This window comes from Streptomyces sp. NPDC046122, assembly GCF_056429965.1.
Genome location: NZ_JBWKLQ010000001.1, coordinates 566,097 through 623,767, shown reverse-complemented (window position 1 = coordinate 623,767; position 57,671 = coordinate 566,097). Strand labels below are relative to the sequence as shown.

Sequence of the window (57,671 nt, the reverse complement as noted above, 5' to 3'; positions counted from 1 at the left end):
CGCCCCAGGTGCAGCGCGTGCGGACCGCTCCGCTGTGGGCGCCCGAGGACGACGGCGGCACGTACGGCCGGCGCGAACGGCGCCGCTTCGCGGGGCACTTCCGGGATCTGGCCGACGCGATCTGCGCGCCGGACGAAGAAGCCGCGGGCGAGGGTTTCGCCGCCGGCCTCTACGGCCTCGCGGAACTGGCCGGGGAGCACGGCGGACTGCACGCCGCCCTGCGCTCCGAGATCGCCGTACGCGCGCTGGAGGCCGCCTGTCGCGCGCCGGGCGCGAACCGCGCCGTGCACGCCGCGAAGGTGCCGGACTACCTCGAGTTCGTCGACCTGCTGGAGCGCGCCCTGCGGCCCCTGTCCCTCGACTGGTACGACGAGCGCAGCCTGGGCGCGGTCGATCTGTGCCACGCGGCGTCGGGCGGGTCCGCCGCCCTGCCGGGCCTGCTGGGCAAACGCTTCTTCGGCGTTCCGCTGCTGGTCACCGAGTACGGCGTACAACTGCGCGCGCACTACCTCGCCGCCGGTGACGCGGCCCGCAGCGCGCCGGTACGGGCCCTGCTCGCCTCCTTCCACGGCAAGCTCGCCGCCGAGGTGTACGACAGGGCCACCCTGATCACGCCCGGCAACACGCACGCCAGGCGGTGGCAGGAGCGGTGCGGCGCCGACCGCGCGAAGCTGCGTACGGTCTACCCCGGCATGGAGTCCGACCGTTTCGCGGCGGTCGGCGAGGGCGGCGACGGCGGCGATCCCCGCACGCTGGTGTGGGTCGGCCGCGTCGAGCCGGCCAAGGACCTCGTCTCGCTGCTGCACGCCTTCGCCGAGGTGCGCCGGGCGGAGCCGCGGGCCCGCCTGCGCGTGGTCCACAGCCGGCACGGGCAGGGCGCCGAAGCCGCCGCGTACCTGGCGCACTGCCAGGGGCTCGCGGCGCAGCTCTTCCCCGACGAGGCCGCCGGCGCGCACGCCGTCGGCGACAACCCCGTCTCCTTCGAGGAGATCGGCGGCCCCGAGGCGCCCGACCTGGCCGACGCCTACGCGGCGGGCAGCGTGGTGGTCCTCTCCAGCGTCGTCGAAGGCTTTCCGGTCAGCCTGGTCGAGGCGATGTTCTGCGGGCGCGCCACCGTCTCGACGGACGTCGGCGCGGTCGTCGAAGTCATCGGCGGCACCGGCCTGGTGGTCCCGCCGCGCAATCCCCGTGCCCTGGCGGAAGCCTGCGTGGCGCTGATGCGCGATCCCGAGCGGCGCGAACGGCTGGGAGCCGCCGCGCGCGCACGGGCACTCGAACTGTTCACCGTCGAGCAGAATCTCGCGGCATTTCGAGGCATTTACCTGGAGCTGATCTCGCACTGCCCGGTACGCCGCGACGTGCTGGGAGCGGACGGCGAGCCTCTGCTCTTCGCCCACCCGGCGGAAGCGCACGTGCCGGTCCGCTGGGCGGGCGGCGGGACGACCGACCCGAGCTGGGCGGACGCCGCCGGTCCGTCGCCCCGCGTGGGCGCCGGGGCCGGGCCCGGGACGGGTGAGCGCGATGTCTGAGCCGCGTCGCGGCGGGCAGGACCCGGCGAGGCCGCTGAGGACCGCCGCCCCCTTCGTCATCGCCCCGGCTGCCGGTGGGGACGCGCCGAGTACGGCTGTCCGCCGCGTCGCTGCCCCGGCCGCCGGTGCGGACGCACCCGTGCCCGAGGAGGCCCGCCGATGAGCGCTTCACACCTGCCGGCCGTCCCCGCCGGGGGCGCGTGGGACGCACCGCGTACGCCCGTGAGCCCCGGCGCCTGGGACGACGCCGCGGCCGAGGCGGCCTGCCCCGCGCCCGGCGCCCCCCGTGGCGGCAGGGCCGCCGCACCGCCGCGCCGCGGGCCCGCCGACCCCGTACGGGCCCTCATGCACCGGCACCGGGAGCTGTGCGAGCGGGCCGTCGATCCGCTGGAGATCGCCGCCGGGCTCGAAGCTCACGGGGTGACCGACAGGACCGCCGCGCGCTTCCGCCACCGCGACGTCTTCTCCCTCGCCGAGGAGCTGTACGCCCGCGTGCCGCGCGCCGGTGGCGCCGGGGCGACGGCTCCGGCGCGCGAGACCCCGGTGCGCGCCGGTTGGATCGCGTACGCGCTGCTCCCCGGTCTCGGATGCGCCCTCGCGGCCATGGGTCTCGAACTGACCGGCGGGCGTGTGCGGTGGGCCGTCGGCCTGACCGGCGTGCTGGTCGTCACGGCCGCCCTCGCGCTGTGCCTGCGCCACGGCCCCCTGCGCGCCGAGGGGCGTACCGCGCCCGCCGCGCGCCTGTGGGTGTGCTGGCTGCTCGGGTACGCGGTCCTCGGCGATGGGCTGCTCGGTGAACTCGTCGCGGGGGGCCCGGACGGGCCCTGGCCGGGGGAGCCGGCCAGGGCCGTGGTCCTCGCCGCGGCCCTGGCGCCCGCCGCCTGGTGCGCGCACGTCCTCGCCGTACAGGCCCGCCGCAGGCTGGCCGCCAGCCGGGGCACCGAGGACTTCGGGGCATCGGTCCGTCCGCTCGTCCTCGGACTCACCGGGCTCTTCACGGGCGCGCTCGTCTGCCTGCACGTCGCGGTGGACGCGGTCGGCGGCCCGGGCACGGCCGGCGGCGAAGGCGGCCCGGCCGTCATGGCGGCCGGTGTGGCGCTCGGCGCGCTGCTCTTCCTCGCCCGGCTGCTCACCGTCCACGGCTTCGCCCGAGCCGCGTCCGCGGGGCTCGCCGCCGCGACCGCCGTACAGGTCACCGCGGTGTCCACCGTCCTGGCGGCCCGGCTGCCCGGCCTGGGCTTCGTCGGCCGGCCCGTCGAGCGCCTCGTGGACGCCGGGGGAGCGGCGGCCGTCCCGGCCGCGGCCTGCGCCGTCGCCGCGCTCGCCCTGCTCGTCCACGCCACCGCCGCCCTCTCCCGCACATCGGCCCACGCCGGCCGGACCCGGCCCGGGGACACGCTCCCCGGCCGCCGACCGGACTCCGGCCACGGGCTGGACGGTCGCGACGGGCTGGACGGTCGCGACGGTCCGGACGACCGGCCGGGACCGGACGGCGGGTCCGGCCGACGGCACGGGCCGCACTGACCGCACCGGACTGCCACAGGAGCCTCCCGCGGAGCCGACGCCGCGGGCGTACACCGCAGCACTCACCGCACATCCCCGAAGGAGAACGTGACCATGACGCCCCAACCCCCAACTTCAGCCGGTCGGCACCGAGGGGACGCACGATGAGGGTGCTGCTGCTGGGTGCCAACGGATATCTCGGCCGCTTCGTCGCCGACCGGCTGCTCGCCGACCCGGCCGTGCAGCTCACCGCCCTCGGGCGGGGCGACGACGCCGACGTACGCTTCGACCTCGCCACCGGCAGCCCCGGCGCGCTGACCCGCTTCCTGGACGCCGTGCACCCCGGCGTGGTCATCAACTGCGCCGGCGCCACGCGCGGCGGCGCCCGCGACCTGACCCGGCACAACACCGTCGCCGTCGCGACCGTCTGCGAGGCCCTGCGCCGCAGCGGCTGCGGCGCACGGCTCGTACAGCTGGGGTGCGCCGCCGAGTACGGGCCCTCCCAGCCGGGCTCGTCCACCGCCGAGGACGCCGTGCCCCGGCCGGGCGGCCCGTACGGCGTCAGCAAGCTCGCCGCCACCGAGCTGGTGCTCGGCTCCGGACTCGACGCCGTCGTGCTGCGGGTCTTCTCACCGGTCGGCCCCGGCACGCCCGCCGGCTCCCCGCTGGGGCGGCTCGCCGAGGCGATGCGCCGCGCGATGCAGTCCGGGGACGGCGAGCTCAAGCTCAGCGGCCTCGGCGTGCAGCGCGACTTCGTCGACGTGCGCGACGTGGCGCGCGCCGTGCACGCGGCCTCGCTGTCCGCCGCGCAGGGCGCCATCAACATCGGCACCGGGCGGGCCGTCCGGCTTCGGGACGCCGCCGCGGTCCTGGCCAGGGTCGCGGGCTACGGCGGCACCCTGCACGAACTCGACGCCCCTTCCGGTTACGTGCCGGGGAGCGCCGCGGCGGCGGCGCGCAACGGGGGCGTGGCCGGCGTGCTCTCCTCGGTGGGCCCGCAGCGCGGCGAGATGCCGCCGGAGCACGTGGGCGCCCCGTACCCGTACCCGGACGGCTGCGGCAGCTGGCAGCAGGCCGACGTGCGCACCGCGCGCGACCGTCTCGGCTGGCGGCCCCGGATCAACCTGGAGGAGTCGCTCGCCGACATCTGGATGGAGGCGGCATGCCGCATCTGACCAGGCCCCGGCACCGGCAGGCCGCGACGGCCGCGGACCGGATGGGCGTCGGTGTCCCCGGGTACGCGCACCCGCTCGTCGCCCCGGTCGAGTGGGGCGAGCTCAGCCGACCGGGGACGCCGTTGCACTGGGTGACGCTCAACGTGGCCAACGGCCCCGGGCAGCGCCCCGACCCGCACTGCCTGGAGGCCGCGGGGCGCCTGCGCAACGCCGGTGTCCCCGTGCTCGGCCGGCTCGACATGGCGTACGGGACGCGCTCCTTCGGCGAGCTGTTCTCCGATGCGCACCGCTTCCGCGACTGGTATCGGGTCGACGGCTTCTATCTGGACCGCTGTCCCACCGACCGGACGGACCTGCCGGGCGTGCGCCGCGTGACCGGCACGCTGTCCGGGCTGGCCGAGGGGGGCGGCCGCGTGGTCCTGGGACATGGCACACACCCGTATCCCGGCTATGCGGAGGCGGCCGACCAGCTGGTGACGTTCTCGGGGCCGTGGACGGACTACCGCTGGTCACAGGTGGCGGAGTGGACGGCGGACTACCCGCCGGAGCGCTTCTGCCATCTGGTGCACGGGCTGCCGCGCACGCACCTGGAGGAGGCCGTCCGCATCGCACGCTGGCAGGGGGCCGGAACGGTCTTCCTGACGGACCGGATCGCCGGCAGCGACCCCGTGGAACAAAACGACGCATTCGAGACACTGCCCGGCTACTGGGACGAAATCGTCTCGCGTATCGGACCGGGTGTCTCGGAATGAGAAGGGGCGTGGCAGTGTTACGCGGAGAACAACCGTACTGATTGACCGACCTACGGAGTCCCCGTGTCGCTGCCACCCCTGGTCGAGCCCGCTGCCGAGCTCACTGTTGATGAGGTTCGCAGGTACTCCCGCCACCTGATCATCCCGGATGTCGGGATGGACGGGCAGAAGCGGCTGAAGAACGCCAAGGTCCTCGCCGTGGGCGCCGGCGGCCTGGGTTCGCCCGCGCTGATGTACCTCGCCGCGGCCGGCGTCGGCACGCTCGGCATCGTGGAGTTCGACGAGGTCGACGAGTCGAACCTGCAGCGCCAGATCATTCACAGCCAGGCCGACATCGGCCGCTCGAAGGCCGAGTCCGCCCGCGACTCGGTCCTCGGCATCAACCCCTACGTGAACGTCGTCCTTCACGAAGAGCGGCTCGAAGCCGAGAACGTGATGGAGATCTTCTCCCAGTACGACCTGATCGTCGACGGCACGGACAACTTCGCGACCCGGTACCTGGTCAACGACGCGTGCGTGCTGCTCAACAAGCCGTACGTCTGGGGCTCGATCTACCGCTTCGACGGCCAGGCGTCGGTGTTCTGGTCCGAGCACGGCCCGTGTTACCGCTGCCTCTACCCGGAGCCGCCGCCGCCGGGCATGGTTCCGTCCTGCGCCGAGGGCGGCGTGCTGGGCGTGCTCTGCGCCTCCATCGGGTCGATCCAGGTCAACGAGGCGATCAAGCTGCTCGCCGGCATCGGTGAGCCGCTGGTCGGCCGACTGATGATCTACGACGCCCTGGAGATGCAGTACCGCCAGGTCAAGGTCCGCAAGGACCCCGACTGCGCGGTCTGCGGCGAGAACCCGACCGTCACCGAGCTCATCGACTACGAGGCCTTCTGCGGCGTCGTGTCCGAGGAGGCGCAGGAGGCGGCGCTGGGCTCGACGATCACTCCCAAGCAGCTCAAGGAGTGGATCGACGCCGACGAGAAGATCGACATCATCGACGTCCGTGAGGTCAACGAGTACGAGATCGTCTCGATCCCCGGCGCGCGGCTGATCCCGAAGAACGAGTTCCTGATGGGCGACGCCCTGCAGGACCTGCCGCAGGACCGGAAGATCGTCCTGCACTGCAAGACGGGTGTCCGCAGTGCGGAGGTCCTCGCGGTGCTGAAGTCGGCGGGCTTCGCGGACGCGGTGCACGTCGGCGGCGGCGTCATCGGCTGGGTCAACCAGATCGAGCCGGAGAAGCCGATCTACTAGGCCCGGCTGCTGGTCATACGGCGAAGGGGCCGCCCCGCACGTTCTGTGCGGGGCGGCCCCTTCGCGCGTCCGGTGCCGGATTCCAGGGTCCGCTGGAGGACCTCGTGTCCGGTCGCGGATTCCCGGGGTGCGTTGGAGGACGAGACCGGGGGTCAGCGGCCCGAGGCCAGCAGCTCGGCGACCCTTTCGAGTGCGGCGGGTGCCAGGTTCCGGCGCAGTACGCCGACCAGCTCTTCCGGCGTGCTCCTGCTGTCGAGGGTGATTACGCCGTAATCGCTCCGCCGCCGCGCCTTCGGAACCGGCGACGGCGCCTCCTCCTGCACCGCGGCGGGCAGCCGCTGCTCGTCGCGCGGCAGCCGTGCGATCCGCCGGGCGTCCTCGACCGAGACGCGGCCGTCGGCCAGCGCCTCCTGGAGGTCCTCCCGCAGCCTCATCAGCGACAGCCGCTGTGAGACGAACCCCTGGGTCTTGCCGATCCGCGCTGCCACCTGCCGCTGCGAGTAGCCGTAGGAGGTGATCAGGCCCTGGAGGGCCTGAGCCTGCTCCAGTTCGGTGAGATCGTCGCGCTGGACGTTCTCGATCAGCGCGTCCTCGTCGGTGCGCGTCGCGTCCTCCCGTACGAGCACCGGCACCTCGCGGAGCCCGGCGAGTCTGGCCGCGGCCAGCCTGCGGTGCCCGTGCAGGACGACGTACGGGGAGTCGCCGACGGCGGCCTCGTGCTGCGGGTGCGCGGCGAGGAAGGCGCCGCGGGAGACGACTCCGAGAGCCTGGAGCACTCCGCGTTCGCGCAGCGTCTCGGCCAGGCCGTCCAGGTCGCGCAGCTCGTGGCGCGGGTTGTCGGGGTTCTCGGCGAGGTCCGTGACGGGCACGGTCAGCGGGTAGGCGTCCCGCCCGGCCGGCGGCACGGCAGTGTCGCCCGGCGTGAGCAGGGTCGCGAGGTCGGTGCGGCGGCCCATCAGCGGACCACCGCCTTCTTGGCGGCGCGCCGCGCCCGCCGGGGCCTGGCCGGGGCCGGGATCACCGCGAGGCCGACCTCCAGGGCGAGCCGGAAGAAGTCCTCGCGGGCCTGGAGCGCCACGCGGTTGGCGCCGTACTGGGTGACCACGAGACCGTCGGCGGAGGCGCGGGTGTGCAGCTTGTAGTGGCGTACGACGGTGCGCGCCAGGGGCCAGTCCTGCGCCTCGACGAACGCGCGGGTCTGCTCCAGGTCCGCCTTGCCGTCGCGCGGGTCCCAGTTGTTGATGACCACGCGGAACGGCAGTCCGCGCGGTTTCACCACCCGCTCGATGGTCCGCTGCGTGGGCTGGAAGCCCAGCGGTTCCGGCTCGATCGGCACGATCACGTCGTGCGCGTTGTCGAGGACGGCGCGCAGCGCGTCGGCGGCGGCCCCCCTTCCGAGCGGGTCGTCGCAGTCGGTTTCGGCGAGGTCGAGCCAGCCGGGCGTGTCGACGAAGACGTGCTGGGCGGACGGGATGCGGGCGAGGGCGGCGAGCCCGGGGAGGTCGTCGTGCGCCTGGACGAAGTCGAACGGCAGGCCGTCGCCGACCCGTTCCGACCACCACACGGCGGAGCCCTGCGGGTCGATCGACACGGCGACGACCGGTGGCCGTTCGCCCTCGGACCCGGCGCCGAGCACGTCGGCGGTGACGGCGGCGAGGTTGACGGCGAGCGTGGATTTACCGACGCCGCCCTTCTGATTGAGAATCACGTGTACGTGGGCCACGACCACTCTCCCTGTTTCGCGCAAATCCGACATTCGGGATTTACGGTCACTCTGGCAGTGGCGCGCGGACGGGGACCCCGTACACGCCGGGAAGCAGCCCCGTTCGCCGCTACGAGCAGGTGGTGCGATGCGCCGGGACCCTGCCGTTCAGGAAGTACGGGTCCACGGCGCCGGCTATGCAGTCGTCGCCCGTCAGGTACGCCCCGTGGCCCTCGCCCTCGTACGTGAGCTGCACGCCCACGCCCTCGCCCAGCTCCTCGACCATCCGCAGCGAGCCCTCGTACGGTGTCGCCGAGTCGCCCTTGCCGCCGATCACCAGCACGGGGGGCGCGCCCTTCGCGCCGACCTCCGGGGTCACGTGCTCGCCCTCGACCGGCCAGGAGGCGCACCACCCGGCCAGGTCCCACGCCAGGTAGGGACCGAACACGGGGGAGACCTTCCGGAAGTCCGCCAGGTGCTCGGCCCGGACCTGATCAGCGCTCACGCGGCCCTTGGCGTCGGCGCAGTGGATGGCCCGCTGGGCGTGCTGGTCCGTGCCGTACCGTCCGGTCGCGTCACGGTTGTTGTACCCGTCGGCGAGCCGCAGCAGCGTCCGGCCGTCGCCGCCGCGCGCCTCGCGCAGGGCCTTGGTGAGCGTCGGCCGGCTGTCCTCGCTGTAGAGCTGGGAGAGGATGCCGGTGATCGCGAGGCTCTGCGTGAGCGGACGGCCCGTTCCGGTCGGCAGCGGCTTCCTGTCGAGCCGGTCCAGGAGCCGCACGACGCGCGCGGTGCCGGACCGGGCGGAGGCGCCGGTGCTCACGAAGTAGTGGTCCAGGGCGCGCTGGAAGCCCAGGGCCTGGTTGCGCGAGTGGCGCACGAAGTCGGCGGACGGGTCGACGACGGCATCGAGCACCATGCGCCCGACGGTGCGGGGGAAGAGGTGGGCGTACGTGCCGCCCAGCTCCGTGCCGTAGGAGAAGCCGAAGTAGTTCAGTTTCCTGTCGCCGAGGACCCGGCGGATCAGATCCATGTCGCGGGCGGCGTTGCTCGTTCCGACGTACGGCAGGACCTTGCCGGAGCGCTTGGCGCAGCCCGCGCCGAAGGCGGCCGCGTCGTCGAGGTAGGCCCTCTCCTCTGCGGGTGTGTCGGGGGTGGCGTCGAGGCGGAAGGACGCCTCGGTCTGCCGGTCGTCCCGGCAGACGACGGCGGAACTCCCGGCGACGCCGCGCGGGTCGAAGCTCACCAGGTCGTACCGCGTGTGCAGGGAGGCGAAGGCCGGCGCGTGCCCGGGCATCGCCGCGACCCCCGAGCCGCCCGGCCCGCCGAAGTTGAACAGCAGCGAGCCGAGGCGGCGGTCGCTGTCGGTGGCCTTCGAGCGGATCAGCGCGATGCCGAGCGTCGCCCCTCCCGGATCCCGGTAGTCCAGGGGCGCGGTGAGGGTGGCGCACCGCCAGTCACCGCCGGGCGCCGGGGAGCCTCCCGCCCCGTCCGGCGCGGCGCACGGCTTCCAGCGGAGCCGCTGGCCGGTGAGTCCGGCGGGGAGGGCCGGCAGGCGGTCGTCGGCGCCCTCGGCGGGGCCCCGGCCGGTGGGAGCGGCCGACGTGGGCGAGGCGGCCGACGCGGAGGGCGCGGCACGGTCCGTGGTTCCACCGCTGCCGCTGCCGCTGCCGCTGCCGCTGCCGCAGCCGGCGGCCGCTCCCGCCGTGAGGAACGCGGCGGCTGCCAGGGCGACCGCCCGTACGAGATGCGCCATCGTGGCCCCCACATGAACCCAGGACTCGAAAACTGATTCGCAATCCTAGGCGGCCCCACTGACAGTCGCGTCGCCCGTCCGCCCGGCAGGCCCCGCCGGCCGCCCTACGGGCACACCGTCCCGTCGGCCGGCACCTTGCCCCTCAGCAGGTACGCGTCCACCGCCCGCTGCACGCAGGCGTCTCCGCCGTTGTACGCCCCGTGGCCCTCGCCCTTGTACGTCAGCTCGATGCCGACACCCCTGCCGAGCTCCTCGGCCATCTTCTTCGCACCCGCGTAGGGCGTCGCCGGGTCGCCGGTGGTCCCGATGACGAGGATGGGGGCCGAGCCGGGCGCGCTCACATCGGGCGTGTCCCACTGACCCTCCACCGGCCACGCGGAGCAGCCCAGCAGCCCCCAGCCGAGGAACTCGCCGAAGACCGGCGAGGCCGCGCGGAATTCGGGGAGCTTCGCCTTCGTCTGCGCCAGGTCGAAGCGCGACTTGTCGTCCACGCAGTTGATGGCGGCGTTCGCGGCGCCGATGTTGCTGTACGAACCGTCGGGATTCCGGCCGTTGAGGGAGTCGGAGAGGCTCAGCAGCAACTCGCCGTTGCCGCCGTCCGCCTCGTCGAGGCCCTGCTCCAGGTACTTCCAGTACTCCTTGGAGTAGAGCGTCTGGATGATCCCGTTGGCGGCGTGGGACTGCGTCAGCTCGCGGTCGCCGATGCCTTTGACGGGCTTCTCGTCGAGCCGCTTCAGAAGGCCGACGACGAACTCCTCGATCTCCCGCACGCTGTTGCCGGGCAGCGCGCACTCGTCGCCGCGCGCCACGCAGTCCTTCGCGAAGTTGTCCAGGGCGAGCTGGAAGCCCCTGGCCTGGCCGAGCGATCCCCGCTCGGAGGGCTGCGCGGGGTCGACGACCGCGTCGAAGACCGCCCTGCCGACCTTCTTCGGGAACAAGTGGGCGTAGACGCCGCCCAGTTCGGTGCCGTACGAGATGCCGAAGTAGTGCAGCTTGTCGTCACCGAGGACCTGCCTCAGGAGGTCCATGTCGCGGGCCGCGTTGGTGGTGCCGACGTACGGGAGCTCGTCGCCCGAGTTCTCCTCGCAGGCGGCGGAGTACTCCGCGAGACCGTCGGTGAGGGTCTTCTCCTCGGCGGCGTCGTCCGGGGTGCTGTCCTCGGCGTAGTACGCGTCGAGTTCCTCGTCGTCCTGGCACTGGACGCCCACGCTGCGGCCGACGCCGCGCGGGTCGAAGCTGACCAGGTCGTAGCGGGAGCGCAGGCGCTCGTAGTCGGCGGCCAGGGAGGGCAGGCCGGTCACGCCCGAGCCGCCGGGACCGCCGAAGTTGAAGACGAGGGAGCCGATGCGGTTCTCCGGGTCGCGGGCCTTCGCCCGCACGAGCGCCAGCTCGATCGTGTCTCCGTCGGGCTTCGCGTAGTCGCGCGGGACGTCCATGAAGGCGCACTGCCAGGTGCCGCCGCCCGGCAGGGGCGAGGGGGACGGGCCGCCGCCCTCCGCCGCCGACGGCGCGGGGCACTGCGTCCAGTCGAGCTTCTGAGCCGCCAGGCCGTCGCTGCTGCTCGCTTCCTTCCCCTTGTCGCCGTCGTCGGAACAGCCGGCGAGGGACACGAGAACGGCGGCGGCGAGGACGGCCGTGGCACGCAGGGCGGCGGAGGTCGGCATGCGTCCATCGTGCGACGGGGCGTGGGAGCGTGCGCCCCGGGAGCGCCATTCGGACGGCGTACGCGACGGCGCCCCGTCCCAGGAGCCGTCCGGGCTCGTCCCCGGAGGGACAGGTGGCCGTACGCGCGCGCGGCGCGTTCCTAGAGCTGGCCCTTGCGGGTCAGGTGGTTGAAGAACAGCCACCCCGGCAGCACCGGCAGCCAGAACGTCAGCAACCGGTACAGCAGCACCGCCGAGGTCGCGACGCCGCCCCCGAGCCCGGCGAACGTCAGAGCCGCGATGAGCGCCCCCTCGACCGCGCCGACACCGCCGGGCGTCGGCACGGCGGAGCCCAGGGCGTTGGCGGTCAGGAACACCACCGCGATGGTGGCGTAGCTCAGCTGGACGTCGCTGTCGAAGGCGCGGACCGAAGCGTCCAGGCACATCACGAAGGCCGCGGTCAGCAGCAGCATCCCGCCGATGCCGGTGATCAGCTTCTGGGGCCGCTGGAGTACGTCGAGCATGCGCGGAACCACACCCGCGAACAACGACCGCACCCGCGTCACCACGAACCGTCGCAGGAACGGCACGGCCGTCACCACCAGTGCCAGCACGGCCGCCGTCAGGAGCCCGGCGATCACCGTCCTGGACGGCGAGAGCGTGGGCGTGTGCTGCGTGCCCGTGACGTAGCCGAAGACCATCAGCAGCGTGATGTGGCTGGCGAGACCGAACAGCTGAGACGCGCCGACACTCGCCACCGCCAGCCCGGGACGGACCCCGGCGCGCTGGAGGAAGCGCGTGTTCAGTGCCACACCGCCGATCGCCGCAGGCGCGACCAGCTTCACGAAGGAGCCGGCCACCTGCGCCCCCACGGTGCGCCAGAAAGGCACCTTCTCGGGCACGAAGCCGAGCAGGCTCATGGCCGCCGCCGGATAGCTCAGCGCGGAGAACAGCACGGCCACCGCGGCCCACCGCCAGTCCGCCGTCGCGATCGCGTCGCTGACGTCGTTGGCCATCAGCGTCGAGATCAGGAAGTACGCGACGAACGCCCCGGCGATGACGCTGACGAGCGTGCGCGGCCGGATGCGTTCCAGACGGGCCGGCTCGACCAGTGCCTGCGGGCGGATCAGCAGCACCTGGTGGCGGATCTGCGAGAGCAGGTCCTCTTCCCGTGCCTGTTCCAGCGCCACCTCTATGGCGTCCTTCTCGGCCTTCTTCTCGGCCCGCACGTCCTTGCGTCCGCCGGACGGCGCCGCCTCGTCGGGGCCGCCTTCCGCCGCCTTCGCGGCGTGGGACGCCTCGATCACCGCCTCGCGCTCCCGCTGCGACCGTTCACGCGCCAGTCTGCGCAGCGTCGCCCGTGTGGAGCGGCTCAGCGCGATCGGCTGCAGCAGCGGAAGGCTGTCGGCGACCGCGTCCGGGCCCAGCACCTCCACGGCGGCGGCCACCGCCCGCTCGGCGCCCGCGCGCAGTCCGAGCGTCGTCAGGAGCTGCGCGACGTCCATCCGCAGGACGACGTCGCCCGCGGCGATCTCACCGCCGCGCAGATCCGTCAGGATCACCCTGCCGGAACGATCCACCAGGAGCGCGTCGCCGACCAGCCGGCGATGGGCGATACGGCGCGACTGGAGGGCCTTGACCTGGCGCCAGGCCCCGCGCAGCAGCTCGTCGGTGATCTCCTCGTCGGGCAGCGAGTCCAGCGACCGGCCGCCCAGGTGCTGGTACACGAGCATCACGGCGTCCGGGCCGAGCTCGGACGTGGCGATCAGCTTCGGCGCGTTGGCCCCGGCGGCGATCGCGGCGTACGCGAGCAGCGCCTCCTGCTCCAGGGCCTGGCGCAGCGACTGGATCGAGCGGCGCTGGGTGATGCCGCGCAGGGTCACCTGGCGCCAGACGCGGTAGAAGAAGCCCTGCGCCTGCTGTTCGCGGTCGACGACGGTGACGTCGAGCGGCGGCCCGTCCTCCAGGGTGACGAGGTAGCGGCGGCCCCGGTCGCCCTGCTCCGGCGAATCGGGCACGTCCTCGGCGCGCATGGCCGTCACCGGGCGGAAGCCGACGTGCCGCAGCCCCGCGAGGAGGGTCTGCCCGGTGGGCCGCACGTTCGGCGACCCGACGGCGTAGAGCGTCCCGTAGGCGACCGTCCAGCCGATCAGCACGGTCACGATGATCGAGAACGGGGTGGTCTGCCGGCCGACCAGCACGGCGAACGAGTTGAGCAGCAGCACCGCCCACAGCGCCACGCGCCAGCGCGGCCTGCGGGCCATGCCGACCGCCGTCATGTACGCGATGACAGGGGCGAGGTACCCGTGCACGGGATCGGTGAGTTCCCCGCTCGCCGTCGCCTGGGTGAGCGACTGCCTGATCGTCTCGGGCGCCGACTCGGACACCCACAGGTCCGTGGCGAGCGCCACACCGTGCGCGAGTACGGCCGCGAGCACGCCGTCCGCGATCCGCAGCCCGTCGCGCTTGATGAGCCGCTCGATCGCGAAGGCGACCGGGAGGATCAGTACGGCGATGCTGGAGATCAGGCCGGCCAGCTTGATGAAGACGTCGGGGGTCTGGCCCGTGCCCTTGCTGATGTCCTGCTCGAGCCCGGACGCGGTGCCGTGCGCGAAGGCCGCGACGGCGAGCACACAGATGATGCCGAGCACGCCGACGAGCAGTCGCACCAGGTCGGAGGGGCGGTGCACGCGCGCGGCGAGCAGCGGCTCGTCGCCGGAGACGCGGTCGATGTGGCTTCCCTCGGGCCCGCTGTCCATGGTCTCGGTGGGCCTTTCGGGTGCGTCAGGGTGCGACTCGGCGCCAGGGGTGCTCGCCACCGGGGGAGGCTGCACTCCCTGCTCCTTCGTCGTTTCTTCTTGATCTCGTATCACCTGTCACCGCCCGGATGATGGTGGCATGACCGGATGACGGAGGGGGGCATCAGGGTGCATCGCCGGGGCGTGCGGTGTGGTGCACGGGTGGGATACGCCCCATGGAGCAGCGTGCTCTGTCGGTGCCGTGGTGCAGGATGGACCGGATGAGCGACGAGCCGGAACTCCCCGAACTCCCCGAGTACGCCGAACGCGTACTGGAGGTGGCGGAGACGATTCCACCCGGCCGGGTGATGACGTACGGGGACGTCGCCGAGTGGCTGGAGGAGGGCGGCCCGCGCCAGGTGGGGCGGGTCATGGCGCTCTACGGCGGTGGCGCGCCCTGGTGGCGGGTGGTGCGTTCCGACGGCGTATTGCTGCCCGGCCACGAGCTGCGGGCGCTCGGGCACTACCGCGCGGAGGGAACCCCGCTGCGGACGGCCTCCCGGCAGTCCGGGACCCACGTGCCGCGGCTGGACATGAAGCGGGCGCGGTGGGACGGCGGAGCGGCCGGCTCCGGCGGAAGTGCACAAGCTCACACGACTCACACCTGACAGCTTCCTGCATCCGTGGCCGCGGCGGGCGAAGCCCCGACCGGACGGGGTGCCGGGCGGCCCGCCGACGGGGCCGCGGGGCGGGACAGAAGGCGGAGCCGCTGCGTCCCGGGCGTCCACTGGCGTAGCGTCGTGCGGACGCGGCACGCGCCCACCGTCCGTCCCGCGGGCACCGCGCCCCGCGCCAGGCGGCAAGTCACCCCGTACACCCACCAGGACCGGCGATCCACGTGAGCTCCTCCCTTCCCCCGGGTACCCCGGATACCGCAGGTGTCTCCGGCACCGCGGGTTCCGCCTGGAATCCGCCGCACCTCCAGGCACGGCAGCGGACTCCGGGCGCGTACCGACTGGTGCGTACCCGGCCGGGCCCGGTGGACCCTCCTCTTCTGGACGCACGACAGCGCGCCGTGGTTGACCACGCCGGCGGGCCGCTGCTCGTCCTCGCCGGACCGGGCACCGGCAAGACGACGACCCTGGTGGAGGCGGTCGCCGCGCGCGTCGCCAAGGGGGCCGACCCGGAGCGCGTCCTGGTGCTCACCTTCAGCCGCAAGGCGGCCGTGGAACTGCGCGACCGGATGGCGCTGCGGCTCGGCGGCGCGTACGGGCCGCAGGCGACCACCTTCCACTCCTTCTGCTACGCCCTGGTCCGCGCGCACCAGGACAGCGACCTCTTCAGCGAACCGCTGCGCCTGCTGTCCGGCCCCGAGCAGGACGTCGCCGTACGCGACCTGCTCGCGGGCCACGTCGACCTGGAGCGTGAGGGCCGGCCCGCCCCCGTCCACTGGCCGGACGAACTGAGGGCCTGCCTCACTACGCGCGGCTTCGCCGACGAGGTGCGCGCGGTCCTGGCGCGCAGCCGCGAGCTGGGGCTCGGACCCGACTCCCTGGGAGCGTTCGCGGCCCGTACCGGGCGGCCCGACTGGAAGGCCGCGGCGGCCTTCCTGGCCGAGTACCTCGACGTACTCGACATGCAGGGCGTTCTCGACTACGCCGAGCTGGTCCACCGCGCGGTGCTGCTCGCCGAGCAGGCGGAACTGACCGGCCGGCTGAGCGCGCGGTACGACGCGGTCTTCGTGGACGAGTACCAGGACACCGATCCCGCGCAGGTCCGCCTCCTGCGGGCGCTGGCCGGTTCCGGCCGCACCCTGGTGGCCTTCGGCGACCCCGACCAGTCGATCTACGCGTTCCGGGGAGCGGACGTCGGCGGCATCCTCGACTTCCCGGACACGTTCCGGGGAACGGACGGAAGCCCTTCCCCGGTGGAGGTGCTGACGACCTCCCGCCGCTCGGGAGCCGGCCTCCTGGAGGCCACCCGTCTGCTCACCCGCCGCATGCCCCTGACGCGCCTGCCGGCCGAGAAGGTGCGGGCGCACAGGGAGCTGGTCCCGGTACGCGAAGGGGGCCGCGCGGAGGTCTACACGTACCCGACGGCGGGCACCGAGCTCGACAACATCGCGGACATCCTGCGCCGCGCCCACCTGGAGGAGGGCGTGCCGTGGAACGAGATGGCGGTACTGGTCCGGGCGGGCGGTCGTACGATCCCCGCCGTACGACGGGCCCTCACCTCCGCGGGCGTCCCCCTGGAGATCGACGGCGACGACCTGGCCCTGCGCCACGAGCCGGCCGTGACCCCGCTCCTGACGGCCCTGCGGGCGGTGGCCGAAGCAGCGGTGGCCGCACCGGCCGGCACCGCCGGCAGGGCGACCGGCGGCGGGGCGGACGCCGATGCCGTGCCGACCGCCGCCGGGGCGGACGCCGCTGAGGACGGGGACGAGCACGTCGAGTCCGGCCACGGCCGCCAGGACGCCGACGCCGGTGAGGGAGGGGCTGAGAACATCACGTCCGCCGACGGCGGGAACGAGCACAGCACGTCCGCCGACGGCGGGAACGAGCACAGCACGTCCGCCGACGGCCGCCAGGACGCCGCGTCCGACGGGAGCCGCACCCCGCCCTCCATCACCACCTGGCTCAGTACCGAGGTCGCCGCCGAGCTGCTCGCCTCGCCGCTCGCCGGTATGGACACCGCCGACCTCCGCCGTCTCGGCCGCGCCCTGCGCGACGAGGAGCGCGCCGCCGGGAACCGGCTGCCGCCGCCCTCCGACGAGCTGCTCGCGCGCGCCCTGGCCGAACCGGAGCGCCTGGCCGCGCACGACCCGGCGTACGCCCGCGGCGCCCAGCGACTCGGCGCGCTCCTGCGCAAGGCGCGCACCCTCCTCGAAGCGGGCGGCACCGCCGAGGAGGCGCTGTGGGAGCTGTGGGACGGCACCTCCTGGCCCGGGCGCCTCGAACGCGCCGCTCTGCGCGGCGGCGCGGCCGGCCGCAACGCCGACCGCGACCTCGACGCCGTGTGCGCGCTCTTCGACACCGCGGCCCGCGCCGAGGAACGCTCCGGCGGCCGGGGCGCACTCAACTTCCTGGAGGAGCTCGACGCCCAGGACATCGCCGCCGACACCCTCGGCAAGCGGGCCGTACGCCCCGACGCCGTACGCCTGATGACCGCGCACCGGTCGAAGGGGCTGGAGTGGCGGCTCGTCGTCGTGGCCGGCGTGCAGGAAGGGCTGTGGCCGGACCTGCGCCGCCGGGGTTCCCTCCTCGAAGCGGACAGGATCGGCCGCGACGGGCTCGCCGAGCCCCTCACCCCCGGCGCCCTCCTCGCCGAGGAACGCCGCCTGTTCTACGTCGCCGCCACCCGCGCCCGCGAGCGTCTGGTCGTCACCGCCGTCAAGGCGCCCGCCGACGACGGCGACCAGCCCTCCCGCTTCCTCAACGAGCTCGGCGTCGAGCCCAGGGACGTCACGGGGCGGCCCCGGCGCCCCCTCGCCGTAGCGGCCCTGGTGGCCGAACTGCGCGCCACCACGGTCGACCCGGCGGCGACCCCCGCCCTGCGCGACGCCGCCGCCCGCCGCCTGGCACGGCTGGCCGCGCTCGCGGACGAGGACGGCCAGCCGCTGGTCCCCTCGGCGCACCCGTACCGCTGGTGGGGCCTGTACGACCCGACGCACAGCGCCGTCCCCCTGCGCGACCGCGACCAGCCCGTGGCGCTCTCGGGAAGCGCACTCGACCAGCTCGCGAACACGTGCTCCCTCCAGTGGTTCCTCGGACGCGAGGTCAAGGCGGACGCTCCCGCGACCGCCGCCCAGGGCTTCGGCAACGTCGTGCACGTCCTCGCCGACGAGGTCGCGTCGGGCCGTACGCCCGCCGATCTCGCGGTACTCATGGAACGCCTGGACTCCGTCTGGGACGCCCTGGCCTTCGACGCCCCCTGGAAGTCGCAGCAGGAGAAGGAGCACGCGCGCGTGGCGCTCGAACGCTTCCTCCAGTGGCACGTCATGGACCGCGGCGGCCGCACCCCGGTGGCCACCGAGCACGACTTCGACGTGACCCTGGAGGCCGGCGGTGAGTACGAGGTGCGCATCCGCGGCTCCATGGACCGCGTGGAGACGGACGCCGAGGGCCGCGCCTACGTCGTCGACTTCAAGACGGGCAAGGCGGCCCCCACGCGCGACGAGGTGGCCCGCCACCCGCAGCTCGCCGTCTACCAGCTCGCCGTACGGGAAGGAGCCGTCGACGAGGCGTTCGGGGGAACGCGCCCCCAGCCCGGCGGCGCCGAACTCGTGCAGCTGCGGCAGGCGGCCGCCAAGAAGGACGGCGGCGACGCGCTCCCCAAGATCCAGGCGCAGGAGCCGCTGGCGGGGGAGTGGGTCGGAGATCTCCTCGCCACCGCCGCCGGGCGGGTGCTCGACGAACGCTTCAGCCCGGCGACCGGCCAGCACTGCACCCACTGCGCGTTCCGCGCCTCGTGCAGCGCGCAGCCGGAAGGACGCCACGTCGTCGAGTAGCCGGTGGGCCACGCGACGTGGACGCCGGGCCGGCCCGGCGACCGCGTAGCCCCGCGCTCACGGAACGTGGTTGTCGGTGGGGGCGGATAGCCTCTCTGGGGTGTCAGCCCGAATCACCGACCCCGAGGAGCTCAAAGAGCTCCTCGGCATCCCGTTCACCCCGGAGCAGATGGCGTGCATCACCGCACCGCCTGCCCCGCAGGTCATCGTGGCCGGAGCCGGTTCGGGCAAGACGACGGTCATGGCCGCGCGCGTGGTGTGGCTGGTTGGCACCGGGCAGGTCGCGCCCGAGCAGGTGCTCGGGCTCACCTTCACCAACAAGGCGGCCGGTGAGCTGGCCGAGCGCGTCCGCAAGGCGCTGGTGCGCGCCGGGGTGACCGACCCCGACCTCATCGACCCCGACAATCCTCCCGGCGAACCCCGGATCTCGACGTACCACGCCTTCGCCGGGCAGCTCCTCGCCGAGCACGGGCTGCGCATCGGCGTCGAACCGACCGCCCGCCTCCTCGCCGACGCCACCCGCTACCAGCTCGCCGCGCGGGTGCTGCGGGAGGCGCCGGGACCGTACCCGGCGCTCACGAAGTCGTTCCCGTCGCTGGTCAGCGACCTGCTCGCACTGGACGCCGAGCTGGCCGAGCACTTGGTGAAGCCGGCCCGCCTCGCGGCGTACGACACCGCGCTGCTGCACACCCTCGCGTCCGTCAAGCTCTCCAACGCCGACCTGCGCAAGATCCCCGAGGCCGCCGCCGGCCGCCTCGAACTCCTCGACCTCACCGCCCGCTACCGCGAGGCCAAGCGCAGCCGCGACCTCCTCGACTTCGGTGACCAGATCGCGCTCTCCGCCGAACTCGCGCTCACCAGCGAGGAGGCCGGCCGGATTCTGCGCGACGAGTTCCGGGTGGTCCTGCTGGACGAGTACCAGGACACGTCCGTCGCCCAGCGCCTGCTCCTGTCCGGACTGTTCGGCGGCGGCACCGGGCACGCGGTGACGGCGGTCGGCGACCCCTGCCAGGCGATCTACGGCTGGCGCGGCGCGTCCGTCGCCAACCTCGACGACTTCCCGGCGCACTTCCCGTACGCCGACGGGAGCCCCGCCGCCCGCTACTCGCTCAGCGAGAACCGCCGCAGCGGCGGCCGCCTCCTCGACCTGGCCAACGGCCTGGCCGTCCCCCTGCGTGCCATGCACGAGGGCGTGGAGGCCCTGCGCCCGGCCCCCGGCGCCGAGCGCGACGGCATCGTCCGCTGCGCCCTGCTGCCCACCCACGGGGAGGAGATCGCGTGGCTGGCCGACTCGGTTGCCCACCTCGTCCGTACGGGAAAGGAGCCGGGCGAGATCGCCGTCCTGTGCCGTACGGCGGGTGACTTCGCGGAGATCCAGGGCGCGCTCGTGGACCGCGACGTACCGGTCGAGGTGGTCGGTCTCTCCGGCCTGCTCCACCTCCCGGAGGTCGCGGACCTGGTCGCCGTCTGTGAAGTCCTCCAGGACCCCGGCGCCAACGCCTCGCTCGTACGGATCCTCACCGGACCGCGCTGGCGCATCGGCCCGCGCGACCTGGCGCTGCTCGGACGCCGCGCCCGCCTGCTCGTGCACCGCGAGCGGGGCGCCGACCCCGACGCCGACCCCGACGGCAGGCTGGCCGAGGCGGTCGAGGGAGTGGACCCGGCGGAGGTCGTCTCCCTGGCGGACGCGCTCGACACGTTCCTGGAGTCCGGCGGCGGACCGGACGACGGCCTGCCCTTCTCGGCGGACGCCCGGGTCCGTTTCGCCCGCCTCGCGGCCGAACTGCGGGACCTGCGGCGCTCGCTCGCGGACCCGCTGATGGACGTCCTGCACCGGGTGCTCGCGACGACGGGCCTCGAAGTGGAACTGTCCGCCTCGCCGCACGCCCTGGCTGCCCGCCGGCGCGAGACGCTGAGCAACTTCCTGGACGTCGCGGCGGGATTCGCCGTGCTCGACGGCGAGGCGAGCCTGCTGGCCTTCCTCGCCTTCCTGCGGACCGCCGCCCAGTACGAGAAGGGCCTGGACAACGCCCTGCCCGGCGGTGAGAACACCGTCAAGGTCCTCACCGCCCACAAGTCCAAAGGGCTGGAGTGGGACGTCGTGGCGGTGCCGGGCCTGGTCACCGGCCACTTCCCCAGCGAGCAGTCGCGCGACGCGTGGACCTCCCAGGCGAAGGTCCTCCCGCACGCGCTGCGCGGCGACGCGAAGACGCTGCCGGACGTCGACGACTGGGACGCCAAGGGCGTCAAGGCATTCAAGGACGCGATGAAGGCCCACCAGCACACCGAGGAACTGCGCCTGGGGTACGTCACGTTCACCCGCCCCCGTTCGCTGCTGCTGGGCTCGGGGCACTGGTGGGGCCCGACCCAGAAGAAGCCGCGCGGCCCCTCCGGCTTCCTGCGGGCGCTGTACGACCACTGCGCGGCCGGATTCGGCGAGATCGAGGCGTGGGCGGACGAGCCGGCGGCGGACGAGGAGAACCCGTCCCTGCGCGAGGCGGCGACGGACCGCGCCTGGCCGCTGCCGCTGGACCCGGAGTCGTTGGCCCGGCGCCGCCGGGCGGCGGAGACGGTCATGGCCCACCTGAGAAGCCTGGCGACGGCACGGGCCGACGAGGCGGAGGCGGTGGGGGAGCCGCCCGCCGGCTTCGACGAGCCGATGGAGCCGGAGTTCGAGCCGGATTTCCAGCACGACTTCGAGCCGGATTTCGATGCCGGCATCGAACCGGACCACGACGCGCCGCCGGCCGACTGGGACGCCCTGCTCACGGAACGTCCGGCACCCCTCCCGTACGTCACCCCGGCCGTGGAAACTCCCGTCGACGCGGACCCGGCGCCCGGGACGCAGGCACACCCCGGAGCGGAGCCCGAGACCGGCAGCGGGGCGTACCCCCTGGCCGGGACGTACCCCTTGGCCGGGACGGAGAACGGCGCCGCGCGCAGCGCCGCCTCCGCGACGGGCCGGCGCGACGAGGTCACAGCCCGCACCACGACCGGCGCCGATGCACACGACCATGCCGAGCCTCGGCTCGACAAGCGTGACGAAGAGGCCCGGGAACCGGCGGACGAGGGCGCCCGGCAGCGGGTCTCCCTCCCGCCCGGCGCCGTACCCGGCGCCCGGACGCACGCGCGGGCGGAGCCGGCCGACGGCGCCGGGCACGCGAGCGCCGTACCGCCCGCGCCGCACCACGACGCCGTACGCGCCCGCCCGCACCCCGCGGACCCGCCGCCCGGCACCTCGTCACCGGAGTCGCCCGGGGCCGCCGTCTCGCGGCGCACGGCGGACCCCCGGCTCCGTGCGCCCCGCCCCCGCGCGGAGGCGCCGGAAGGACTCACCCCCGAGGAGGCCCGCGCCGTCGCCTCCTGGGACCGGGATCTCGACGCCCTCGCCGGCGAGCTGCGCCGTGCGCGGTCCACCACGCGCGACGTCGCGGTGCCGCCGTCCCTCACCGCGTCGCAGCTCCTGCGCCTCGCCGCCGACCCCGACGGCTTCGCCCAGGAGCTCGCCCGGCCCATGCCGCGCCCGCCCCAGCCCGCCGCCCGGCGCGGGACCCGGTTCCACGCCTGGGTGGAGTCGCGTTTCGAGGAGCTGCCGCTGCCCATGCTCGGCCCGGACGAGCTGCCCGGCGGCGACGAGACGGAGGCCGAGATCGCGGACGAGCGCGACCTGGCCGCGCTCAAGGAGGCGTTCGACCGCACCCCGTACGCCCGCCGCACCCCGTACCGCGTCGAGGCCCCCTTCCACCTCACCCTTGCGGGCCGCGTCGTCCGGGGCCGTATAGACGCCGTGTACCGCGACGAGGAGACCGGCGCGTTCGAGATCGTCGACTGGAAGACCAGCCGCACCCGCGCCGCCGACCCCCTCCAGCTCGCCGTCTACCGCCTCGCGTGGGCGGAGCAGTACGACCTGCCCCTCGAATCCGTCGGTGCCGCGTTCCTCTACGTACGCACCGGAGAAGTCGCACGTCCCGCCCGCCTCCCTGGCCGTGCCGAGCTGGAGCGCATCCTCCTGGACGAGCCGGGTCCGGGGGCCGGATAGGCTCGGGGCCATGAGCGACACCCCGGACAGCGTCGTCCGCACGTACATAGACACGCACCGTGCTTCCTTCCTCGGCGACCTCGCCGAGTGGCTGCGCATCCCGTCCGTGTCGGCCCAGCCGGACCACGCCGCCGACGTACGGCGCAGCGCCGAATGGCTCGCCGGGAAGCTCAGGGAGACCGGATTCCCGGTCGCCGAGATCTGGCCGACCGCGGGCGCCCCGGCGGTCTTCGCCGAGTGGCCCAGCGGCGACCCGGCCGCCCCCACCGTGCTCGTCTACGGGCACCACGACGTGCAGCCCGCCGCCCGCGAGGACGGCTGGCACACCGACCCCTTCGAGCCGGAGATCGTCGACGGCCGGCTCTACGCCCGCGGCGCCGCCGACGACAAGGGACAGGTGTTCTTCCACACCCTCGGCGTACGGGCCCACCTCGCCGCCACCGGCCGCACCGCCCCCGCCGTCAACCTGAAGCTGCTCGTCGAGGGTGAGGAGGAGTCCGGATCGCCGCACTTCCGCGCCCTCGTCGAGGAGCACGCGGAGCGCCTCGCCGCCGACGCGGTGATCGTCTCCGACACCGGCATGTGGTCCGAGGACACCCCGACCGTCTGCACCGGCATGCGGGGCGTGGCCGACTGCGAGATCGACCTGTACGGCCCCGACCAGGACATCCACTCGGGATCCTTCGGCGGCGCCGTCCCCAACCCGGCCACCGTCGCCGCCCGCCTCGTCGCCGCGCTCCACGACGAGAACGAGCACGTCACGGTCCCCGGCTTCTACGACGGCATCGTCGAGCTCACGGACCGCGAGCGCGCACTCTTCGCCGAGCTGCCCTTCGACGAGGCCGCGTGGCTGCGTACGGCCAAGTCGCGGGCCACTCTCGGCGAGGCGGGCCACACCACCCTGGAGCGCGTCTGGGCCCGTCCGACCGCCGAGGTCAACGGCATCGGCGGCGGCTACCAGGGCCCCGGCGGGAAGACCATCGTGCCGTCCTCCGCGCATCTGAAGCTGTCGTTCCGCCTGGTCGCCGGCCAGGAGCCGGAGAAGATCGAGCGCGCCGTCGCCGACTGGGTCGCGTCACGCGTCCCGGCCGGCATCCGCCACGAGATCACGTTCGGCGCCGCCACCCGCCCGTGCCTGACGCCGCTCGACCACCCCGCCCTCCAGTCCGTCGTACGGGCCATGGGCCGTGCTTTCGGCCAGGAGATCCTCTTCACGCGCGAGGGGGGCTCGGGACCCGCCGCCGACCTTCAGGACGTGCTCGGTGCGCCGGTGCTCTTCCTGGGAGTCTCGGTACCGTCCGACGGCTGGCACTCGCCCAATGAGAAGGTCGAGCTCGACCTGTTGCTCAAGGGCGTCGAAACCACCGCCTACCTGTGGGGCGACCTCGCGGCGCACTGGCGCGCCTCCTGAACCTCAAGACCGTCCGAATACACCAGGGGGAGTTGGAAGCACCTGTGAGCACCTCGACCGACCACACGGCACCGACCGCGGACAGCACGGCGACCACGGCGACCACCGGCACCCCGGTGCCCACCGGCACCCCGGCGCCCACCGGCACCACGGCGGACACAGTCAGCACGGACAGCGCGCTCGGCGCCGCCGGGAAGGCCGGCGTCCAGGACCCGCCCATCGGGCTCACCGCCCCGAGCGGCATCGACCGCGCCGCGCACCACCGCCTCGACGAGGCGTGGCTGGCCGCCGCCTGGAGCCACCCCACCACCCGCGTCTTCGTGGTCTCCGGCGGGCAGGCGCTGATCGACGACACCCCGGACGGGCGCACCGAGCTGGTGATGACCCCGGCCTTCGAGGCCCCGGTCACCGAGACGCACCGCTACTTCCTCGGTACGGACGAGGAGGGCGTCAGCTACTTCGCGCTCCAGAAGGACTCCCTGCCGGGCCGCATGGACCAGTCCGCGCGCCCCGCCGGCCTGCGCGAGGCGGGGCTCCTGCTCGACCCGCGCGACGCGGGCCTGATGGTCCACGCCGTCGCCCTGGAGAACTGGCAGCGGCTCCACCGTTTCTGCTCGCGCTGCGGCGAGCGCACCGTCATCGCGGCGGCCGGGCACATCCGCCGCTGCCAGGCGTGCGGCGCCGAGCACTACCCGCGCACCGACCCGGCCGTGATCATGCTGGTCACCGACGAGGAGGACCGGGCGCTCCTCGGCCGTCAGGTGCACTGGCCGGAAGGCCGGTTCTCGACCCTCGCGGGCTTCGTGGAGCCCGGCGAGACGATCGAGGAGTCGGTGGCGCGTGAGGTCTTCGAGGAGGCGGGCGTCACCGTCGGCCGGGTCGAGTACGTCGCCAGCCAGCCGTGGCCCTTCCCGTCCAGCCTGATGCTGGGCTTCATGGCGCGTGCCACGTCGTCGGAGATCAACGTGGACGGCGAGGAGATCGAGGAGGCGCGCTGGTTCTCCAGGGACGACCTGCGCGGCGCCATCGAGAGCGGCGAGATCCTCCCCCCGTCGGGCATCTCGATCGCCGCCCGCCTGGTGGAGCTCTGGTACGGCAAGCCCCTGCCGAAGCCGCTGAACCCGTAGAACGAGCACGTCGAGGGCCCCCGCACCGTGTGCGGGGGCCCTCGACATGTGTTCGCGGCCCGTACGGCGTCCGGCCGCACGGTGGACCTCAGACGCCCAGTGCCTGCTTGACCTGCGCGAGGCTGGGGTTGGTCATGACCGACTGCTCGCCCTGGTGGGGGATCACGAGCACGGTCGGGACCGTCTGGTTTCCGCCATTGGCCTTCTCGACGAACGCCGCGGACTCCGGGTCCTGCTCGATGTTGATCTCGTTGTACGCGATGCCCTCGCGGTCCATCTGGCTCTTGAGCCGACGGCAGTAGCCGCACCACGTGGTGCTGTACATCGTCACAGTGCCCTGCATGTCCTCGGCGCTCCTTTGCTCGGCTGGGGGTCCGTAATCCCAGAAGCTGAACGTACGCGACGGCGAGGCCATTCCCGCACCGGTACTACTGGCTCCCTCCGGTACTACTGGCTCCCTGCCCCTGTGGACAACGGCACCGCCCATCTCTCCCGACCTGGGAGCATGGCTGTGTGACAGCAGCAACGCACTCCTCTCTTTTCCCGCAGGTCCCCGAGTCGGCGGACGCGGTGCTCGAAGGGCTCGACCCCGAGCAGCGCCAGGTCGCGGAGGCCCTGCACGGTCCGGTGTGCGTTCTGGCGGGGGCCGGCACCGGCAAGACGCGCGCCATCACGCACCGCATCGCGTTCGGCGTGCGCGCCGGAATTCTCCAGCCCGCCAGTGTGCTGGCCGTCACGTTCACCAACCGGGCAGCGGGGGAGATGCGCGGGCGGCTCCGCCAGCTCGGCGCGGGCGGCGTCCAGGCCCGGACCTTCCACTCCGCCGCGCTGCGCCAGCTGCAGTACTTCTGGCCGAAAGCAGTCGGTGGCGACCTCCCCCGGCTCGTCGAGCGAAAGATCCAGCTGGTGGCCGAGGCGGCGGCGCGCTGCCGCGTCCGCCTCGACCGCAACGAGCTGCGGGACGTGACGGGCGAGATCGAGTGGGCGAAGGTCACCCAGACCGTCCCCGGCGACTACCCGGCCGCGGCGGCCAAGGCCGGCCGGGACACTCCGCGCGACGCGGCCGAGATCTCCCAGATCTACGCGATGTACGAACAGCTCAAGCGCGACCGAGCCATGATCGACTTCGAGGACGTGCTGCTGCTCACCGTCGGCATCCTCCAGGACCGTGACGACATCGCCGACCACGTGCGCAGCCAGTACCAGCACTTCGTGGTGGACGAATACCAGGACGTCAGCCCGCTCCAGCAGCGGCTGCTCGAACTGTGGCTGGGCGACCGGCCGAACCTGTGCGTCGTCGGCGACGCCAGCCAGACGATCTACTCCTTCACCGGCGCCACCCCCGATTACCTGCTCGACTTCCGCACCAAGCACCCGGCTGCGACGGTCGTGAAGCTGGTGCGCGACTACCGGTCGACGCCCCAGGTCGTGCACCTGGCCAACGGGCTGCTCGGCCAGGCCCGCGGCCGCGCCGCCGAGCACCGGCTGGAACTGGTCTCCCAGCGGGAGGCGGGCCCCGAGCCGGTCTACACCGAGTACGCCGACGAGCCCGCCGAGGCAGAGGGCACCGCCCGCCGCATCCGGGACCTCGTCGCCGCCGGAGTCCCGGCCGGCGAGATCGCCGTGCTTTACCGCATCAACGCCCAGTCGGAGGTCTACGAACAGGCCCTGGCCGACGCGGGGGTGCCCTACCAGCTGCGGGGCGCGGAGCGGTTCTTCGAGCGCCAGGAAGTGCGCAAGGCGATCAACGGCCTGCGCAGCGCCGCCCGGTTCGGGAACAACGACCCGCTGCTCGACGACGTGGTCGACCTGCCCTCCCAGACCCGCGCCGTCCTCAGCGGCAGCGGCTGGAGCACCCAGCCCCCGGCCGGCTCGGGCGCCGTCCGTGACCAGTGGGAGTCACTGGCCGCTCTGGTCCGTCTCGCCGAGGACTTCGCTAAGGCCAGGCCCGCCGCGACACTCTCCGACCTCGTGACCGAGCTCGACGAGCGCGCCGCCGCCCAGCACGCGCCGACCGTCCAGGGCGTCACCCTCGCCTCGCTGCACTCCGCGAAGGGCCTGGAGTGGGACGCCGTGTTCCTGGTCGGCCTCACCGAGGGCATGATGCCGATCACCTACGCCAAGACCGACGAGCAGGTCGAGGAAGAACGACGCCTCCTGTACGTGGGAGTCACCCGCGCTCGCCTGCACCTCGGTCTGTCCTGGGCACTGTCCCGTTCCCCGGGCGGCAGGGCCTCGCGCCGCCCGAGCCGCTTCCTGAACGGGCTGCGCCCGGGTTCCCCGGCTTCGGGCAGCCGTGGAGCGGGCGCTCCGCGCGGCCCTGGCGGCACCGGCGGCGCCGCGGCCGGCGCCGCCAAGCGCAGGCGCCGGAGCTCGGCACTGTGCCGGGTGTGCGGGAAGACCCTCACCGACGCCGGCGAGGTGAAGCTGATGCGGTGCGAGGACTGCCCGTCCGACATGGACGAGGGGCTGTACGAACGCCTGCGCGACTGGCGGGCGGACCGGGCGCGGGAGCTGGGCCAGCCGGCGTACTGCGTCTTCACCGACAAGACGCTGATGGCCATCGCCGAGGCCGCTCCGGGCGAGGCGGGAGAACTGGCCGTCATCCCGGGGGTCGGCGCGCGGAAGCTGGAGCGTTTTGGGGCCGATGTGCTGGCTCTCTGTGCAGGTCAGGAGCTTGAGAGGGCCGACGAGGAAGACTGATTCAAACTCGTCGGAAAAATAGTTTGCGCATGCCCCGCAGATCCCCATAGGTTCTTAACCACGGGAACAGCGACTTCTCTGAAGCCCTGATTCCGTGCTGTACTTATCCGAATACGTAGGGACCGGGCCTCGCGCCATCAGGTCCCCGAGACGCCGAGAGGAGGCGAGCCCAGTGACCAGCTTCATGAACTTCACCAAAATGACCGATCGCTCGGTCGTCGCCCCCTGCCCGCTCGGCCTCTCGCTCCCTGGCACCGGTCTGTCCGGCATTCCCGCCGTCCGTCTGGCGTCCCTTGCGGGCCTGGCTGTCCTGGCGCGCAATGAGCGACCGACCGAGGCACCGGAAGCAGCAGTAGCGACGGCACAGGCGAGGGCCTACGCCTTTGCGGCAGCCGGTGCCGGAGCCAAGAAGCAGACGACGCAGCACCACACGATGTGGGCCTTCCGTGGGCTCGAACCCTGGAGTGATCCAGCCTGATCAGAATCAGGCAGGCGCCTCCAGGGCCGCGGAACCCCACCAGGGATCCGCGGCCCTTCTGTTTTTCCCGAACGGGAAACGCAGAACGGAGGGGCCTCGGGACAGCAACCGCCACCCGGCCGACCGGCCGGAACGACTCGACGAGGAAACAACCACCGTGCAACTCGATACGCACGCCCCGTCCGTACCGCCTTCCCAAACGATCACCCCGCCCGGTCTCACGGAGGACTCAGCCTTGACTGCCCCGACTTCCCTCGCCCCGCTCACCGCGCTCACCGCGCTCGACGACGCCATCGAGAACCTCGGCGTGCCCGTCCCCTGCCGCTCGTACGACCCGGAAGTCTTCTTCGCCGAGTCCCCGGCCGATGTCGAGTACGCCAAGTCGCTCTGCCGCACCTGCCCGCTGGTCGAGGCGTGCCTCGCCGGTGCCAAGGAGCGCCGCGAGCCTTGGGGCGTCTGGGGCGGAGAGCTGTTCGTCCAGGGTGTCGTCGTCGCTCGCAAGCGGCCGCGTGGCCGCCCGCGCAAGAACCCGGTCTCGGCATGAACGTCACCGGAACCATCGACCGACCCCATACGCACGATCCCAAGAAGCAGGCCCCGATGACCTCTTCCCCCAGCGAGCCGTTCGGCTCCGCTACCCACGACGTCACCATCAGCGGCGCGAACGACTCGCGTCAGAACAGGAACCGCGAGATGCAACTCATCCCAGAAGCTCTGGCCCGTGCCCATATGCAAGAACGCCGACGGGAAGCCGAGGCGGAACACCAGGCCGTGCGCCTGGTCGCCGCCCGGCGGATGCAGCGCCGCGCCGAGCGCGTCTCACTGCGTGCCCGCCGCGCTCTGGCCATGGCGGTCATGCAGTAACAGGCAGGCGCACAGCAGGCCATGGCAGCAACGAGCTCTTCGCGGGGGCCGGTCCGCACGGACCGGCCCCCGCGGTGCGTTGTACCGCCTCCCAACAGCCCGTCGGGGATATCGTCACGGAGTGCCGAGTCCTTCCGATCAGCCCGCCGAGCCCGTCCGGCCCGCGAAGCACGCTGAGCCCGCCCAGACCGGGGAGCCCGCCCAGACCGGGGAGCCCGCCGGGCCGGGTGACGAGGCCGTTGTGTGCTCCCGTTGCGGAAAGCCTGCCGAGAGCACCCCGCCGACCTGGACCTGCTCGGTGGAGAACGGCCGTCGCCACTACTTCTGCGACGACTGCGCGCGCGCCAACCTCAGGGCGATCGAGGGCAGGCTCGACTCGCCCTGGTGGTGAACGCCCGGTTCACGCCCCGGCCACAGCCCCGTCCTCCTCGTCCGCCCCGGCCTCCGCGATCTCTGCGTCCTCTACGCCTTCTTCGCCCTCTTCGGCGAGGAACCCGGGCAGCCACTCCTCCAGTTCCTGCCGCAGCCGTACGGTCGCGCCCAACTGGCAGAGCACTCCGATGGTGCTCAGGGTCACCCGGTGGATCAGCAGGTAGGCCGGCGGCAGATTGAGCTGCTTGCCCAACTGGTGCGCGGGGGAACGGACATCAGCGATCCGCGCCGCCTGCTGGCGTATCCAGCTGCGGGTGAACGTGAATTCCTCGACCTGTGCCGGCTCGATGATCGGCAGCAGGTACTCCAGCACCGCTTCGGGGTCGAGGGCGATCGAATCCTTCACGAAGCCCTCCTCGCGGAGCAGCTCGTACACCGCGTCGGCCTCACCGTCGATCGTCATCCGCAGAGAGGCGCCGATCGTCGCGGGCAGCCCGCCGGGCAGCCGGTCCACGGTGCCGAAGTCCAGCACCCCGAGCCGCCATTGGCCTGCCGCGCCGTCCTGGCCGGCCTCGCCGCCGTCCTCCCCGTCGTCCCCGTCCGCAGTGCGCGCGGGGTCTGCCGGGAGGAGCCGGAAGTTGCCCGGGTGGGGGTCCGCGTGGAGCAGGCCGGTCCGGGCCGGCCCCGAGAAGAGGAATCGGGCCAGCAACTGCCCCGCCCTGTCCCGCTGCTCCGGCGTGCCGTCGGCGATCACGTCCGCCATCGGGATGCCGTCGATCCACTCGGTCACCAGCACCTGGTCGCTCTGGTGCACCACACCGGGCACCACCACGTCCGGGTCGTCGGCGAACCGCTCCGCGTGCTGCCGCTGGGCCGCTGCCTCCAGTTCGTAGTCCAGCTCCTCCGACACCCGGTCGCGCAGCTCGGTGATGAGCGGCTTGATGTCCATCCCCGGCACCAACGGGCCGAGCAGCCTGGCGAAGCGGCTGAGCTGGTTCAGGTCGGATAGCAGAGCCTCTCCGGCGCCCGGGTACTGCACCTTGACGGCCACCTCGCGCCCGTCGTGCCACACGGCCCGGTGCACCTGGCCGATCGAAGCCGCAGCCGACGGCTTGTCCGCGAACTCCAGGAACAGCTCGCGCCATTGGGCCCCGAGCCGCTCCTCCAGCACCGCGTGGACCGTGCGCGTCGGCATCGGCGGCGCGGCCTCCTGGAGCTTCGTCAGCGCCGCCCGGTACGGCCCGGCGACCTCTTCGGGAAGGGCCGACTCGAACACCGACAGGGCCTGGCCCAGCTTCATCGCGCCCCCCTTCAGCTCGCCGAGGACCTTGAACAACTGGTCTGCCGTCCGCTGTTGCAGCTCGCGGGTCACTATCTCCGCCGACTTGCCACCGATTCTCTTGCCCAGGCCCCAGGTGGCGCGGCCGGCGAAGCCCAGTGGCAGTGCTGCCAGCTTGGCGGTACGGGTGACCGCCTTCCGGGGAAGATCAGACATGCGCCCCTCCAAATCCCAGACACCCGTGGCCGCCTGCGACGGTCACCCGGCCATTGTGTCCTGTGGCTCCCCGGCACCCGAGGCGCACTCCGCGTGAGTCTTCCCACCCTCCCCCCGAGACCGCCCGGCGCCGCAGGAGCAGTCGCGGTGCGGCGACACCGGCTCCAGCCGCCAGTCCAGGAGCGGCTGGGAGATCTCCCAGCGGACCCCCGTCGTCGCGGGCAGTTCACCGTCCAGGAAGGACAGGGCGTGCGCCGCGGCCAGCCCCGCCACCGTGGACGCCAGACCGACGTCGCACGCCGGTACCGGCCCGCCGCGCCCGGAGCGCCACTGCGCCAGCATGCGCAACCACTCCGGATCCCGGTCCGCCCGCGCCAGCGCCATGCACTGCGCGCACGCGCTCCCGCCCGGCAGCACCAGCGGCCCCACCACCCCGGTCGCCTCCGCGACCCCCGCATAGAGATGGGGCGTCCCCGAAAGCAGCCACGGCTCGGCGGCGACGGGATCGGGCGCATACGCGGCGGTCCCGTCCCGCGGCGCCACGATCACCAGCGAAAGACCCGGCTCACCCGCGGCCGAGGGCCCCGCCGCTCCGATGCTCTCCGCCGCCCGCGGAGGACGGCCGGGCGCCGCCCGTCGCACCAGTTGCCGCGCCGCCACGTCCCGCCACGTGCCCACCGACTCCGCGCTCAGCCCGCCCGGGGCGACGTCCCAGGGCTCCGTGGACCCGCCGTCGAGCACCTCGACCCGTCCCACGCCCCCGGCGGCGAGCACTGACGCGATCGTCGCGCCGACCCGCCCCGCGCCCCGCACCTGGACCCGCATCGAGCGCCGTGCCGCCAGGCGCCGTGCCGCGCCGCCCGGTTCGCAGTGCACGACGGAGAGGGACGCCAGATCCGGGCGAACCCGGTCGAACGTCTCGGTGCGCGCCCGCAGCGCGTCCGCCTCCGGGCCGCCCGCCGTCGCGTCGTCGATCAGCCCCGCCGCCGTCAGTCTCGCCACCAGTTCGTCCACCCGTCCGTCGGGCAGACCCATCCCCCGTGCCTCCTCCCGCAGCAGTGGGAGGCCGCGCGTCCCGTCGAGCAGCGCGAGGAAGCTGCCCGTCGCCGTGTCCACCGGGCCCACGGTCACCGCGTGTGCGGACGTCATGCCGAATTGCACGGTCTGCCGGTCCCGCCATGCGCGCCGCAGCGCGGGCTTCACCATCGGATGCATAACGCCGCCCCCTAGTCCCGTCCGTCTCCGGTCTCAGAATGCACGGCAGCGTCAGAGGGGGGCGAAAGTTGTCCACAGGTGCTGTGTATTAGTCGTACGAGTCGTACGAGTCGTTCGCCTGCCGCGCCGGCGAGTGGATCGCGCGCGAACCATCCGGAGGTGGGACTTCCGCCAGGGACAGCGGGTAACGTCGTGGCGTGCCCGTCGACCCTCTGCACCGCGCGACAAGCCAGCCGCCACGCGGCTCCCGGTCGAGCGCTGTAGAGGTCCGCCGAAGTGCCCGCCGCAGCAGGACGGTCTCCGCGTACCGCGAGGGCGACCGCACGATCGTCCTCATCCCCGCCCGCATGTCCGAGGCCGAGGAGCAGCGCTGGGTGACGGTGATGCTCGACAAGCTCGCCGCCCAGGAGAGCAAGCGCGTCTTCGGGGACGCCGAACTGGCCGAGCGGGCCCACCGGCTGTCCGCCCAGTATTTCGACGGCAGAGCACGCCCCGCCTCCGTGCGCTGGGTGACGAACCAGAACACCCGCTGGGGATCGTGCACTCCGGCCGAGGGCAGCATCCGGCTCTCGCACCGCCTCCAGGGCATGCCCGAGTACGTCGTCGACTACGTGCTCGTCCACGAGCTCGCCCACCTGCTCGTCCCCGGCCACGGACCGCGCTTCTGGCAGCTCCTGGAGGCGTACCCCCGCACCGAGCGCGCCCGTGGTTACCTCGAAGGAGTGGTCGCCGCCGAGCGGCTGCCGCACCTTCCGGGCGCCCGCCCCGAGTAGGCGCCCGCACCGAGTGAGCGCCCGCACCGAGTGACGCACGGTGATTGTGTACCGAGTGTGTACCGGCCTGGCCGGATGTGCCCGTTCGCGGGTTAGCCTGACGCGACGCATTCACCTCGGGATGGGGGACGGTCGTTACGCATGGCCAGGGAATTCCAACGCGGCCACAAGGCCAAAATCAGTGACCTCACAGCGGGTACGGATCTGTACGTAGGCGTGCAGATCGCGGCACCCGGACTCACCTTCGACATCAGCTGTTTCGGGCTCGACGCCAATGAGCAGCTCTCGGACGACCGGTATTTCATCTTCTTCAACCAGCCGAAGTCGCCCGAGGAGTCCATTCAGCTGCTCGGAGCGCAGTCCGGTGACACCGAGTCGTTCCGCGTCACGCTGGACCGCGTCCCGGCGAACATCCACCGGCTCTCCTTCACCGCGACGATCGACGGCGCGGGGCAGATGTCGCAGGTGGGCCCCGGGTACATCCGAATCGTCGCGGGTGGTGAAGAGGTCGTCCGCTACGCCTTCACCGGCTCGGAGTTCACCACCGAGCGCGCGGTGATGCTCGGCGACTTCTACCTCAAGGACGTGTGGCGCTTCGCCGCGGTCGGCCAGGGCTTCGACGGCGGGCTCGACGCCCTGCTGAAGAACTTCGGCGGCGAGGTCGCCGAGGAGCAGCCGGCCGCGCAGCCGCAGGCCGCGGCGCCCTCCTTCGCCCCGCCTCCCCAGGCCGCCCAGCCCGCGCCGTCCTTCGGCGCACCCACCGCCCCGCCGGCGCCCGCACCCGCCCCGGCCCCCGCGCAGGGCTTCGCGCCGCCGGCCCAGCAGCCGCCGCACCAGCAACCGGCGCCGCAGATGCACGCGACGCCGACGGTCGCCGCGCCGATGCCCGTGCCGCCCCAGGCCGGCTTCGCGCCGCAGGCTCCGCAGTCGCCGTACGGCCAGCCGCCCCAGCAGCCGCAGTTCGGACAGGTCCCGGGCCAGCTGCCCGGCCAGGTCCCGCCCCCGGCCGGTTACGGTCAGCCTGCCCCGTACGGCCAGCCCCAGGGCATGCCGCCGGGGATGCCCCAGGGCGTTCCCCAGGGCGTCCCGCAGGGCGGCGGCGGCCTCAAGGCGGCCCTCCAGCCGTACCGCGAGGCAGCCACCGGGCAGCGCTGGACCCCGCAGAACCAGCAGCTCATGCGCGTGGAACTGGGCATGGGCGGTACGCCGATCCTCGCCCGTCAGGGCAGCATGGTGATGTACCAGGGCAAGGTGGACTTCAGTCACAAGGGCGCGGGCTTCACCGGCCGCATCGTCGGTAACGCGACCGGCCAGGAGATGCAGCTCATGCGCTGCTCCGGACGCGGCCAGGTCTTCCTCGCGGAGAACGGCGCGCACCTGCACCCCATCGAGCTCCAGGGCGACGGTATCTGCGTCTCCGCCGAGAACGTGCTCGCGTTCGACGAGTCGCTCCAGTACGAGGTCCGCCGCATCGAGGGCCACGGCATCCCCGGCGGCGGCCTGTTCACCATGCAGTTCCAGGGAACGGGCACGGTCGTCGTGAAGACGCACGGCGTCCCGGTCGTCCTGCCGGTCACGCCGACCACGTTCGCCGACGCCAACGCCGTCGTCGCGTGGTCCTCGGCGTCCCAGGTGATCCTCTCCAGCCAGGTGCGCCTGCGCCGCAACGCCTACCCGGGCCACAGCGGAGAGACCGTCAACCTGCAGTTCCGGGGAGCGCCCGGAAACTTCATCGTCGTCCAGCCCTACGAGGTCTGAGGGAGCCCGTCATGAATCAGCAACTCGCGGGCTTCGCCCCGACCCCGATCGCGGCACGCATGGAGAACCACGGGCGCGCGATGCTCAAGGTCGCCATGGCCACCGGCCAGGACCTCTACGCGCGCACCGGCTCCATGGTGGCGTACGAGGGCTTCATCCAGTACGAGCCCAACCCGCCCGCCGTACGCCAGGTCGCGTCCCAGTGGGTCACCGGTGAGGGCGCGCCCGTCATGAAGTGCAGCGGCGACGGCCTGCTCTACCTCGCCGACTACGGCGCGGACGTCGTCGTCATCAACCTCAACAACGACTCGCTCTCGGTCAACGGCAGCAACGTGCTCGCCTTCGACGCGCACCTTCAGTGGGGCGTGGAGAAGGTCAAGGGCATGGCGAAGTTCGCCGGACAGGGCCTGTGGAACGTGGAGATCGCGGGCACCGGATGGGTCGCCCTGACCTCGCGCGGCACGCCGATCGTCGTCGAGTGCGGTCGCGGCGAGGACGAGACGTACGTCGACCCCGACGCGCTCGTCGCCTGGTCACCGAACCTCAAGGTGAAGGGCAAGCGCAGCTTCAAGGCCTCCGCCCTCGTCGGGCGGGGCAGCGGAGAGGCGTACCAGATGGCCTTCTCCGGCGAGGGAATCGTCGTCGTACAGCCGAGCGAGGACAGCACCGACCGCCTGCGGGTCCGGGGCTGAGGGGGAGCGAGAACACACCATGCAGAGCCCGCTTTTCAGTCACACCGAGCAGCAGTCCCAGGACCGGTACGCCGTGCAGAACCCGCAGCTCCTGCGGGTCTCGCTGACCGGCCATGACGACATCCTCGCGCGCAAGGGCGCCATGGTCGCGTACCAGGGGCTGATCGACTTCGACGGCGAGTACCAGTCGCAGGGCCAGCGGCGCGCCCGCGCCGGCACCGGTGAGGGCCTCGACCTGATGCGCTGCTCCGGGCAGGGCACCGTCTACCTCGCCAACCTCGCGCAGTACGTCCACCTCGTGGACGTCGACCGCGAGGGCATGACCGTGGACAGCGCCTACGTCCTGGCGCTGGACTCGGCGCTGCACACCGAGGTCATCGCCGTGGACAGCCAGTACGGCATCTCCGGCACGGGCAAGTACCAGCTGAACATCACGGGGCAGGGCAAGGTCGCGCTGATGACCTCGGGGCAGCCCCTGATGCTCCAGGTCACCCCGGACAAGTACGTCAACGCCGACGCCGACGCGATCGTCGCCTGGTCCAGCTCCCTGCGGGTGCAGATGCAGGCCCAGACGCACTCGTCCAACGTGCGCCGCCGGCGCGGCAACACCGGCGAGGGCTGGGAACTCAGCTTCCTCGGCCAGGGCTTCGCCCTGGTGCAGCCCAGCGAGGTCATGCCGCCGCAGGACGCGCAGCTGGGACAGGGCGTCGCCGCGCAGTTCGGCGTGGGCCAGCAGGGCGCCCGCGCCCAGAACCAGAACAACGCCTGGAACTGACCGTCCTGAGGGCACAGGTAAGGGGCGGGCTCTTGGGAGCCCGCCCCTTACCCGCCTCCGCGCGTACGCCGGTTACAGCGCCGCGCGGGTGCGTTCCACCAGTCGTACGACCGACGCGTCGGCCACCCCCGCCACCTCGTCGTACGCGAACCAGCGCAAATCCAGGGACTCCTCGCTGATCGCCTCGACCGCGCCGCCCGGCGCCAGCGCCGCATACTGCACGTCCAGGTGCCAGTTGCAGGGCGCGGGGATCGGATGCCGGTCCAGCCGCACCGGGCCGACGGGCAGCAGCGTCAGGCCCGCGATGCCGGACTCCTCCGTGGCCTCGCGCAGCGCGGCCCCGCTCAGCGTCGCGTCACCGGGCTCGCAGTGGCCGCCCATCTGGAGCCACATGTTCAGCTTCCTGTGCAGCGTCAGCAGCACCCGCCCGCGCTCCGGATCGACGACGAGCGCGCTCGCCGTGATGTGCCCGGCCTCGCAGGCCTTCCACATCCCGTCGGGGTGCGCCGACAGGTGACCGAGGTACGCACGGCGCAGTTCTTCCTGGTCCTCGTACTTCTCCAGTACGAGGACCGCGTCGTCGTGCAGGCTCACTTGTCGCTGTCGCCCTCTGCGCCGTCGTTCCGATCGCCGTCCGTGCCCTCGGCGTCCTTGGCGTCGGTGGCGTCCTTGGTCAGGTCCGGCTTGCGCGTGCCGCCGCCGGCCGCCTCGCCCAGCATCTTGTCGAGCTCGGAGAAGTCCATCTGCTCGCGGTGCACGAACCCGTCCGGATCATCCAGGTCGTCGGCTGTCGGCAGCATGTCCGGGTGCTCCCACAGCGCGTCGCGCCCGTCCAGGCCGCGCGCGTCCGTGAGCGAGGCCCACAGCCGCGCCGCGTCCCGCAGCCGACGGGGACGCAGTTCCAGGCCGATGAGCGTGGCGAAGGTCTGCTCGGCCGGGCCACCGGAGGCCCGGCGCCTGCGCAGCGTCTCCCGCAGCGCGTCCGCCGACGCGAGCCGCGGCTTGGCCGCCTCGTGCACGACGGCGTCCACCCAGCCCTCGACCAGCGCGAGCGCCGTCTCCAGACGGGCCAGCGCCGCCTTCTGCGCCGGGGTGTCCTCCGGCTGGAACATGCCCTGCTGGAGCGCCTCCTGGAGCTGCTCCGGGTGCGACGGGTCGAGCTGGCCGACCACGTCCTCCAGCTTCGAGGTGTCGACCTCGATGCCGCGCGCGTAACCCTCGACCGCGCCGAACAGGTGCGAACGCAGCCACGGCACGTGGGCGAAGAGCCGCTGGTGGGCGGCCTCGCGCAGCGCCAGGTACAGCCGGACCTCGTTCTTCTCGACGCCGAGGTCCTTGCCGAACGCCTCGACGTTCAGCGGCAGCAGCGCGGCCTTGCCCGCCGGGCCCAGCGGCAGCCCGACGTCGGTCGAGCCGACCACCTCACCGGCCAGCACGCCCACGGCCTGCCCGATCTGCTGGCCGAACATCGCGCCGCCCATGGACCGCATCATCCCGAGCAGCGGGCCCGCCATGGCCTGCATCTCCTCGGGCAGCACGTCGCCCATGGCCGCGCCGACGCGCTCGGCGACCGGGTCCACCAGCTGCTTCCACGCGGGCAGGGTCGCCTCGACCCACTCCGCGCGGCTCCACGCCACCGAGGTGGCCGCACCGGAAGGCAGCGAGGTCACGCCGTCCAGCCACAGATCGGCGAGACGCACCGCCTCCTCGACCGCGGACCGCTCGCCCGGGCTCACGCTGGAGTCCTTGGAGCCGTCGGCGGTGCCCTGCGCGACCGTCTGGCGGGCGATGTCCTTGGCCATGTCCCAGTTCACGGGACCGCCCTCGTAGCTGAGCATCTGCCCGAGCTGCTGGAAGGCCGCGCCCAGGTCGTTCGGGTTCAGCGAACCGAACATCGCGGCGAACGGATTGTCCCCGCCCGCGCCGCCCGAGCCGCCCGGCAGACCGAACCCGCTGAACGGGTTCGCCGGACCCTGGCCACCCTGGCCACCGCCCTGGCTGCCCTTCTTCTTGCCATCGTCGCCGTCCTCCGGCTCCTCCGGCGGAAGGCCGAATCCGAATGGGGTGTCACTCACGGGTTTCCTCGGCTCGTAAGGCCGCCGGCTCCGGCCGGCGGCAGCTGCCCGACATCACCACCCAGCGTAGACACCGGAGCCCGAGAAGGGCTGGGTGCTCCGCCAGGACTCTGCCTGCGGCAGGATGGACGCCACCTGGTCCGTACGCGCCAACGCGTGTACGTACTGAAGACAACCGCTGGAGACGCCTGGTGAGTTCCCCAGATCCGCAGGTTCGCGCATCGCAGAGCCCCGAAGTTCGCCAGAGGCGAAACGACTCGGCCCCGACCGGCCGCGGCCCCGTCGTTGCGGTCACGGGCGCCGCCACGGGCATCGGAGCGCTGCTCACCCGGCGCCTGGCCGCGTCCGAGGAGATCAAACAGGTCGTGGCGATCGACGAGCGCCGCGGCGACGTCGCCGAGGCGCAGTGGCACATCCTGGACGTACGCGACCCCGCCATCGCGGAGAAGCTCCGCGGCGCGGACGTCGTGGTGCACCTCGCCCTCGACCTCGACCTGGAGTCGGACCCGGCAGCCCGTACGGCCTACAACGTGCGGGGCACCCAGACGGTGCTCACGGCCGCCGCGGCCGCCGGTGTCCACCGCGTCGTGCTGTGCACCTCGGCGATGGTCTACGGCGCCCTGCCCGACAACGACATCCCGCTGTCCGAGGACGCGGAGCTGCGCGCCACCGCGGAGGCCGCCGGTGTCGGCGACCTCCTGGAGATCGAACGCCTCGGCCGCCGGGCGCCCCGCGCGCACCCCGGCCTGAACGTCACCGTGGTCCGCCCCGCCGTCCTCGTCGGCGGCACGGACACCGCCCTCACCCGGTACTTCGAGTCGCCCCGCCTCCTGGTTGTCGCGGGGTCGCGTCCCACCTGGCAGTTCTGCCACGTCGAGGACCTGGTCACCGCGCTGGAGTACGCCGCGCTGGAGAAGGTCGACGGCGAGCTGGCCGTCGGCTGCGACGGCTGGCTGGAACAGGAGGAGGTCGAGGAGCTGAGCGGCATCCGCCGCATGGAGCTGCCCTCCGCGGTCGCTCTGGGCGCCGCGGCCCGGCTGCACCGGATCGGCCTCACGCCGTCCCCGGCCGGAGACCTGGCGTACACGATGCACCCGTGGGTGGTGAGCGTGAGCCGGCTGCACGCCGCGGGCTGGCGGCCGCAGTGGACCAATGAGGAGGTACTGGGCGAACTGCTCGAGGAGGTCGCCGGCCGGCACACCGTGGCGGGCCGCCGTCTGGGCCGCAAGGATGCCACGGCGGCGGGCGCCGCGGGCGCCACGGTCGCACTGCTGGGCACGGCCGCGCTGGTACGCCGGGTGCGCAAGGCGAGGGGCCGCATGTAGGACTCTCCATACCGGGGGCTCGCACAGCCGGTCGAAAGCGCTATTCCGCGATGTCGGTGCCGTACGGCACGATGGGGAGCATGGCAGGCACGCATTCCCACCCCGGCGAGCAGGCGGCGCAGGACCCGCTCCGACTGCTGGCGATCCGCGACACCCCCCTCTCGGTCGACGAGGTCTTCAGAGCTGTGGGGGACGACGCCGCGGGCGGCACCGCGCTGTTCGTCGGCACCGTGCGCAACCACGACGGCGGCGCCGACGTGGACAGGCTCGGTTACTCCTGCCACCCCTCCGCCGAGGACGAGCTACGCCGTGTGGCCGAAAAGGTCGCCGCGGATTTCCCGGTGCGCGCCCTGGCGGCCGTCCACCGTGTGGGTGACCTGGAGATCGGCGACCTGGCCGTCGTCGTGGCCGTCTCCTGTCCGCACCGGGGTGAGGCGTTCGCGGCCTGCCGCAGGCTGATCGACGATCTGAAGCACGAAGTGCCGATCTGGAAGCACCAGACCTTCTCCGACGGCACGGACGAATGGGTCGGAGCCTGCTGAAAGATCTTCGCCGAAACCTGGCCGGTGCCGAACCGCCCCGATTTGCGTAACCGGGCCCCTGCCGTGAGCGTTGGACGCACCGGTGGCTAATCTGCTGATCGGCCCAACGCGGTCGGTCCTAGGGGTCGGGAGGTCGGGATGGCGGCACTCGCGTGGTTGCTGATTCCGCTGCTCGCTGCACTCGGTGCTGCGATATGGGCGAGCTGGGCAGCCAGGAACCGAACGGCCGGCGACGTCTCCGAACTCGCCGGCTACGCGCGGTTCCGTGAGGCGATGGAGAAGACGCACTCCGGCACCGGCCTCGTCTGACGGCGCGTGAAGCGGCCCGCGCCGTACCTCCGAGCCCTGGGGCCCCGTACGGACCGGCCCCAGCGGTGCACTGACAGACCCGTCCCGTACTGTCGTTCCATGCCACGCCGCACAGTGACGATGCTCGCCTCGACCCTCATCCTGATCGCGCTGCTGTGCGCGGGCGTGTTCATCAAGGTGCCGTACTCGGAGATGTCCCCGGGCCCGACGTTCGACACGCTCGGCGAGGCCAAGGGCGAGCCGGTGCTCCAGATCTCCGGTCGCAAGACGTACCCCACGAGCGGCCATCTCAACATGACCACGGTCAGAGTCACCGGCGCGGACTACCGGATGAACCTCGTTGAGGCGGTCTACGGCTGGCTGGCGCACGACAGCGTGGTGGTCCCGCACGACACGCTCTACCCCGACGGCAAGACGGAGGAGCAGTCGACGCAGGAGAACGCCGAGGAGTTCAGCCAGTCCCAGGAGAGCGCCAAGACCGCCGCGCTGCGGGAACTGGGCATCCCGGTGAAGACCCGCGTCGTGGTGCAGACCGTCCTCAAGGACAGCCCCGCCGAGGGCGAACTGCACGCGGGCGACGTCATCAAGGCCGTGGACGGCACGGCCGTCAAGGACCCCGCGGACGTCGCCAAGCTCGTCACCCGGCACAAGCCCACCGAAAAGGTCGTCTTCACGATCGTCCCCGCCCAGGACGCCGCCGCGGCGGAGAAGGCGGGCAAGGAGCCGGTGGGCGCCAAGGACATCGCCATCACCACGGAGAAGGCCGACGACGACCGCGCCATCGTCGGCATCCAGGCGGGACCCGACCACACCTTCCCGTTCAGCATCGACATCAAGCTGGTGGACGTCGGCGGACCCAGCGCCGGCCTGATGTTCTCGCTCGGCATCGTCGACAAGCTCACACCCGGCGGGCTGACCGGGGGCAGGTTCGTGGCCGGTACGGGAACGATCGACGACGCCGGCAAGGTCGGCCCCATCGGCGGCATCGAGATGAAGACCGTCGGCGCGCGCCAGGCGGGCGCCGAGTACTTCCTCACGCCCGAGGACAACTGCGCGTCGGCCGCGGCCGACGTCCCCGACGGCCTCACCCTGGTGAAGGTCGAGACGATCGGCGACGCGAGGAAGTCGCTGGAGAAGATCCGTGGCGGGGACACGGCCGGCCTGCCGCGGTGCACGACGGGCTGACCGCCGGCGGCCGTGCCCCCAAGGACCCGCGCGCCTCGCGGCGGCTACGCCTCGAAGGTCGCGGCCAGGGCCTCGGCCAGCCCCGGAACGAGCATCGCTCCGGTGAGCACCTCGGTGGGGGAGTCCTTCTCCCGCAGCCGCAGCGCGGACTCGCGCACGCCGTTGCGCAGCACGGCCACCGTCATGCGGACCTCCTGGCGGTCGGGGTGCTTCGCGACCCACTTCGCCAGCTGGGCCTCGTTCATGCCCTCAGGCACGGACGCCTCGGCGGACGGCGGCAGCATCAGCCGCTCCACGGTGAGCGCGCAGCCGGCCACCGCGTCGGGCCAGGCGATCGTGGCGAGGAACTCGTCGAGCGCGGTGCCCGACGGGATCTCTTCCTGCTCGACGGGCGTGAGCGCGGCCGCCGCCTCGCCCTCGGCGAGACCGAGCTGGGCGGCGAGGCCCGGCTCCTGCGCTCGCAGCTGGGCGGTGTCGACGAGGGCGAACAGCCTGGCGGGCTGGTCCCAGCCGAGGCCGGAGGTGTATTCGTCGATTTCGAGCACGGCTCGGGTGAGCGGACTCGTGGCCATGGGGGGCCCGGAGGGGGAAACGTTGGACATGGTCGACATCCTGCCTCCTTCGGACCCCAAAGCGGGAACTGAGTAAAGCTTCAGTAAGTTGCATGAGTGGGCTCTACGATCGCGGAGCCCGCTTCTTACGACAGCGAACTTTCGAGGTGCGCACCTTGGCTTTCCAGATGCCGGACCGCGGCGGAGGCCCGACAGGGCCACGGATCAGAGTCGGCCGCCCGTCCCGGCGCGTCCGGACCCTGCTCATGACATTGGGCGTCCTGGCCGTCCTGGCCATGGCTTTCGTCATGTTCGCCGGGTTCTGGACGGACTGGCTCTGGTACCGCTCGGTCAGATACTCGTCCGTTTTCACCACCACCCTGTGGACCAAGATCGGGCTCTTCGCCGTCTTCGGGCTGCTGATGGCCCTGGCCGTCGGCGTGAACATCTGGCTCGCGCACCGGCTCAGGCCGCCGCTGAGCGCGATGTCGCTGGAGCAGCAGAACCTGGACCGCTACCGGATGGGCATCGCCCCGTACAAGAAGTGGGTGCTCCTCGCGGTCACCGCTCTGGTCGGGCTGATCGCCGGCGCGTCCGCGTCCGGGCAGTGGCGTACCTGGCTCATGTGGGTCAACGGCGTGTCCTTCGGCCAGAAGGACCCGCAGTTCCAGCTCGACGTGTCGTTCTTCGCGTTCGACCTGCCCTGGTACCGCTTCCTGCTCGGCTTCGGCTTCGCGGCCGCCGTGCTCTCCCTGATCGCCGCCGCCCTCGTGCACTACCTGTACGGCGGTCTGCGGATCACCAGCCCGGGCGCCAGGGCCACCGCCGCGGCCACCGGCCACCTGTCGGTGCTGCTCGGCATCTTCGTGGCGCTCAAGGCCGTCGCGTACTGGCTGGACCGCTACGGCCTCGCGGTGAAGTCCAGTGACTTCAAGGCCACGGGCAACTGGGCCGGCCTGCGGTACGTCGACGCCAACGCCTACCTCCCGGCGAAGACGATCCTCTTCTGCATCGCCGTCATCTGCGCGCTGCTGTTCTTCGCGACGCTGTGGCGCCGCACCTGGCAGCTGCCGGTGATCGGCTTCGGCCTCATGGTGCTCTCGGCGATCCTCATCGGCGGGCTCTACCCGGCGATCGTGCAGAAGTTCCAGGTCCAGCCCAACGAGCAGGCCAAGGAATCGCCGTACATCAAGAAGAACATCGACGCGACGCGCAAGGCGTACGGCATCGACGACGCCAAGGTGGACGACTACCAGGGCGTCGGCGACAGCAAGGACAACGCCCAGCTGCGCCAGGACGCCGACACGGCGGCCAGCTACCGGGTGATCGACCCGAACGTCGTGCCGCCGACCTTCCAGCAACTCCAGCAGGAGCGTAAGTACTACCAGTTCCCCGCGACGCTGGACGTGGACCGGTACAAGGGCCAGGACACGGTCGTCGGCCTGCGCGAGCTCGACCTCAAGGGCATCCCGAAGCGCAACTGGATCAACGACCACTTCACGTACACCCACGGTTACGGCGTGGTCGCCGCCAAGGGCACCGCGGTCAAGCCGGACACCGAGGGCGCGCCGGACTTCACCGAGTCCGGCCTGCCGGCCCGGGGCACGCTCGGAACGTACGAGCAGCGGATCTACTACGGCGAGAAGACGCAGCAGTACTCGATCGTGGGCGGCCCGCAGAAGGAGCTCGACTACGAGAAGAACGGCGAGCCCACCAAGACCACCAGCTACAAGGGCAAGAGCGGGGTCAACCTGTCCAACGCGCTGAACCGCGCCGCGTACGCGGTGGCCTTCAGCGAGCCGCAGATCCTCTACTCGGGAGCCATCGGCGAGGGCTCGCGGATCCTCTACAACCGCACGCCCAAGGAGCGCGTCGAGGCGGTCGCGCCGTGGCTGTCGCTCGACGGCGACGCCTACCCGGCGGTCGTGGGCGGGCGTGTCCAGTGGATCGTCGACGCCTACACCACCACCAACGGCTACCCCTACGCGTCGCGCACGACGCTCGGGGACACCACGGCGGACTCGCTGTCGCAGACCGACAGCCAGCGCGCGGTGATCGCCCAGCAGAACCAGGTCAACTACATCCGCAACTCGGTGAAGGCCACCGTCGACGCGTACGACGGCACGGTCAAGCTGTACCAGTGGGACACCGAGGACCCGGTCCTGAAGACCTGGATGAAGGCGTTCCCGGACACCGTGAAGCCCAGGGGCGACATCGCGCCCGACCTGATGGAGCACCTGCGCTACCCGCAGGACCTCTTCAAGGTGCAGCGAGAGCTGCTCACCCGCTACCACGTCGAGAACCCGTCGCAGTTCTACAGCGGCAGTGACGCGTGGCAGGTGCCGGACGACCCGACCACGGGCGAGAAGAGTTCCGTGCCGCCGTACTACCTGAGCCTGAAGATGCCGCAGGAGCAGGAGCGCAAGTTCTCGCTGACGACGACCTTCACCCCCAACGGGCGCCCGAACCTGGGAGCCTTCATGGCGGTGGACGCCGACGCGTCGAGCAAGGACTACGGCACGATAAGGCTCCTGAGAGTGACGGGAGACGTGCCGGGCCCCCAGCAGGTCCAGAACCGGCTCAACAGCAACGCGGAAGTGGCCGAGTTCGTCCGCAACCTCAAGGGCGCCAACTCGGACATCCAGTACGGCAACCTGCTGACGATTCCGCTCAACGACGGTTTCCTGTACGTCGAGCCGGTGTACGCCCAGGGCAACAACGCCTATCCGCTGCTGAAGAAGGTCGCCGTGTCGTACGGCAGGGAGACCGTCTTCAAGGACTCGCTCGGTGAGGCGCTGAACGCCGTCTTCGGCGAGGAGGGTGAGACGCCTCCGCCGCCTAAGGACGGCGAGGACGACACCACCCGGCCGCCGTCCGACGGCGACCCGTCGCTGCAGAAGGCCATCGAGGACGCCCAGAAGGCGTACGACGAGGGCCAGGAGGCGTTGAAGCAGCAGGACTGGACCGCGTACGGCAAGGCGCAGGAGAAGCTCCAGGACGCGCTGCAGCGGGCCGCGGAGGCGGGCGCGAAGCCCGAGACGCCGGCCGCGCCCGGCGCCGAGGGCGAGAAGCCTGAGAAGGCCGGACAGGACGAGAAGGGCGACCAGAAGGGCAGCTGAGCTGGGACGTCCCCGCGCCGTGGTACTGTTTGAACACAACGGCGCGGGGTGGAGCAGCTCGGTAGCTCGCTGGGCTCATAACCCAGAGGTCGCAGGTTCAAATCCTGTCCCCGCTACTGAAGAAGAAGACGAGGGCCCGGATCTCGAAAGAGATCCGGGCCTTTGTTGTGCGCCCGGACGCCCGCGCTCGTCCGTGCGAAGCGTCCTTCATGCGGGCGGAATTGGGCGTCAGGAGTTTGGAGTGTCTCTCTGTGGGCATGTCGACAAAACGCTGAAGTGACCTCACTGGCTGCGGTATACCAGGTGTACCCGGGTTGCGGGTGGTGCGACGATGGTTTTTATGGGGGACAGGACAACTCTGTTGGAGACAGGGCGGTTTGTGCAGCGACACCAGGAGCACGCTGTTGACACCGTGGACACCGCCGAGGACGAGTCCGAGGCGAGGCACCGCCGCGCCGCCGAGAACGGCGACACCGAGTCCATGAGCGTGCTCGGCTCGCTGCTGCTGCGCCGTGGGGACCTCGACGGCGCCGAGCCGCACCTGCGCGCCGCGACCGCCGACGGCGACCGCGCCGCCGCGAACAACCTGGGCGTACTCCTCCACCAGCGCGGATATGCCGACGAGGCGGCCGGCTGGTGGCGCATCGCCGCCGTGGCCGGATCCGCCGCGGCCGCGCACGCCCTCGGCCGGCACTACCGCGAGCGCGGCGACGAGCCCGCCGCGGAGTACTGGCTGCGCCAGTCCGCCGAGCAGGGGCACGCGCTGGGGGCGTACGCCCTCGCGGACCTCCTGGAACACCGCAGCGACGTGGGCGCCGAGCGGTGGCTGCGCGCTGCCGCCGAACAGGGGCACCGGGAAGCGGCGTACCGCCTGGCCCGCACGCTGGACCGCCGGGCCGCCGCCGAGGCGCGGACCGGCGTGGCCGCCGCCGGGATCGCCCGGAGCGGCGCCCGGTCCGGCGCCGTCCGGGGCCGCGGCCACCTCGACTTCGACACGGGCACCCGGCTGCCCGGCGCCGGCGCGGCCGCGGGCACCGGCCCGGCCCGCGGCCAGAGCCCCGGCCTCGGCCCCTCGGGCACGCGCTACCCCGGGTACGGGTACGCGGAGACCGGCGACGGCTCCGACGAGGACACCGGGGAGCCCGGCGGCCCGGGCCCGGCAACCGGAACGCACGCGTCCGGCGCGGACGCCGGGCCGGCGGGTGGGGACGCGGCGAAGGGCCGGGCGGACGCGGGACCCGGCACCGGTACGCGTCACGCGGTGGAGAGCGGCGGCCGGCGTGCCGGCGCGGGGCCGTTCGGCACCGGCACCCGGCACGCCGGGACGGGAGCCGCGGAGCTGCCGCCGGCCGTCGAGGCCGAGCAGTGGTACCGCCAGGCCGCCGCGCGCGGCCACCGGCGTGCCGCCCTGCACCTCGGCGCCATCCTGGAGGAGCGCGGCGAGCTCAAGGAGGCCGGGCGCTGGTACCTGACCTCGGCCAAGGACGGCGAGCCCCGGGCCGCCTGCGCGCTCGGCTTCCTGCTGCGCGACGCCGGCGACGAGGAGAGCGCCGCCGTGTGGTGGCTGCGCGCCGCCCAGGACGGCGACGGCAACGCGGCCAACGCGCTGGGCGCCCTGCACGCCGCGCGCGGCGAGCAGCAGACCGCCGAGCGCTGGTACCGCGCGGCCCTCGACGCCGGCGACGTGAACGGGGCGTACAACCTCGGGCTGCTCTGCGCGGCCCAGGGGCGTACCGCCCAGGCCGACCAGTGGTACCGCCGCGCCGCCTACGCCGGCCACCGCGAGGCGGCCAACGCGCTCGCCATCCTGCTGCTGCAGGGCGGGGACGCGGCCGGCGCCGAGCCGTGGTTCTCCAAGGCCGCCGAGGCGGGCAGCGTCGACGCCGCCTTCAACCTCGGCATCCTCTACGCGGGTCGCGACGACGACCGTACGGCCTTCGTCTGGTACGAGCGGGCCGCCGCCGCCGGGCACACCGAGGCGGCGCTCCAGGTCGGCATCGCGCTGCTGCGCGACGGCGAGGAGCAGGACGCCGAGCGGCACCTGCGCTGCGCGGCGGGCAGCGGCAGCGCCGAGGCGGCGTTCCGGCTCGCCACGCTGCTCGACAGCAGGCAGCCGCCCGCCGGCCCGCCCGGCCTCGGCGAGACGCTGAACGAGAAGACCGAGTGCGAGGAGTGGTACGAGCGGGCCGCCGAGCAGGGGCACCGCCGCGCCCAGGTGCGCGTCGGCATGCTCGCGGCCGGCCGGGGCGACCTGGAGGGCGCCGCCCGCTGGTACCGGGAGGCCGCCGAGGCGGGCAGCCGCAACGGCGCGTTCAACCTCGGGCTGCTGCTGGCCCGCGAGGGCAGCGAGCCGGAGGCCGCCCTGTGGTGGTCCCGCGCCGCGCACGCGGGCCATGGCCGCGCCGCGCTGCGCCTCGCGCTGCTCGCGGCCCGCCACGGCGAGCTGGACGAGGGCGAGCGCTGGTGCGCGCGGGCGGTCGAGCTCGGACCCGCCGAGGTCGCCGAGCGCGCGGCCCGGCTGCGCGAGGCGCTGCACCAGGAGCTCACCGCGTAGCTCCGGTGTGGCCACGGCTGCTGGAGGATCGTTTCTGCCTCGCGTACGGGAACGGATTTGCGCTGGTCGGCGGTGCGACGTACAGTCGTGTTTACCGACGCGGGGTGGAGCAGCTCGGTAGCTCGCTGGGCTCATAACCCAGAGGTCGCAGGTTCAAATCCTGTCCCCGCTACTGAAGAAGTAGCCGAAGGCCCGGATCTCGAAAGAGATCCGGGCCTTCGTCGTTGATCCAGGCCGAAGCAGGCCGATGAAGGCCGGAGAAGCGGAAGGGCCCGGCACCGTATCCGGTGCGGGGCCCTTCGCGTCCGTGCGGTGTGCGTCAGGCCGAGGCGCAGTTGGGGCACGTGCCCCGGTAGGTCACCTCTACGTCCGAGATCGTGAAGCCGAAGCGCTCGGAGTCGGGCAGGTCCGTGAGCGGATTCCCGACCGGATGCACGTCGCGTATGGCGCCGCACTGCGCGCACACCAGGTGCTGGTGCGGGCGGTGCGCGTTCGGGTCGTACCGCTTGGCCCGGCGGTCGGTGGAGACCTCGATCACCTCGCCGAGGGACACCATCTCGCCCAGCGTGTTGTAGACGGTCGCCCGGGAGATCTCGGGCAGCTTCGCGACGGCGCGCGCGTGCACCTCGTCGGCGGTCAGGTGGATGTGGTCCCCGTCGAGGACTTCGGCCACGACGCGCCGCTGAGCGGTCATGCGCCAGCCGCGTCCGCGCAGTCGTTCCAACAGGTCACTCATGCGATCCAGCCTAACAGTGGTGGGGCCCAGGTCCCGAACGGGTGTGACTTTGGATGTTTGCTTGACTTAGACAAAGTCCATTGTAGGATCGAGACCGGCAAACGCCAAGGGACAGGACTTGCAGGTATGACGCAGGAGGCGCACGTGACGCAGGGACCGCTCACCACGGAGGCCGGCGCGCCGGTCGCCGACAACCAGAACAGCGAGACCGCTGGCGTCGGCGGCCCCGTTCTGGTTCAGGACCAGGCGCTGCTCGAGAAGCTCGCGCACTTCAACCGCGAGCGCATTCCGGAGCGCATCGTGCACGCGCGCGGCGCCGGCGCGTACGGCACCTTCACCGTCACCCGCGACGTCTCGCAGTGGACGCGGGCGAAGTTCCTCTCCGAGGTCGGCAAGAAGACCGAGACGTTCCTGCGTTTCTCGACGGTCGCGGGCAACCTCGGCTCCGCGGACGCCGTGCGCGACCCCCGCGGCTTCGCGCTGAAGTTCTACACGGAGGAGGGGAACTACGACCTCGTCGGGAACAACACCCCCGTCTTCTTCATCAAGGACGCCATCAAGTTCCCGGACTTCATCCACACGCAGAAGCGCGACCCGTACACCGGCTCCCAGGAAGCCGACAACGTGTGGGACTTCTGGGGCCTGAGCCCCGAGTCGACGCACCAGGTGACCTGGCTGTTCGGTGACCGCGGCATCCCGGCGACGCTGCGCCACATGAACGGGTACGGCTCGCACACGTTCCAGTGGAACAACGAGGCCGGCGAGGTCTTCTGGGTCAAGTACCACTTCAAGACCGACCAGGGCATCAGGAACCTCACCACCGACGAGGCCAACCGCCTCTCCGGCGTCGACCCGGACTCGCACCAGCGCGACCTGCGCGAGGCCATCGAGCGCGGTGAGTTCCCCTCCTGGACCGTGCAGGTGCAGATCATGCCGGCGGCCGAGGCGGCGACGTACCGCTTCAACCCGTTCGACCTGACCAAGGTCTGGCCGCACGCGGACTACCCGCCGATCGAGATCGGCAAGCTGGAGCTCAACCGCAACCCGGAGAACATCTTCGCCGAGGTCGAGCAGTCGATATTCAGCCCCGCGCACTTCGTGCCCGGCATCGGCCCGTCCCCGGACAAGATGCTCCAGGGCCGCCTCTTCGCGTACGGCGACGCCCACCGCTACCGCGTCGGCATCAACGCCGACCACCTGCCGGTGAACCGCCCGCACGCCACCGAGGCGCGGACGAACTCCCGTGACGGCTACCTGTACGACGGCCGCCACAGGGGCACCAAGAACTACGAGCCCAACAGCTTCGGCGGGCCCGTCCAGACGGGCCGGCCGCTGTGGGAGCCCGTGCCGGTCACCGGACCCACCGGCAACCACGAGGCTCCGCTGCACGCCGAGGACGACGACTTCGTCCAGGCGGGCAACCTCTACCGCCTGATGTCCGAGGACGAGAAGGGCCGCCTGATCGACAACCTGGCCCAGTTCATCTCCAAGGTGTCGCGCGACGACATCGCGGAGCGCGCGGTCAACAACTTCCGTCAGGCGGACAGTGACTTCGGCAAGCGGCTGGACGCCGCGGTCCAGGCCCTGCGCGGCTAGTACGGACGCTTGTCGTAGGCGGAGGGCCGGATTCCCCCAGGGGAACCCGGCCCTCTTTCGCGCTCAGCCCACCAGGGCGTCCGGCTGGGGCCGGGCCTGCCTGCGGCCCGGCGCCCAGCAGCGGATGATGTCGCGTACGGAGACGACCCCGACGGGGCCGTCTCCGTCCAGCACGATCAGGTGCCGGAAACCGCCGTGCGCCATGGCGTCGGCGGCGTCCTCCAGGGTCCAGCAGGGCGCCGCGAAGACGACGTCGGTGGTGGTGTGGGCGCCGGCCGTCTCCAGGTCGGGGTCCTGGCCCGACCCGACGGAGATGAGGATGTCGCGTTCGGTCAGGATGCCGAGTCCGTCGGTGTCGAGGACAACAGCCGCCCCGACGCGGCGCTCCGCCATCAGCCGGGCTGCCTGGCGGAGTGTGTGGGCGGGGCCGATGGTGAGGACCACCGTGCTCATGGCGTCACGTACGAGCATGGACAGAGCCACCTCCTTGGTGAACGGCTCACGCGCTGTGAGAACCGATTCACAAGTTCACAAGTGGGGGGATCTCACAGAGTGGCAGCCCGGAGGGAAGGCGACAAGAGGGCACGGGAGGGACGTACCGACGATCACATGCCCCCGCACGCCGGTTTCCCGGGCGCGGGGGCCACGGGACCTAGGCGCGGAGGTAGTTCAGCATCTCCGCGTGCAGGAGGCCGTTGGACGCGGCGGCGTTCCCGCCGTGCGGGCCCGTCACTCCTTCGAGGCTGGTGAACACCCCGCCCGCCTCCTGGACGATGATGGCGTTCGCGGCCATGTCCCAGAGGGAGAGCTCGGGTTCGGCGCAGATGTCCACCGCGCCCTCCGCCACCATCATGTACGGCCAGAAGTCGCCGTAGCCGCGCGTCCGCCAGCAGTCGCGGGTCAGGTCGAGGAAGCCGTCGAGCCGGCCTCGCTCCTCCCAGCCGCTGAGCGAGGAGTACGCGAAGGACGCGTTCTCGATCCGGTCGACCTTGGAGACGTGGAGGCGGGTCGCCGAGGTGAGGCTGCGGCCCGTGTAGGCCCCCCCTCCCTTCGCCGCCCACCAGCGGCGGCCCAGCGCCGGCGCGGACACGACGCCCATCACGGGCTGGAAGCCGTTCTCGCCGGCCTCCATGAGGGAGATCAGCGTCGCCCAGACCGGCACGCCCCGCACGTAGTTCTTGGTGCCGTCGATCGGGTCGACGACCCAGCGGCGCGGCCCCGTGCCCTGAAGCCCGTACTCCTCGCCCAGAACGGCGTCACGCGGCCTGCCGCGGTGCAGGTGGCTGCGGATCAGCTCCTCGGCGGCCTTGTCGGCCTCCGTCACCGGCGTCATGTCCGGTTTGGTCTCGACCTTGAGATCCAGAGCCTTGAAACGCTCCATCGTCGTGGCGTCCGCGGCGTCGGCGAGAACATGGGCAAAGCGCAGATCATCGTGGTAGTCGGGCATGACTGAACAGTATCGACCGCGATGTGCGCGAACCACACGGTCTCGCTGTGCGGGCGCCGCCCGCCGCCCCGTGCGCCATTGACAGGGCCCGGTGGCGCGTCAACTCTGAAACCCCAGCGGTCGGGGAGGCGAACGCGATGCCCACAGCGCGAGAAGCCCTGTTGGACGCGGCCTTCACCGCGCTCGCGATCCGTCCGTGGTCCGGCGTGCGGATGGTCGACGTGGCCGCGGCGGCGGGCGTCTCGCGGCAGACCCTCTACAACGAGTTCGGCACCAAGGACGGCCTCGCCCGCGCCCTGGTGCGCCGGGAGGCCGACGGCTATCTCGCGGGCGTCGAACGGGTGCTGGCGGGGCGCCTGCCCGACCGGGCGGCGGGGCGGCCGGCGGGCGGGCCGCAGGCGGGCGCGCACGGCGGCCGCGAGCCGCGGCCGCGGGCGCAGGAGCCGGCGGCGTCGCGCACCGCGGGCACCGAGGACCGTCTCGCGGCCGTCGCCGAGTGGACCGTCGCAGCCGCCCGCGCCAATCCGCTCGTACGCGCGCTGCTCACGGGATGCTGGGGCGAGGGGATGCCCGCCCCGCGCCCCGGCCGGTCCGTCCCCCGTACGGCCGTGTCGCCGGTGCCCGCGCAGCGGCGGGCCGACGCCGGTTCGCCGGGGCCCGCCGACGTGGTCGCGGCGGTACGGGACAGGGCGCTCGCCGCGCTCGGGACAGGACGTACGAAGGCGGAGGCCGCGGAGGTCGCGTACCGCTGCGAACTCGCCGTCCGTGTCGCGCTCTCGTACGTCCTCGCGCCCGCGGAGCCGGGGGACGGCTTCGCGCGCCTGCTGCGGAAGGCCCTGGCGGGCCCGGGTCCCGGCGGTGCGGCTCCCGGCGGGCCGGGTCTCAGTGGGCCGAGCCCGAGAGCTGGAGGCCGATGACGCCGATGATCACCAGCGAGATCGAGATCAGCTTCAGCGTCGAGACCACGTCGCCGAGGAAGACCATGCCGTAGATCGCGGTCCCCGCGGCGCCGATGCCCGTCCACACCGCGTACGCCGGTCCCACGTCGAGCTTGCGCAGCGCGAGCGTCAGCAGTCCGAAGCTGCCCAGCGCGAAGGCGCAGAAGGCGATGGTGGGCCAGAGCCGGGTGAAGCCGTGGGACAGCTTCAGGCACACGGCGAAGCCGGTCTCCAGCAGTCCCGCCACCATCACCAGCAGCCACGCCATGGTCGGTTTCCTCCCGCGTCGGTGACTGCTTCGTCTGACTTGGGCGATTATGCCCATACCGGCGGCCCGCGGGAGGTGAACGCGGCGCGGTCAGTCGCCCTCGCGCCGCTCGCGCGTGGCGAGCAGCCGGCGCAGCGAGTCGAGCCGGGCCGGGTCCGCGTGGCCGTCGGCCACCCACCGGTCCAGCGCGCACTCGGCCTCGTCGTGGCTGCACCCGCGCGGGCAGTCCTCCGTACCCGGCTCCAGGTCGGGGAACGCGAGGATGACGCGCGACGGGTCCACGTGGTGCAGCCCGAAGGAGCGGACGCCCGGAGTGTCGATCACCCAGCCCGGCACGCCCGTGAGCGGCAGCGCGAGCGCCGACGTGGTGGTGTGCCGGCCGCGGCCCGTGACCGCGTTGACCACGCCGGTCGTACGCCAGCGGTCCTCCGGCACCAGCGTGTTGACCAGGGTCGTCTTGCCGACGCCCGAGTGGCCGACGAACGCCGTGACCTTGTCCTCCAGGTGCTTGCGCACCAGATCGGTCGCGGCGCCGTTCGCCAGGTCCTCGCGGCTGGTGACGACGTACGGGACGCCGAGCGGACGGTAGGCGTTCAGCAGCGCGTCGGCCGGCGCCAGGTCCGACTTGGTCAATACGAGGAGCGGCGTGAGCCCGGCGTCGTACGCCGCGACCAGACAGCGGTCGATCATGCGCGGGCGCGGCTCCGGGTCGGCCAGCGCGGTGACGATCGCCAGCTGGTCGGCGTTGGCCACGACCACGCGCTCGAACGGGTCGTCGTCGTCGGCGGTCCGGCGCAGCACCGAGGCGCGCGGCTCGACCCGGACGATGCGGGCCAGGGTGTCCTTGTCGCCTGTCAGGTCGCCCACGATGGCGACCCGGTCCCCGACGACGACGGACTTGCGGCCCAGCTCGCGGGCCTTCATCGCGATCACCGTGCGGTCCTCGACGAGGCAGGTGATGCGGCCCCGGTCGACGGTCAGGACGAAGCCCTCGACGGCGTCCTCGTGCTTGGGGCGGGTATGGGTGCGAGGCCGGTTGCCCTTGCGGTTCGGGCGGATCCGGATGTCGTCCTCGTCGGGGTTCTTGCCGTAGCGGCGCATGTCGTCAGGCCCCGTCAGTTTCCGTCGAGCATTCCGGTCCACATCTGCGGGAAGTCGGGCAGCGTCTTGGCCGTGGTCGCCACGTTCTCGATCTGCACGTCCTTGACGGCGAGGCCGATGACCGCGCCCGCGGTCGCCATGCGGTGGTCGTGGTACGTGTGGAAGGTCCCGCCGTGCAGGCGGCGCGGCCGGATGCGCAGGCCGTCGGCGGTCTCGGTGACGTCGCCGCCCAGCGCGTTGATCTCCCGGGTGAGCGCGGCCAGCCGGTCGGTCTCGTGCAGCCGCAGGTGGGCGACGCCGCGCAGGACGGACTCGGAGTCGGCCAGGGCGGCGACCGCCGCGATGCCCGGGGTCAGCTCGCCGACGTCGCCGAGGTCCACGTCGATGCCGTGGATCGTGCCCGTGCCGGTGAAGGTGAGTCCCTGCTCGGTGAGCTCGCAGGAACCGCCCATCTCGGTGAAGATCTCGCGCAGCGCGTCACCCGGCTGGGTGGTGCGCTCCGGCCAGTCGGGGATGGTCACGCGGCCGCCGGTGATCAGGGCGGCGGCGAGGAACGGCTGAGCGTTGGAGAGGTCGGGCTCGACGGTCAGGTCGCGGCCGAGCAGGGCGCCGGGGGAGACCCGCCACACGTTGGGCTCACCGCCGGACTCCGGGGTGTCGACCTGCGCGCCGACGGCGCGCAGCATGTCGACGGTCATCCGGATGTGCGGCATGGACGGCAGGACGGCGCCGGTGTGCCGTACCTCGACGCCCTGGTTGAAGCGCGGGCCGGAGAGCAGGAGCGCGCTCACGAACTGCGACGACGAGGAGGCGTCGATGTCGACCGCCCCGCCGTCCAGCGCTCCGTTGCCGTGCACGGTGAGCGGCAGGGCGCCGCGGTTGTCGTCGTCGATACGGGCGCCCAGCGTGCGCAGCGCCTCGATGACGGCGCCGATGGGCCGTTCGTACGAACGGGGGTCGCCGTCGAAGCGGACGTCGCCGTCGGCGAGCGCCGCGACGGGCGGCAGGAAGCGCATCACGGTGCCGGCGTTGCCGGCGTCGACCGTGGCGGGCCCGTGCAGCCCCGCCGGGATGATCCGCCACGCCTCGCCCGAGCCGCTGAGCTCGCCGGTGGCCGACGAGCTGGACGAGACGGTCTCCTCGATGCCGACGCCCATCGCGCGCAGCGCATCGGCCATCAGCAGGGTGTCGCGGGAGCGCAGCGGGTGGCGCAGCCATCCGGGCTCGGCGGCGAGGGCGGCCAGGACGAGAGCGCGGTTGGTGACCGATTTCGATCCGGGCACGGTGACGGTCGCGTCGACGGCTTCGCCCGCGCGCGGGGCGGGCCAGAGGGCGGGGTGCACGGAGCTTTCGGTCATGGCCATCACTTTAGTGGCTCGCGGCGGAGCCGGATCTTGATCAAATACGTCTAAACCGGGCGTAACCCGGGGTGCCGGTCCGCCGGCGCGACGGCGCGGGCGGGCCTACAGCCCGAGCAGCCAGCGGCCGCCGCCCAGCAGCGCGCAGACCGACACCGTGTGGAAGAAGAACAGCCACAGCAGGGCCGGCACGTTCGTGAGCCGCGCCAGCTGGTCGGCGTCCGAGTCCGGGGCGCCGCCGTGACGGCGCTTCGACTGGAGCTCGAAGGCCGGCCGCACGCCGCCGACGAGCAGGAACCAGACGGCGGCGTACGCGAAGGCGGCCTGCACCTCCGGTTCCGTCAGCCACGAGATCAGCAGGAAGGCCGCGCCGGTGACGATCACGGTCAGGGCGCCGTACGCGTTGCGGATCATCACCAGCATCGCGAGCAGCAGGGCCGTCGCGATCCACAGGAAGAGGGTGATGTGGTTCGCCGCGAGGAGCCACGCGCCGCCGAGGCCGAGCAGCGAGGGGGCGGTGTAGCCGGCCGCGGCCGTGAGGATCATGCCGATGCCGGTCGGCTTGCCCCGGCTGACGGTCAGGCCGCTCGTGTCGGAGTGCAGGCGTATGCCGTCCAGGCTGCGTCCCGTCAGCAGGGCGATCAGGCCGTGGCCGCCCTCGTGGGCGATGGTGATCGCGTTGCGCGCCACCCGCCAGACGGCGTGCGGGACGACGACGGCGAGAGCGGCGACGGCCGTGGCGATCACCAGCCACTGGTCGGGGTCGGGCTGCGTACCGAAGACGCGGTCCCACAGGTCGCCGAGCTGGGTGGTGTCCATTGTCCGGGCGGCTCCTTGCGGTCGGGTCGGTCGTGGCAGTCTGGCACTTATGTGCGGACGGTATGCAGCGAGCCGGAGGCCCGAGGATCTCGTCGGGCTGTTCGGCGTGCGGAAGTGGGAGCCGAAGGAGGCGCTCGCGCCGGACTGGAACGTGGCGCCCACCAAGGAGGTGCACGTCGTACTGGAGCGTCCTGTGAAGGACGCGCGCGACGACGGTCCGGTTCGGCAGCTGAGGAAGCTGAAGTGGGGGCTCGTCCCCTCGTGGGCGAAGTCGCCCGAGGGTGCGGCGCGGATGATCAACGCGCGGGCGGAGACGGTGCACGAGAAGCCGTCGTTCCGGCAGCCGTTCGCCTCCCGGCGCTGTCTCATTCCCGCCGACGGTTACTACGAGTGGGTCACCGGCGCGGACGAGCGGCAGCTGGAGGAGCAGGGCCGGAAGAAGCGGCCGCGCAAGCAGCCCTACTTCGTGACGCCGGCCGACGGGTCGGTCATGGCGATGGCCGGGCTGTACGAGTTCTGGCGCGACCGGACGCTGCCGGACGACCATCCGCAGGCGTGGTGGGTCACCTGCTCCGTCGTCACCACCGAGGCGGAGAAGTCCCCGCTGGCGGTCGCGCCGGCCACCGGTCCCGGGTCGCTGGCCGACATCCACCCGCGGATGCCCCTGATGCTGACGCCGGACCGGTGGGACGCGTGGCTGGATCCGGCCCGTACGGACGTCGACGACCTGCGGGAGCTGCTGGCGCCCCCGCCGGGCGGACTGATGCGGGCGTACCCGGTGACCACCGCCGTGAGCAACGTGCGCAACAACGGTCCGGAGCTGCTGGAGGAGCTGGCGGCGCCCGAGGTGGAGACGCTGTTCTGAGCCGTGACGGGTGAGGCGTTCGGTGATCCCGGGCCCCGGGGCGCAGGATGGTCCCGTGACGCACAGTGAGACGGTGGAGACGGAGACCGGCCCGGCACGCATCACCTGGGCCGAGGCCGCGGACCCCTGGGTCGTACTGGCCGTGAGCCACGGCGCCGGTGGCGGGATCGGGGCGCGGGACCTCCAGGGGCTCGCCGCCGCGCTGCCCGCGCGCGGGGTGAGTGTCGCGCTGGTGGAGCAGCCCTGGCGGGTGGCCGGGAAGAAGGTCGCCCCAGCGCCCCGGACCCTGGACGCCGGATGGCGCGGACTGTGGCCGGCGCTGCGGAGGCCCGGCCTGCCGGTCGTGGCCGGCGGCCGCAGCGCGGGCGCGCGGGTGGCGTGCCGTACCGCCGCCGAACTCGGCGCGCGCGCCGTGCTCGCGCTGAGCTTCCCGCTGCATCCGCCCGGCCGCCCCGAGAAGTCCCGCGCCGGGGAGCTGCTGGGCGCGGGGGTCCCCACGCTGGTCGTACAGGGCGGAAACGATCCCTTCGGGAAGCCCGCGGAGTTCCCGGACGGGGCGTACGACCTGGTGGAGGTGGCGCACGCGGACCACGGGTTCGCCGTACCGAAGAAGGCCGCGACGACGGACGAACAGGTC

At 72.6% G+C, this 57,671-nt stretch carries 47 protein-coding genes and 2 tRNA genes (2 of these 49 cut by a window edge); 31 read left to right on the top strand and 18 right to left on the bottom strand.

All coding sequences use genetic code 11. The features are described from left to right. From pelF to moeZ, 5 genes are all read left to right on the top strand, one after another. On the top strand, positions 1–1,529 hold the 3' portion of the coding sequence (gene pelF, locus AC07FK_RS02735) for a GT4 family glycosyltransferase PelF (RefSeq protein ID WP_479101868.1). It extends 160 nt beyond the left edge of the window; 1,529 of the gene's 1,689 nt are visible here — the last part of the coding sequence; its start codon lies beyond the left edge, outside the window; its stop codon occupies positions 1,527–1,529. 159 nt (positions 1,530–1,688) lie between these two features. Further along, positions 1,689–3,053 (top strand): hypothetical protein, encoded by a 1,365-nt coding sequence (locus tag AC07FK_RS02730; protein ID WP_479101866.1) that lies wholly within the window; start codon positions 1,689–1,691, stop codon positions 3,051–3,053. Between the two features lie 143 nt (positions 3,054–3,196). Next, positions 3,197–4,207 carry an NAD-dependent epimerase/dehydratase family protein gene (locus tag AC07FK_RS02725; protein WP_479101864.1) on the top strand — a complete coding sequence of 337 codons (1,011 nt, stop codon included), beginning with the start codon at positions 3,197–3,199 and terminating at the stop codon, positions 4,205–4,207. Beyond that, entirely contained in the window at positions 4,195–4,959 is a 765-nt protein-coding gene (locus tag AC07FK_RS02720; RefSeq protein WP_479101862.1) for a spherulation-specific family 4 protein, read from the top strand. The genes AC07FK_RS02725 and AC07FK_RS02720 overlap by 13 nt, the downstream gene beginning before the upstream one ends. 63 nt (positions 4,960–5,022) lie before the next feature. Beyond that, complete coding sequence (gene moeZ, locus AC07FK_RS02715; protein ID WP_479101860.1) at positions 5,023–6,201, top strand: adenylyltransferase/sulfurtransferase MoeZ; 1,179 nt, start codon at positions 5,023–5,025, stop codon at positions 6,199–6,201. 152 nt (positions 6,202–6,353) lie between these two features. Here moeZ and AC07FK_RS02710 read toward each other — a convergent pair whose 3' ends face one another. The 5 genes from AC07FK_RS02710 to AC07FK_RS02690 form a co-directional block, all read right to left on the bottom strand. Continuing rightward, complete coding sequence (locus tag AC07FK_RS02710; RefSeq protein WP_479101859.1) at positions 6,354–7,157, bottom strand: ParB/RepB/Spo0J family partition protein; 804 nt, start codon at positions 7,155–7,157, stop codon at positions 6,354–6,356. Next, on the bottom strand, positions 7,157–7,924 hold the full coding sequence (locus tag AC07FK_RS02705; RefSeq protein WP_479101857.1) for a nucleotide-binding protein: 768 nt from the start codon (positions 7,922–7,924) through the stop codon (positions 7,157–7,159). Before AC07FK_RS02705 ends, AC07FK_RS02710 begins: the two co-directional genes overlap by 1 nt. 109 nt (positions 7,925–8,033) lie before the next feature. Further along, entirely contained in the window at positions 8,034–9,656 is a 1,623-nt protein-coding gene (locus tag AC07FK_RS02700) for an alpha/beta hydrolase (RefSeq protein WP_479101856.1), read from the bottom strand. Between the two features lie 104 nt (positions 9,657–9,760). Next, complete coding sequence (locus AC07FK_RS02695) at positions 9,761–11,320, bottom strand: alpha/beta hydrolase (protein ID WP_479101854.1); 1,560 nt, start codon at positions 11,318–11,320, stop codon at positions 9,761–9,763. A gap of 140 nt (positions 11,321–11,460) precedes the next feature. After that, entirely contained in the window at positions 11,461–14,133 is a 2,673-nt protein-coding gene (locus AC07FK_RS02690) for a lysylphosphatidylglycerol synthase transmembrane domain-containing protein (RefSeq protein WP_479101852.1), read from the bottom strand. 185 nt (positions 14,134–14,318) lie between these two features. Between AC07FK_RS02690 and AC07FK_RS02685 the strand changes: the two genes are divergently transcribed. From AC07FK_RS02685 to nudC, 5 genes are all read left to right on the top strand, one after another. Next, entirely contained in the window at positions 14,319–14,705 is a 387-nt protein-coding gene (locus AC07FK_RS02685) for an MGMT family protein (RefSeq protein ID WP_479101851.1), read from the top strand. A 350-nt stretch (positions 14,706–15,055) separates the two neighbouring features. Next, positions 15,056–18,544, top strand: a complete 3,489-nt coding sequence (locus tag AC07FK_RS02680; protein WP_479101849.1) for an ATP-dependent helicase — start codon at positions 15,056–15,058, stop codon at positions 18,542–18,544. A 100-nt stretch (positions 18,545–18,644) separates the two neighbouring features. Next, entirely contained in the window at positions 18,645–22,583 is a 3,939-nt protein-coding gene (locus AC07FK_RS02675; RefSeq protein ID WP_479101847.1) for a UvrD-helicase domain-containing protein, read from the top strand. A 10-nt stretch (positions 22,584–22,593) separates the two neighbouring features. Then, the gene (locus tag AC07FK_RS02670) at positions 22,594–23,994 is read left to right on the top strand and encodes a dipeptidase (protein WP_479101845.1); all 1,401 of its coding nucleotides are present in this window, start codon (positions 22,594–22,596) and stop codon (positions 23,992–23,994) included. Between the two features lie 218 nt (positions 23,995–24,212). Next, positions 24,213–25,121, top strand: a complete 909-nt coding sequence (gene nudC, locus AC07FK_RS02665; protein ID WP_479102555.1) for an NAD(+) diphosphatase — start codon at positions 24,213–24,215, stop codon at positions 25,119–25,121. Between the two features lie 88 nt (positions 25,122–25,209). Here the strand turns inward: nudC and AC07FK_RS02660 are convergent, their stop codons facing one another. Next, positions 25,210–25,464 (bottom strand): mycoredoxin, encoded by a 255-nt coding sequence (locus tag AC07FK_RS02660; RefSeq protein ID WP_138897847.1) that lies wholly within the window; start codon positions 25,462–25,464, stop codon positions 25,210–25,212. A 170-nt stretch (positions 25,465–25,634) separates the two neighbouring features. Here AC07FK_RS02660 and AC07FK_RS02655 point away from each other — a divergent pair, with 170 nt between their 5' ends. The 5 genes from AC07FK_RS02655 (at position 25,635) to AC07FK_RS02635 (ending at position 29,557) form a co-directional block, all read left to right on the top strand. Beyond that, positions 25,635–27,824, top strand: a complete 2,190-nt coding sequence (locus tag AC07FK_RS02655) for an ATP-dependent DNA helicase UvrD2 (RefSeq protein WP_479101843.1) — start codon at positions 25,635–25,637, stop codon at positions 27,822–27,824. A gap of 184 nt (positions 27,825–28,008) precedes the next feature. Further along, positions 28,009–28,302: a hypothetical protein gene (locus tag AC07FK_RS02650; protein ID WP_479102553.1), complete on the top strand. Its 294-nt coding sequence runs from the start codon at positions 28,009–28,011 to the stop codon at positions 28,300–28,302. Positions 28,303–28,459: 157 nt separating this feature from the next. After that, positions 28,460–28,846: a WhiB family transcriptional regulator gene (locus AC07FK_RS02645; protein ID WP_479101841.1), complete on the top strand. Its 387-nt coding sequence runs from the start codon at positions 28,460–28,462 to the stop codon at positions 28,844–28,846. Continuing rightward, a complete protein-coding gene (locus tag AC07FK_RS02640; protein WP_479101839.1) occupies positions 28,843–29,166 on the top strand; it encodes a hypothetical protein in 324 nt (107 codons plus the stop codon). Before AC07FK_RS02645 ends, AC07FK_RS02640 begins: the two co-directional genes overlap by 4 nt. A 121-nt stretch (positions 29,167–29,287) precedes the next feature. After that, positions 29,288–29,557 (top strand): hypothetical protein, encoded by a 270-nt coding sequence (locus AC07FK_RS02635; RefSeq protein ID WP_479102598.1) that lies wholly within the window; start codon positions 29,288–29,290, stop codon positions 29,555–29,557. A gap of 9 nt (positions 29,558–29,566) precedes the next feature. Here the strand turns inward: AC07FK_RS02635 and AC07FK_RS02630 are convergent, their stop codons facing one another. Beyond that, positions 29,567–31,033 carry an ABC1 kinase family protein gene (locus AC07FK_RS02630; RefSeq protein WP_479101837.1) on the bottom strand — a complete coding sequence of 489 codons (1,467 nt, stop codon included), beginning with the start codon at positions 31,031–31,033 and terminating at the stop codon, positions 29,567–29,569. A gap of 42 nt (positions 31,034–31,075) precedes the next feature. Next, positions 31,076–32,248 (bottom strand): ThiF family adenylyltransferase, encoded by a 1,173-nt coding sequence (locus tag AC07FK_RS02625; RefSeq protein WP_479101835.1) that lies wholly within the window; start codon positions 32,246–32,248, stop codon positions 31,076–31,078. 197 nt (positions 32,249–32,445) lie between these two features. Between AC07FK_RS02625 and AC07FK_RS02620 the strand changes: the two genes are divergently transcribed. The 4 genes from AC07FK_RS02620 to AC07FK_RS02605 all read left to right on the top strand — a co-directional run bounded on the left by AC07FK_RS02620 (position 32,446) and on the right by AC07FK_RS02605 (position 36,246). Then, a complete protein-coding gene (locus AC07FK_RS02620; protein WP_479101834.1) occupies positions 32,446–33,021 on the top strand; it encodes a M48 metallopeptidase family protein in 576 nt (191 codons plus the stop codon). 141 nt (positions 33,022–33,162) lie between these two features. Further along, the gene (locus tag AC07FK_RS02615; RefSeq protein WP_479101832.1) at positions 33,163–34,779 is read left to right on the top strand and encodes a TerD family protein; all 1,617 of its coding nucleotides are present in this window, start codon (positions 33,163–33,165) and stop codon (positions 34,777–34,779) included. A gap of 11 nt (positions 34,780–34,790) precedes the next feature. Beyond that, a complete protein-coding gene (locus AC07FK_RS02610; RefSeq protein WP_479101830.1) occupies positions 34,791–35,471 on the top strand; it encodes an AIM24 family protein in 681 nt (226 codons plus the stop codon). Between the two features lie 19 nt (positions 35,472–35,490). Further along, positions 35,491–36,246, top strand: coding sequence for an AIM24 family protein (locus tag AC07FK_RS02605; RefSeq protein WP_479101829.1), 756 nt, complete (start codon positions 35,491–35,493; stop codon positions 36,244–36,246). A gap of 72 nt (positions 36,247–36,318) precedes the next feature. On the opposite strand, the gene AC07FK_RS02600 is transcribed toward AC07FK_RS02605, so the two are convergent. Both AC07FK_RS02600 and AC07FK_RS02595 read right to left on the bottom strand, forming a co-directional pair. Beyond that, complete coding sequence (locus AC07FK_RS02600) at positions 36,319–36,840, bottom strand: NUDIX hydrolase (RefSeq protein ID WP_479101828.1); 522 nt, start codon at positions 36,838–36,840, stop codon at positions 36,319–36,321. Further along, entirely contained in the window at positions 36,837–38,321 is a 1,485-nt protein-coding gene (locus tag AC07FK_RS02595) for a zinc-dependent metalloprotease (protein WP_479101826.1), read from the bottom strand. The genes AC07FK_RS02600 and AC07FK_RS02595 overlap by 4 nt, the downstream gene beginning before the upstream one ends. A 191-nt stretch (positions 38,322–38,512) precedes the next feature. Here AC07FK_RS02595 and AC07FK_RS02590 point away from each other — a divergent pair, with 191 nt between their 5' ends. From AC07FK_RS02590 to AC07FK_RS02575, 4 genes are all read left to right on the top strand, one after another. Further along, a complete protein-coding gene (locus AC07FK_RS02590) occupies positions 38,513–39,646 on the top strand; it encodes an SDR family oxidoreductase (protein ID WP_479101825.1) in 1,134 nt (377 codons plus the stop codon). An 80-nt stretch (positions 39,647–39,726) separates the two neighbouring features. Further along, positions 39,727–40,188: a molybdenum cofactor biosynthesis protein MoaE gene (locus AC07FK_RS02585; protein ID WP_479101823.1), complete on the top strand. Its 462-nt coding sequence runs from the start codon at positions 39,727–39,729 to the stop codon at positions 40,186–40,188. A 138-nt stretch (positions 40,189–40,326) separates the two neighbouring features. Further along, a complete protein-coding gene (locus AC07FK_RS02580; RefSeq protein ID WP_479101821.1) occupies positions 40,327–40,497 on the top strand; it encodes a hypothetical protein in 171 nt (56 codons plus the stop codon). Positions 40,498–40,596: 99 nt separating this feature from the next. Continuing rightward, positions 40,597–41,682 carry a YlbL family protein gene (locus AC07FK_RS02575; protein WP_479101819.1) on the top strand — a complete coding sequence of 362 codons (1,086 nt, stop codon included), beginning with the start codon at positions 40,597–40,599 and terminating at the stop codon, positions 41,680–41,682. A gap of 44 nt (positions 41,683–41,726) precedes the next feature. Here AC07FK_RS02575 and AC07FK_RS02570 read toward each other — a convergent pair whose 3' ends face one another. Then, the gene (locus AC07FK_RS02570) at positions 41,727–42,293 is read right to left on the bottom strand and encodes a PPA1309 family protein (protein WP_479101817.1); all 567 of its coding nucleotides are present in this window, start codon (positions 42,291–42,293) and stop codon (positions 41,727–41,729) included. A 128-nt stretch (positions 42,294–42,421) separates the two neighbouring features. On the opposite strand from AC07FK_RS02570, the gene AC07FK_RS02565 reads away from it, so the two are divergent. The 4 genes from AC07FK_RS02565 to AC07FK_RS02550 all read left to right on the top strand — a co-directional run bounded on the left by AC07FK_RS02565 (position 42,422) and on the right by AC07FK_RS02550 (position 48,078). Then, positions 42,422–45,352 carry a UPF0182 family membrane protein gene (locus tag AC07FK_RS02565; protein WP_479102551.1) on the top strand — a complete coding sequence of 977 codons (2,931 nt, stop codon included), beginning with the start codon at positions 42,422–42,424 and terminating at the stop codon, positions 45,350–45,352. Between the two features lie 42 nt (positions 45,353–45,394). Then, positions 45,395–45,468 (top strand) — tRNA-Met (locus AC07FK_RS02560). Between the two features lie 215 nt (positions 45,469–45,683). After that, positions 45,684–47,906 (top strand): tetratricopeptide repeat protein, encoded by a 2,223-nt coding sequence (locus AC07FK_RS02555; RefSeq protein ID WP_479101815.1) that lies wholly within the window; start codon positions 45,684–45,686, stop codon positions 47,904–47,906. A gap of 98 nt (positions 47,907–48,004) precedes the next feature. Beyond that, a tRNA-Met gene (locus AC07FK_RS02550) sits at positions 48,005–48,078 on the top strand. Between the two features lie 147 nt (positions 48,079–48,225). Here AC07FK_RS02550 and AC07FK_RS02545 read toward each other — a convergent pair. Further along, positions 48,226–48,642, bottom strand: a complete 417-nt coding sequence (locus AC07FK_RS02545) for a Fur family transcriptional regulator (RefSeq protein WP_355719121.1) — start codon at positions 48,640–48,642, stop codon at positions 48,226–48,228. A 126-nt stretch (positions 48,643–48,768) separates the two neighbouring features. Here AC07FK_RS02545 and AC07FK_RS02540 point away from each other — a divergent pair, with 126 nt between their 5' ends. Continuing rightward, positions 48,769–50,238: a catalase gene (locus AC07FK_RS02540; RefSeq protein WP_479101813.1), complete on the top strand. Its 1,470-nt coding sequence runs from the start codon at positions 48,769–48,771 to the stop codon at positions 50,236–50,238. A 63-nt stretch (positions 50,239–50,301) separates the two neighbouring features. Here the strand turns inward: AC07FK_RS02540 and AC07FK_RS02535 are convergent, their stop codons facing one another. Beyond that, complete coding sequence (locus AC07FK_RS02535; protein ID WP_479101811.1) at positions 50,302–50,709, bottom strand: CBS domain-containing protein; 408 nt, start codon at positions 50,707–50,709, stop codon at positions 50,302–50,304. Between the two features lie 181 nt (positions 50,710–50,890). Then, a complete protein-coding gene (hisN, locus tag AC07FK_RS02530) occupies positions 50,891–51,685 on the bottom strand; it encodes a histidinol-phosphatase (RefSeq protein ID WP_479101809.1) in 795 nt (264 codons plus the stop codon). A gap of 137 nt (positions 51,686–51,822) precedes the next feature. On the opposite strand from hisN, the gene AC07FK_RS02525 reads away from it, so the two are divergent. Continuing rightward, positions 51,823–52,602 carry a TetR/AcrR family transcriptional regulator gene (locus AC07FK_RS02525; protein WP_479101807.1) on the top strand — a complete coding sequence of 260 codons (780 nt, stop codon included), beginning with the start codon at positions 51,823–51,825 and terminating at the stop codon, positions 52,600–52,602. On the opposite strand, the gene AC07FK_RS02520 is transcribed toward AC07FK_RS02525, so the two are convergent. The 4 genes from AC07FK_RS02520 to AC07FK_RS02505 all read right to left on the bottom strand — a co-directional run bounded on the left by AC07FK_RS02520 (position 52,568) and on the right by AC07FK_RS02505 (position 56,169). Continuing rightward, complete coding sequence (locus AC07FK_RS02520) at positions 52,568–52,891, bottom strand: DMT family transporter (RefSeq protein WP_479101805.1); 324 nt, start codon at positions 52,889–52,891, stop codon at positions 52,568–52,570. The genes AC07FK_RS02525 and AC07FK_RS02520 overlap by 35 nt on opposite strands. Positions 52,892–52,981: 90 nt before the next feature. Next, the gene (gene rsgA / locus AC07FK_RS02515; RefSeq protein WP_479101803.1) at positions 52,982–53,992 is read right to left on the bottom strand and encodes a ribosome small subunit-dependent GTPase A; all 1,011 of its coding nucleotides are present in this window, start codon (positions 53,990–53,992) and stop codon (positions 52,982–52,984) included. Positions 53,993–54,006: 14 nt separating this feature from the next. Next, positions 54,007–55,350: a 3-phosphoshikimate 1-carboxyvinyltransferase gene (gene aroA / locus AC07FK_RS02510; RefSeq protein WP_479101801.1), complete on the bottom strand. Its 1,344-nt coding sequence runs from the start codon at positions 55,348–55,350 to the stop codon at positions 54,007–54,009. Between the two features lie 105 nt (positions 55,351–55,455). Next, positions 55,456–56,169, bottom strand: a complete 714-nt coding sequence (locus tag AC07FK_RS02505; RefSeq protein ID WP_479101799.1) for a M50 family metallopeptidase — start codon at positions 56,167–56,169, stop codon at positions 55,456–55,458. A 49-nt stretch (positions 56,170–56,218) separates the two neighbouring features. On the opposite strand from AC07FK_RS02505, the gene AC07FK_RS02500 reads away from it, so the two are divergent. Together AC07FK_RS02500 and AC07FK_RS02495 are read left to right on the top strand one after the other, a co-directional pair. Further along, complete coding sequence (locus AC07FK_RS02500) at positions 56,219–57,034, top strand: SOS response-associated peptidase (RefSeq protein WP_479101797.1); 816 nt, start codon at positions 56,219–56,221, stop codon at positions 57,032–57,034. Positions 57,035–57,089: 55 nt separating this feature from the next. Then, on the top strand, positions 57,090–57,671 hold the 5' portion of the coding sequence (locus AC07FK_RS02495) for an alpha/beta hydrolase family protein (protein WP_479101796.1). 54 nt of this gene lie beyond the right edge of the window; only the first 582 of its 636 coding nucleotides appear in the window; its start codon is at positions 57,090–57,092; the stop codon falls past the right edge of the window.

Coding starts and splice junctions, on each gene's coding strand:
- AC07FK_RS02730 (WP_479101866.1), top strand. CDS start 1,689: ATGAGCGCTTCACACCTGCCGGCCGTCCCCGCCGGGGGCGCGTGGGAC.
- AC07FK_RS02725 (WP_479101864.1), top strand. CDS start 3,197: ATGAGGGTGCTGCTGCTGGGTGCCAACGGATATCTCGGCCGCTTCGTC.
- AC07FK_RS02720 (WP_479101862.1), top strand. CDS start 4,195: ATGCCGCATCTGACCAGGCCCCGGCACCGGCAGGCCGCGACGGCCGCG.
- AC07FK_RS02710 (WP_479101859.1), bottom strand. CDS start 7,157: ATGGGCCGCCGCACCGACCTCGCGACCCTGCTCACGCCGGGCGACACT.
- AC07FK_RS02700 (WP_479101856.1), bottom strand. CDS start 9,656: ATGGCGCATCTCGTACGGGCGGTCGCCCTGGCAGCCGCCGCGTTCCTC.
- AC07FK_RS02695 (WP_479101854.1), bottom strand. CDS start 11,320: ATGCCGACCTCCGCCGCCCTGCGTGCCACGGCCGTCCTCGCCGCCGCC.
- AC07FK_RS02685 (WP_479101851.1), top strand. CDS start 14,319: ATGAGCGACGAGCCGGAACTCCCCGAACTCCCCGAGTACGCCGAACGC.
- AC07FK_RS02670 (WP_479101845.1), top strand. CDS start 22,594: ATGAGCGACACCCCGGACAGCGTCGTCCGCACGTACATAGACACGCAC.
- AC07FK_RS02660 (WP_138897847.1), bottom strand. CDS start 25,464: ATGCAGGGCACTGTGACGATGTACAGCACCACGTGGTGCGGCTACTGC.
- AC07FK_RS02650 (WP_479102553.1), top strand. CDS start 28,009: ATGAACTTCACCAAAATGACCGATCGCTCGGTCGTCGCCCCCTGCCCG.
- AC07FK_RS02640 (WP_479101839.1), top strand. CDS start 28,843: ATGAACGTCACCGGAACCATCGACCGACCCCATACGCACGATCCCAAG.
- AC07FK_RS02630 (WP_479101837.1), bottom strand. CDS start 31,033: ATGTCTGATCTTCCCCGGAAGGCGGTCACCCGTACCGCCAAGCTGGCA.
- AC07FK_RS02625 (WP_479101835.1), bottom strand. CDS start 32,248: ATGCATCCGATGGTGAAGCCCGCGCTGCGGCGCGCATGGCGGGACCGG.
- AC07FK_RS02615 (WP_479101832.1), top strand. CDS start 33,163: ATGGCCAGGGAATTCCAACGCGGCCACAAGGCCAAAATCAGTGACCTC.
- AC07FK_RS02610 (WP_479101830.1), top strand. CDS start 34,791: ATGAATCAGCAACTCGCGGGCTTCGCCCCGACCCCGATCGCGGCACGC.
- AC07FK_RS02605 (WP_479101829.1), top strand. CDS start 35,491: ATGCAGAGCCCGCTTTTCAGTCACACCGAGCAGCAGTCCCAGGACCGG.
- AC07FK_RS02585 (WP_479101823.1), top strand. CDS start 39,727: ATGGCAGGCACGCATTCCCACCCCGGCGAGCAGGCGGCGCAGGACCCG.
- AC07FK_RS02580 (WP_479101821.1), top strand. CDS start 40,327: ATGGCGGCACTCGCGTGGTTGCTGATTCCGCTGCTCGCTGCACTCGGT.
- AC07FK_RS02575 (WP_479101819.1), top strand. CDS start 40,597: ATGCCACGCCGCACAGTGACGATGCTCGCCTCGACCCTCATCCTGATC.
- AC07FK_RS02570 (WP_479101817.1), bottom strand. CDS start 42,293: ATGTCGACCATGTCCAACGTTTCCCCCTCCGGGCCCCCCATGGCCACG.
- AC07FK_RS02565 (WP_479102551.1), top strand. CDS start 42,422: ATGCCGGACCGCGGCGGAGGCCCGACAGGGCCACGGATCAGAGTCGGC.
- AC07FK_RS02555 (WP_479101815.1), top strand. CDS start 45,684: ATGGTTTTTATGGGGGACAGGACAACTCTGTTGGAGACAGGGCGGTTT.
- AC07FK_RS02545 (WP_355719121.1), bottom strand. CDS start 48,642: ATGAGTGACCTGTTGGAACGACTGCGCGGACGCGGCTGGCGCATGACC.
- AC07FK_RS02540 (WP_479101813.1), top strand. CDS start 48,769: ATGACGCAGGAGGCGCACGTGACGCAGGGACCGCTCACCACGGAGGCC.
- AC07FK_RS02535 (WP_479101811.1), bottom strand. CDS start 50,709: ATGCTCGTACGTGACGCCATGAGCACGGTGGTCCTCACCATCGGCCCC.
- hisN (WP_479101809.1), bottom strand. CDS start 51,685: ATGCCCGACTACCACGATGATCTGCGCTTTGCCCATGTTCTCGCCGAC.
- AC07FK_RS02525 (WP_479101807.1), top strand. CDS start 51,823: ATGCCCACAGCGCGAGAAGCCCTGTTGGACGCGGCCTTCACCGCGCTC.
- AC07FK_RS02520 (WP_479101805.1), bottom strand. CDS start 52,891: ATGGCGTGGCTGCTGGTGATGGTGGCGGGACTGCTGGAGACCGGCTTC.
- rsgA (WP_479101803.1), bottom strand. CDS start 53,992: ATGCGCCGCTACGGCAAGAACCCCGACGAGGACGACATCCGGATCCGC.
- aroA (WP_479101801.1), bottom strand. CDS start 55,350: ATGACCGAAAGCTCCGTGCACCCCGCCCTCTGGCCCGCCCCGCGCGCG.
- AC07FK_RS02505 (WP_479101799.1), bottom strand. CDS start 56,169: ATGGACACCACCCAGCTCGGCGACCTGTGGGACCGCGTCTTCGGTACG.
- AC07FK_RS02500 (WP_479101797.1), top strand. CDS start 56,219: ATGTGCGGACGGTATGCAGCGAGCCGGAGGCCCGAGGATCTCGTCGGG.